This window comes from Exiguobacterium sp. EA-TM-5 (assembly GCF_053878415.1).
Window position 1 is genome coordinate 665,687 of sequence record NZ_CM132670.1, and the last position, 57,261, is coordinate 722,947.

The 57,261-nt window shown below is 47.0% G+C and carries 55 protein-coding genes, 1 pseudogene, 1 riboswitch and 1 other annotated feature (2 of these 58 only partly in view); of the genes and pseudogenes, 20 read left to right on the forward strand and 36 right to left on the reverse strand.

Going from position 1 to position 57,261, the window contains the following annotated elements:
* Window positions 1-888: the 5' portion of a PucR family transcriptional regulator gene (locus tag ACV3PA_RS03530; protein ID WP_053452117.1), read on the reverse strand. Its footprint begins 330 nt before the window's first position; only the first 888 of its 1,218 coding nucleotides appear in the window; the start codon lies at window positions 886-888; its stop codon lies off the left edge, out of view.
* A 144-nt stretch (window positions 889-1,032) separates the two neighbouring features.
* On the opposite strand from ACV3PA_RS03530, the gene ACV3PA_RS03535 reads away from it, so the two are divergent.
* A complete protein-coding gene (locus ACV3PA_RS03535) occupies window positions 1,033-2,409 on the forward strand; it encodes an alanine/glycine:cation symporter family protein (protein WP_053452118.1) in 1,377 nt (458 codons plus the stop codon).
* Window positions 2,410-2,464: 55 nt separating this feature from the next.
* Here ACV3PA_RS03535 and ACV3PA_RS03540 read toward each other — a convergent pair whose 3' ends face one another.
* The 4 genes from ACV3PA_RS03540 to ACV3PA_RS03555 form a co-directional block, all read right to left on the reverse strand.
* A complete protein-coding gene (locus ACV3PA_RS03540; RefSeq protein WP_053452119.1) occupies window positions 2,465-3,322 on the reverse strand; it encodes a sulfite exporter TauE/SafE family protein in 858 nt (285 codons plus the stop codon).
* A 114-nt stretch (window positions 3,323-3,436) separates the two neighbouring features.
* Window positions 3,437-4,993: a solute symporter family protein gene (locus ACV3PA_RS03545; RefSeq protein WP_456125637.1), complete on the reverse strand. Its 1,557-nt coding sequence runs from the start codon at window positions 4,991-4,993 to the stop codon at window positions 3,437-3,439.
* Complete coding sequence (locus tag ACV3PA_RS03550) at window positions 4,990-5,316, reverse strand: DUF485 domain-containing protein (protein WP_053452121.1); 327 nt, start codon at window positions 5,314-5,316, stop codon at window positions 4,990-4,992. The genes ACV3PA_RS03545 and ACV3PA_RS03550 overlap by 4 nt, the downstream gene beginning before the upstream one ends.
* Before the next feature lie 266 nt (window positions 5,317-5,582).
* Window positions 5,583-6,230 (reverse strand): TVP38/TMEM64 family protein, encoded by a 648-nt coding sequence (locus ACV3PA_RS03555; RefSeq protein ID WP_053452122.1) that lies wholly within the window; start codon window positions 6,228-6,230, stop codon window positions 5,583-5,585.
* Window positions 6,231-6,468: 238 nt separating this feature from the next.
* On the opposite strand from ACV3PA_RS03555, the gene trhO reads away from it, so the two are divergent.
* On the forward strand, window positions 6,469-7,383 hold the full coding sequence (gene trhO / locus ACV3PA_RS03560; protein WP_082318478.1) for an oxygen-dependent tRNA uridine(34) hydroxylase TrhO: 915 nt from the start codon (window positions 6,469-6,471) through the stop codon (window positions 7,381-7,383).
* Window positions 7,384-7,442: 59 nt separating this feature from the next.
* Here trhO and ACV3PA_RS03565 read toward each other — a convergent pair whose 3' ends face one another.
* Both ACV3PA_RS03565 and ACV3PA_RS03570 read right to left on the reverse strand, forming a co-directional pair.
* Window positions 7,443-8,225, reverse strand: a complete 783-nt coding sequence (locus ACV3PA_RS03565) for an alpha/beta hydrolase (protein WP_456125638.1) — start codon at window positions 8,223-8,225, stop codon at window positions 7,443-7,445.
* A 15-nt stretch (window positions 8,226-8,240) separates the two neighbouring features.
* A complete protein-coding gene (locus tag ACV3PA_RS03570) occupies window positions 8,241-9,917 on the reverse strand; it encodes a GGDEF domain-containing protein (RefSeq protein ID WP_456125639.1) in 1,677 nt (558 codons plus the stop codon).
* A gap of 129 nt (window positions 9,918-10,046) precedes the next feature.
* Window positions 10,047-10,264, forward strand: a binding site (T-box leader).
* Between the two features lie 60 nt (window positions 10,265-10,324).
* On the opposite strand from ACV3PA_RS03570, the gene argS reads away from it, so the two are divergent.
* Both argS and ACV3PA_RS03580 read left to right on the forward strand, forming a co-directional pair.
* Window positions 10,325-12,007 carry an arginine--tRNA ligase gene (gene argS, locus ACV3PA_RS03575; protein WP_456125640.1) on the forward strand — a complete coding sequence of 561 codons (1,683 nt, stop codon included), beginning with the start codon at window positions 10,325-10,327 and terminating at the stop codon, window positions 12,005-12,007.
* A 30-nt stretch (window positions 12,008-12,037) separates the two neighbouring features.
* The gene (locus tag ACV3PA_RS03580; protein WP_456125641.1) at window positions 12,038-12,643 is read left to right on the forward strand and encodes a hypothetical protein; all 606 of its coding nucleotides are present in this window, start codon (window positions 12,038-12,040) and stop codon (window positions 12,641-12,643) included.
* A gap of 62 nt (window positions 12,644-12,705) precedes the next feature.
* Here the strand turns inward: ACV3PA_RS03580 and ACV3PA_RS03585 are convergent, their stop codons facing one another.
* The 3 genes from ACV3PA_RS03585 to ACV3PA_RS03595 form a co-directional block, all read right to left on the reverse strand.
* On the reverse strand, window positions 12,706-13,299 hold the full coding sequence (locus ACV3PA_RS03585; RefSeq protein ID WP_053452128.1) for a metallophosphoesterase family protein: 594 nt from the start codon (window positions 13,297-13,299) through the stop codon (window positions 12,706-12,708).
* Between the two features lie 77 nt (window positions 13,300-13,376).
* Window positions 13,377-13,790, reverse strand: coding sequence for a carboxymuconolactone decarboxylase family protein (locus tag ACV3PA_RS03590; protein WP_053452129.1), 414 nt, complete (start codon window positions 13,788-13,790; stop codon window positions 13,377-13,379).
* A 91-nt stretch (window positions 13,791-13,881) separates the two neighbouring features.
* The gene (locus ACV3PA_RS03595; RefSeq protein WP_053452130.1) at window positions 13,882-14,760 is read right to left on the reverse strand and encodes a LysR family transcriptional regulator; all 879 of its coding nucleotides are present in this window, start codon (window positions 14,758-14,760) and stop codon (window positions 13,882-13,884) included.
* 121 nt (window positions 14,761-14,881) lie between these two features.
* On the opposite strand from ACV3PA_RS03595, the gene ACV3PA_RS03600 reads away from it, so the two are divergent.
* On the forward strand, window positions 14,882-15,667 hold the full coding sequence (locus tag ACV3PA_RS03600; protein WP_029342884.1) for a 3-hydroxybutyrate dehydrogenase: 786 nt from the start codon (window positions 14,882-14,884) through the stop codon (window positions 15,665-15,667).
* 110 nt (window positions 15,668-15,777) lie between these two features.
* Here ACV3PA_RS03600 and ACV3PA_RS03605 read toward each other — a convergent pair whose 3' ends face one another.
* Entirely contained in the window at window positions 15,778-16,272 is a 495-nt protein-coding gene (locus ACV3PA_RS03605) for a YajQ family cyclic di-GMP-binding protein (protein ID WP_053452131.1), read from the reverse strand.
* Window positions 16,273-16,383: 111 nt separating this feature from the next.
* On the opposite strand from ACV3PA_RS03605, the gene pulA reads away from it, so the two are divergent.
* Window positions 16,384-18,390, forward strand: coding sequence for a type I pullulanase (pulA, locus tag ACV3PA_RS03610; protein ID WP_456125642.1), 2,007 nt, complete (start codon window positions 16,384-16,386; stop codon window positions 18,388-18,390).
* Window positions 18,391-18,577: 187 nt separating this feature from the next.
* Complete coding sequence (locus ACV3PA_RS03615) at window positions 18,578-19,060, forward strand: site-2 protease family protein (RefSeq protein WP_053452132.1); 483 nt, start codon at window positions 18,578-18,580, stop codon at window positions 19,058-19,060.
* A gap of 46 nt (window positions 19,061-19,106) precedes the next feature.
* On the opposite strand, the gene ACV3PA_RS03620 is transcribed toward ACV3PA_RS03615, so the two are convergent.
* Complete coding sequence (locus tag ACV3PA_RS03620) at window positions 19,107-19,280, reverse strand: YycC family protein (RefSeq protein WP_082318479.1); 174 nt, start codon at window positions 19,278-19,280, stop codon at window positions 19,107-19,109.
* A 115-nt stretch (window positions 19,281-19,395) separates the two neighbouring features.
* Between ACV3PA_RS03620 and ACV3PA_RS03625 the strand changes: the two genes are divergently transcribed.
* From ACV3PA_RS03625 to ACV3PA_RS03635, 3 genes are all read left to right on the forward strand, one after another.
* A complete protein-coding gene (locus tag ACV3PA_RS03625; protein WP_082318480.1) occupies window positions 19,396-20,190 on the forward strand; it encodes a hypothetical protein in 795 nt (264 codons plus the stop codon).
* A 70-nt stretch (window positions 20,191-20,260) separates the two neighbouring features.
* Entirely contained in the window at window positions 20,261-22,351 is a 2,091-nt protein-coding gene (locus tag ACV3PA_RS03630) for an MMPL family transporter (RefSeq protein WP_053452134.1), read from the forward strand.
* 92 nt (window positions 22,352-22,443) lie between these two features.
* The gene (locus ACV3PA_RS03635; RefSeq protein WP_053452135.1) at window positions 22,444-23,559 is read left to right on the forward strand and encodes an NADH-dependent flavin oxidoreductase; all 1,116 of its coding nucleotides are present in this window, start codon (window positions 22,444-22,446) and stop codon (window positions 23,557-23,559) included.
* 53 nt (window positions 23,560-23,612) lie between these two features.
* On the opposite strand, the gene ACV3PA_RS03640 is transcribed toward ACV3PA_RS03635, so the two are convergent.
* The 8 genes from ACV3PA_RS03640 to ACV3PA_RS03675 all read right to left on the reverse strand — a co-directional run bounded on the left by ACV3PA_RS03640 (window position 23,613) and on the right by ACV3PA_RS03675 (window position 31,486).
* A complete protein-coding gene (locus ACV3PA_RS03640) occupies window positions 23,613-24,179 on the reverse strand; it encodes a 3'-5' exonuclease (protein WP_456125643.1) in 567 nt (188 codons plus the stop codon).
* Window positions 24,180-24,287: 108 nt separating this feature from the next.
* Window positions 24,288-25,676 (reverse strand): MATE family efflux transporter, encoded by a 1,389-nt coding sequence (locus ACV3PA_RS03645; protein ID WP_053452137.1) that lies wholly within the window; start codon window positions 25,674-25,676, stop codon window positions 24,288-24,290.
* Between the two features lie 149 nt (window positions 25,677-25,825).
* Complete coding sequence (locus tag ACV3PA_RS03650) at window positions 25,826-26,905, reverse strand: site-2 protease family protein (protein WP_456125644.1); 1,080 nt, start codon at window positions 26,903-26,905, stop codon at window positions 25,826-25,828.
* Window positions 26,906-26,972: 67 nt separating this feature from the next.
* A complete protein-coding gene (locus tag ACV3PA_RS03655; protein ID WP_456125645.1) occupies window positions 26,973-28,244 on the reverse strand; it encodes a sensor histidine kinase in 1,272 nt (423 codons plus the stop codon).
* A complete protein-coding gene (locus ACV3PA_RS03660; RefSeq protein ID WP_456125646.1) occupies window positions 28,241-28,924 on the reverse strand; it encodes a response regulator transcription factor in 684 nt (227 codons plus the stop codon). The genes ACV3PA_RS03655 and ACV3PA_RS03660 overlap by 4 nt, the downstream gene beginning before the upstream one ends.
* A gap of 19 nt (window positions 28,925-28,943) precedes the next feature.
* Entirely contained in the window at window positions 28,944-29,831 is an 888-nt protein-coding gene (locus tag ACV3PA_RS03665) for a hypothetical protein (protein ID WP_456125647.1), read from the reverse strand.
* Window positions 29,832-29,928: 97 nt separating this feature from the next.
* Entirely contained in the window at window positions 29,929-30,480 is a 552-nt protein-coding gene (locus tag ACV3PA_RS03670) for a maltose acetyltransferase domain-containing protein (protein ID WP_456125648.1), read from the reverse strand.
* A 121-nt stretch (window positions 30,481-30,601) separates the two neighbouring features.
* Window positions 30,602-31,486 carry an SDR family oxidoreductase gene (locus ACV3PA_RS03675; RefSeq protein ID WP_053452143.1) on the reverse strand — a complete coding sequence of 295 codons (885 nt, stop codon included), beginning with the start codon at window positions 31,484-31,486 and terminating at the stop codon, window positions 30,602-30,604.
* A gap of 131 nt (window positions 31,487-31,617) precedes the next feature.
* On the opposite strand from ACV3PA_RS03675, the gene ACV3PA_RS03680 reads away from it, so the two are divergent.
* Window positions 31,618-32,079 (forward strand): VOC family protein, encoded by a 462-nt coding sequence (locus ACV3PA_RS03680; protein WP_456125649.1) that lies wholly within the window; start codon window positions 31,618-31,620, stop codon window positions 32,077-32,079.
* 59 nt (window positions 32,080-32,138) lie between these two features.
* Here the strand turns inward: ACV3PA_RS03680 and ACV3PA_RS03685 are convergent, their stop codons facing one another.
* Complete coding sequence (locus ACV3PA_RS03685; RefSeq protein ID WP_456125650.1) at window positions 32,139-33,488, reverse strand: FAD-dependent oxidoreductase; 1,350 nt, start codon at window positions 33,486-33,488, stop codon at window positions 32,139-32,141.
* Window positions 33,489-33,899: 411 nt separating this feature from the next.
* Here ACV3PA_RS03685 and ACV3PA_RS03690 point away from each other — a divergent pair, with 411 nt between their 5' ends.
* Both ACV3PA_RS03690 and ACV3PA_RS03695 read left to right on the forward strand, forming a co-directional pair.
* Window positions 33,900-34,517, forward strand: a complete 618-nt coding sequence (locus ACV3PA_RS03690; RefSeq protein ID WP_456125651.1) for a YitT family protein — start codon at window positions 33,900-33,902, stop codon at window positions 34,515-34,517.
* A 102-nt stretch (window positions 34,518-34,619) separates the two neighbouring features.
* A complete protein-coding gene (locus ACV3PA_RS03695; protein ID WP_456125652.1) occupies window positions 34,620-35,186 on the forward strand; it encodes a GNAT family N-acetyltransferase in 567 nt (188 codons plus the stop codon).
* Between the two features lie 72 nt (window positions 35,187-35,258).
* On the opposite strand, the gene ACV3PA_RS03700 is transcribed toward ACV3PA_RS03695, so the two are convergent.
* The 9 genes from ACV3PA_RS03700 to ACV3PA_RS03740 form a co-directional block, all read right to left on the reverse strand.
* The gene (locus ACV3PA_RS03700; protein WP_456125653.1) at window positions 35,259-36,638 is read right to left on the reverse strand and encodes a hypothetical protein; all 1,380 of its coding nucleotides are present in this window, start codon (window positions 36,636-36,638) and stop codon (window positions 35,259-35,261) included.
* A complete protein-coding gene (locus ACV3PA_RS03705; RefSeq protein WP_029342865.1) occupies window positions 36,635-37,552 on the reverse strand; it encodes an FTR1 family iron permease in 918 nt (305 codons plus the stop codon). The genes ACV3PA_RS03700 and ACV3PA_RS03705 overlap by 4 nt, the downstream gene beginning before the upstream one ends.
* Before the next feature lie 12 nt (window positions 37,553-37,564).
* On the reverse strand, window positions 37,565-38,299 hold the full coding sequence (locus tag ACV3PA_RS03710; RefSeq protein ID WP_456125654.1) for a hypothetical protein: 735 nt from the start codon (window positions 38,297-38,299) through the stop codon (window positions 37,565-37,567).
* On the reverse strand, window positions 38,296-39,024 hold the full coding sequence (locus ACV3PA_RS03715) for a glycosyltransferase family 2 protein (protein ID WP_053452149.1): 729 nt from the start codon (window positions 39,022-39,024) through the stop codon (window positions 38,296-38,298). Before ACV3PA_RS03715 ends, ACV3PA_RS03710 begins: the two co-directional genes overlap by 4 nt.
* The gene (locus ACV3PA_RS03720) at window positions 39,021-40,457 is read right to left on the reverse strand and encodes an alkaline phosphatase family protein (protein ID WP_053452150.1); all 1,437 of its coding nucleotides are present in this window, start codon (window positions 40,455-40,457) and stop codon (window positions 39,021-39,023) included. The genes ACV3PA_RS03715 and ACV3PA_RS03720 overlap by 4 nt, the downstream gene beginning before the upstream one ends.
* Window positions 40,454-41,302 (reverse strand): lysylphosphatidylglycerol synthase domain-containing protein, encoded by an 849-nt coding sequence (locus tag ACV3PA_RS03725; RefSeq protein WP_456125655.1) that lies wholly within the window; start codon window positions 41,300-41,302, stop codon window positions 40,454-40,456. Before ACV3PA_RS03725 ends, ACV3PA_RS03720 begins: the two co-directional genes overlap by 4 nt.
* Window positions 41,284-42,195: an NAD-dependent epimerase/dehydratase family protein gene (locus tag ACV3PA_RS03730; RefSeq protein WP_456125656.1), complete on the reverse strand. Its 912-nt coding sequence runs from the start codon at window positions 42,193-42,195 to the stop codon at window positions 41,284-41,286. The genes ACV3PA_RS03725 and ACV3PA_RS03730 overlap by 19 nt, the downstream gene beginning before the upstream one ends.
* A 26-nt stretch (window positions 42,196-42,221) precedes the next feature.
* Window positions 42,222-43,406 carry a hypothetical protein gene (locus ACV3PA_RS03735; protein ID WP_053452153.1) on the reverse strand — a complete coding sequence of 395 codons (1,185 nt, stop codon included), beginning with the start codon at window positions 43,404-43,406 and terminating at the stop codon, window positions 42,222-42,224.
* Between the two features lie 156 nt (window positions 43,407-43,562).
* The gene (locus ACV3PA_RS03740; RefSeq protein ID WP_023469644.1) at window positions 43,563-44,090 is read right to left on the reverse strand and encodes a type III secretion system chaperone family protein; all 528 of its coding nucleotides are present in this window, start codon (window positions 44,088-44,090) and stop codon (window positions 43,563-43,565) included.
* A gap of 199 nt (window positions 44,091-44,289) precedes the next feature.
* Here ACV3PA_RS03740 and ACV3PA_RS03745 point away from each other — a divergent pair.
* From ACV3PA_RS03745 to ACV3PA_RS03755, 3 genes and pseudogenes are all read left to right on the forward strand, one after another.
* Window positions 44,290-46,726: pseudogene (locus ACV3PA_RS03745) on the forward strand (FAD-dependent oxidoreductase).
* A 183-nt stretch (window positions 46,727-46,909) separates the two neighbouring features.
* On the forward strand, window positions 46,910-48,355 hold the full coding sequence (locus ACV3PA_RS03750; protein ID WP_456125657.1) for an alanine/glycine:cation symporter family protein: 1,446 nt from the start codon (window positions 46,910-46,912) through the stop codon (window positions 48,353-48,355).
* Window positions 48,356-48,440: 85 nt separating this feature from the next.
* A complete protein-coding gene (locus ACV3PA_RS03755; RefSeq protein WP_456125658.1) occupies window positions 48,441-48,902 on the forward strand; it encodes a hypothetical protein in 462 nt (153 codons plus the stop codon).
* 120 nt (window positions 48,903-49,022) lie between these two features.
* On the opposite strand, the gene ACV3PA_RS03760 is transcribed toward ACV3PA_RS03755, so the two are convergent.
* Window positions 49,023-49,835: an aldo/keto reductase gene (locus ACV3PA_RS03760; protein WP_456125659.1), complete on the reverse strand. Its 813-nt coding sequence runs from the start codon at window positions 49,833-49,835 to the stop codon at window positions 49,023-49,025.
* Between the two features lie 160 nt (window positions 49,836-49,995).
* Here ACV3PA_RS03760 and ACV3PA_RS03765 point away from each other — a divergent pair, with 160 nt between their 5' ends.
* A complete protein-coding gene (locus ACV3PA_RS03765; protein ID WP_053452157.1) occupies window positions 49,996-50,199 on the forward strand; it encodes a hypothetical protein in 204 nt (67 codons plus the stop codon).
* Between the two features lie 40 nt (window positions 50,200-50,239).
* Here the strand turns inward: ACV3PA_RS03765 and ACV3PA_RS03770 are convergent, their stop codons facing one another.
* Together ACV3PA_RS03770 and ACV3PA_RS03775 are read right to left on the reverse strand one after the other, a co-directional pair.
* Entirely contained in the window at window positions 50,240-51,550 is a 1,311-nt protein-coding gene (locus ACV3PA_RS03770; RefSeq protein WP_456125660.1) for a Na+/H+ antiporter NhaC family protein, read from the reverse strand.
* 81 nt (window positions 51,551-51,631) lie between these two features.
* Window positions 51,632-51,736: riboswitch (SAM riboswitch) on the reverse strand.
* 69 nt (window positions 51,737-51,805) lie between these two features.
* Window positions 51,806-52,783 carry a metal ABC transporter solute-binding protein, Zn/Mn family gene (locus tag ACV3PA_RS03775; RefSeq protein ID WP_053452159.1) on the reverse strand — a complete coding sequence of 326 codons (978 nt, stop codon included), beginning with the start codon at window positions 52,781-52,783 and terminating at the stop codon, window positions 51,806-51,808.
* 170 nt (window positions 52,784-52,953) lie between these two features.
* Between ACV3PA_RS03775 and ACV3PA_RS03780 the strand changes: the two genes are divergently transcribed.
* Both ACV3PA_RS03780 and ACV3PA_RS03785 read left to right on the forward strand, forming a co-directional pair.
* Window positions 52,954-53,943: an alpha/beta hydrolase gene (locus tag ACV3PA_RS03780; protein ID WP_053452160.1), complete on the forward strand. Its 990-nt coding sequence runs from the start codon at window positions 52,954-52,956 to the stop codon at window positions 53,941-53,943.
* 17 nt (window positions 53,944-53,960) lie between these two features.
* A complete protein-coding gene (locus ACV3PA_RS03785; RefSeq protein WP_053452161.1) occupies window positions 53,961-54,551 on the forward strand; it encodes a histidine phosphatase family protein in 591 nt (196 codons plus the stop codon).
* Here the strand turns inward: ACV3PA_RS03785 and ACV3PA_RS03790 are convergent.
* Entirely contained in the window at window positions 54,548-55,039 is a 492-nt protein-coding gene (locus ACV3PA_RS03790; protein ID WP_053452162.1) for a YwpF family protein, read from the reverse strand. The genes ACV3PA_RS03785 and ACV3PA_RS03790 overlap by 4 nt on opposite strands.
* A 142-nt stretch (window positions 55,040-55,181) precedes the next feature.
* On the opposite strand from ACV3PA_RS03790, the gene ACV3PA_RS03795 reads away from it, so the two are divergent.
* Window positions 55,182-55,508, forward strand: a complete 327-nt coding sequence (locus tag ACV3PA_RS03795; protein ID WP_029342848.1) for a hypothetical protein — start codon at window positions 55,182-55,184, stop codon at window positions 55,506-55,508.
* A gap of 50 nt (window positions 55,509-55,558) precedes the next feature.
* On the opposite strand, the gene ACV3PA_RS03800 is transcribed toward ACV3PA_RS03795, so the two are convergent.
* The gene (locus tag ACV3PA_RS03800; RefSeq protein WP_053452163.1) at window positions 55,559-57,010 is read right to left on the reverse strand and encodes a nicotinate phosphoribosyltransferase; all 1,452 of its coding nucleotides are present in this window, start codon (window positions 57,008-57,010) and stop codon (window positions 55,559-55,561) included.
* Window positions 57,011-57,027: 17 nt separating this feature from the next.
* Window positions 57,028-57,261, reverse strand: partial view of a cysteine hydrolase family protein gene (locus tag ACV3PA_RS03805; RefSeq protein WP_456125661.1) — the end only. It continues 300 nt past the right edge of the window; the window shows 234 of its 534 coding nt (coding positions 301-534); the start codon falls outside the window, past its right edge; its stop codon occupies window positions 57,028-57,030.

Consider the following 57,261-nt stretch of genomic DNA (forward strand, 5'->3'; position numbering starts at 1 on the left):
CAGCTCAAATGGAAAGGCGTCTTTCAAACGTAAGACGATGCCGGCCTCTTCATAGCGTTCTGGGATCGCCTGGACACCAGTGAATACTTCGCTACTTGCTGCAACGAAATCTGTGTAATCAAAACGCTCCGCGAGCAATTGGCGGAAGGACTGAATGAAGGCGTCGAATTGCAGACGCTCTTGTTCTGCATCACGGTCATTTGTGCTGATCCACAAGATAAAATCTGTTTCATCATACGCGTAAAGTAACGGACGGACCGTCTGCTGGATCGTTAATAAATAGCGAAGACGATCGGCAAGCCGTGGTGTGATCGCTTCTGAAAAACGAATGACTGTTAAACGGCTAATTCCGGGTGGTGCAACATGAAGCTTAGAAAACATCTTCATGATCTCCGACTCGGACAGTTCTTCGTGTAATAACTCGAAGAAGAATTGTTCCGTCTGCTCTTCCTTTCGTTTTTTCTGCATGTCGATTGCGAGTAACTGACGTTGTGCAAGCAGAGCTCCTTTTTTTAAATCCGCTAATTCCGACGAGGTAAACGGAGTGCTTCGCGCAATTGACCAGATATAGCCTAGAATTTCAGAATCTTGTTTAATGGCAATGGCGACCCGGTCATTCAGTCCGACACCAGTACGTGCTGAAATGATGAGCGGTTCATCTTGTGTTGCGAGACTTTGGATGACCTCGTCTTTCCAAAGTTGATCGATGACTGATTCCGGTACCCGGCGACCGATGATCGTTGCGACACGAGCGGGGTCCGTGTCAGCAGTATGCGTGCTATAGGCAAGGAGGCGATGGTTCCGATCTTCAATCGTAATCGGGGCATTCAACGCGATGCCGATCGCTTCTGCTAAGTCATCTAAGGAATGATATGAAGCTTCTAACATGAAATATCCCTTCTTTCTCTCTCGTTCAATATCTTCAGTATATCTTCTGTTGTGAAAAATCACAAAAAGTTTTCTTTTGTATTGTAAGAAAATACAACTGCATGCTACGGTTAGCCTCGGAAAAGAGAGAGAGGATGAAATGGCATGGATGTGTTACGTATGATATCAGCTTGGGTCTGGGGGATTCCAAGTATGGTGTTATTAGTAGGAACGGGAGTTTACTTTACGATTCGCTTGCGTGGTCTTCAGTTTCGACGATTGAAACAAGCGTTTCAATTGTCTGTTCAAAAATCAGGGCAGGGAGAAGGAGAGATTAGTAGCTTTCAGATGTTGATGACGTCCCTAGCGGCGACGATCGGGAACGGAAACATTGCAGGAATCGCAGTCGCCTTGACGATGGGCGGACCAGGTGCGGTCTTTTGGATGTGGATCATTGGGTTGATCGGAATGGCAACAAAATATGCGGAAAGCCTCCTTGCTATTCTCTTTAGAAGTCGAAATGAACGAGGCGAAGCTGTCAGTGGACCGATGTATTACATCGAGAAGGGACTGGGACCTAAATTTAAAATCCTTGCCGTTTTGTTTGCGGTATTTGGTTTGATTGCATCATTTGGTGTCGGAAATACAGTGCAAGCGAATGCGATGGCAACGGTGCTTGAGCAATCGTTCCATGTGCCGTTGTTATTGTTCGGTATTTTACTCGCAATTGCGGTCTATGTATCGATTCGTGGTGGGCTTGAACGCGTCAGTGCGATCTCGACGATTTTCGTTCCGATCATGAGCTTGCTTTATATTGGAGCAGCGTGTGTTCTTTTAGTATTAAAGGTGGATCAGATTTTGCCAGCTTTAGGCCTAATCTTTGAATACGCGTTCCAGCCACTTGCGCCAGCAGGTGCTTTTACGGGTGTGTCAATTATGATGGCGATGCAAGTCGGTGTAGCACGTGGGATTTTTACGAACGAAGCAGGACTCGGGACAGCAGCCTTGATTGCCGGATCCGCAAAAAGTGAACGCCCAGTTGAGCAAGGATTGATCTCAATGACGAGTACCTTCATCGTGACCTTGATCGTCTGTACGATGACGGCACTCGTCCTTCTGACGACAGGATTTTGGGACCCATCCGGTGGCTTACATTCAGGTATGACACATGACGCGAGTCTTTCTGGGGCAGCACTTACGGCAACTGCCTTTGCGAGTGTCCTTGGATCATTTGGAGAATGGACCGTTGCTTTCTCGGTCTTCTTCTTCGGTTATTCGACGATCATCGGTTGGTATGTCTACGGAGAAAAATGTTTAGAGTACTTGAGCGGTACGACACGCTTCAACGAAGGCTATCGTGTGTTCTTTGCGCTTGCAGCTTGTTACGGTGCCGTTGCTCAACTTGAACCATTATGGCTCGTAGCAGATATTGCGAACGGGTTGATGATGATTCCGAACTTGATCGGGATGTTATTCTTATCGCACCTAGTCATTGAACAAACGCGCAACTACGAACGGGCGGGTCACAAGCGAGTCGCCTGAACGAATAAAAGCCGTGATGCCTAAGAGGCATCACGGCTTTTGCCATGAAACGGATTCATCCATTCGTACGACGACGGCTGTAGATGAGGAGTGTTAGTAAGAAGATCAAACTGAGTGCAATGAGGACGGAAAGTGAAGCGACGTTCCAGCCGAGGACTTCAAATAAGACGCTGATCGCAACCGTCAAATAGAAGATACCGAGGTACTTTTTGACAAAAGGACTTTCGAAGTGCGTCAACTGCTTCGCTCCAATTGGTGCTCCGAGCAACGCTCCGATGATCAGCATGATACCGACGAGAATATCGATGTTCGTACTTGCCACCGTATAATTGACGAGTCCCGATAGAACAATCAGTAACGCGGATGCAATACTCGTTCCGACCGCACGCTTCAACTCATAACCAACGATTCCGACGAGTAACGGTGTGATGATGAATCCACCACTGACACCGAGGAGGGAAGAGATGAATCCGGCGAACAAACCAGTGAAGGCAAGAGCGAGATAACGATTTTTCCAACCCGTCTGTTCACCTGTCGTAGATTTCGGACGTAAGAATTTATTCGCGAAATAGAGTAAGAGTCCAATATAAACGATCGAGATGACGAGATGGGCGCCGTTAACAGCCTCTAGACGAAGGACAAGTGGTGTCGCGATCGTCGAACCGATGATTCCGACGCCACCAACGACGAGACTGTCACGCCAGACGACATTTTTGAGGCGTAAGTGAGAGATTGTACCCGAAACGGTTGATCCGAGGGTCAGCATGAGGCTGGTCGCGATTGCGACACTCGGTGCATATCCTAAAATGAGTAATAGTGGCGTCAAGATAATACCACCACCAATTCCGAAAAATCCGGAGATGATACCAATGAAAAATCCGAGGATTAAGAAATAATAAAAAGCGAGATCCATGTACAGTCTTCCTTTCTGTTTCTTCTCTATGATTCATTTAGTATGGCAATGAATGAGAAGAATGTAAAAGGGGACGGCTCCTTCAAGGGGGTTGAAGGAGCCGTTAAGGGGAACTTATTCTTTTGACGCGGCGACTTCTGTAGCTGCATCGATACCGGTATTGGCCTTAACTATGATTCGTTCGAAGTTCCCGGCAACTTCGTTCGATTTCGTCAACAACGTCCCGACGATGGCTCCGAGGAAACCAAGAGGGATGGAGACGATTCCTGGATTCGTCAGTGGGAAGAGGGCTTCCCCGACGAACAAGGCTGAACCGTCGACTGCCCAAAGATTTGGACTGAGTGCGACGAGAATCAGTGAAGAGAATAACCCAACGACCATACCTGTGACTGCTCCGCCAGTATTGAAACGGCGCCAGAAGATCGTTAAGAGAATGACTGGTAAGTTGGCACTTGCTGCGACAGCAAAAGCAAGTGAAACGAGGAACGCGACGTTCATCGATTGTGCGAACAATGCCAGTACCATCGAAATCAAGGCAACGGCGATGGAAGCGAGACGTGCTGCTGTCATCTGTTCTTTTTCCGTCGCTTGTCCTTTACGTAGGATATGACTATAGAAGTCATGAGCAAAGGCAGACGCAGCGGATAAGACCAGTCCTGCCACAACCGCGAGGATCGTCGCAAAGGCGACTGCAGCGACGAACGCAAAGAGTAAATCGCCACCAAGTGCTTGCGCAAGAAGTGGCGCAGCCATGTTACCAGCGGCATTCGCAGCAATGATATCGTCAGAACCGACGAATGCGGCGGCACCAAAACCGAGGAAAATTGTCAAGATATAAAAGGCACCGATGATCCATGTCGCATACACGACGGACTTACGAGCTGTCGGAGCATCTTTAACGGTAAAGAAACGAATTAAGATATGTGGCAATCCGGCTGTTCCGAGAACGAGCGCGAGATTTAATGAAATCGTATCCAGTGGCAACTTGAATTTATTCCCGGGATTTAAGAATGAGTCCCCGAGTGGCGTGGCTTGTTTGACTTCTGAGAACATCTTGAAGATTGAGAAATCAAACTTCGCGAACACCATGAATGAGATGACGGCTGTTCCTGCCATCAGCAGGATCGCTTTGATGATTTGTACCCATGACGTAGCGGTCATGCCACCGAAGACGACGTAGACCGTCATCAAGATCCCAACGATGATGACACTCGTTGTGTAAGGAATCCCTAATAACAATTCAATCAAGGCACCTGCACCGACAAGTTGCGCAATCATGTAAAAAATCGAGATCGCGATCGAGTTCATAGCCGCGACGCCGCGAACTTTTGAAGCGTTGAAACGAGCAGCAATCATGTCTGCCATCGTATACTTCCCGAGGTTCCGAAGTGGTTCAGCGACGAGGTATAAGACGACGAGATAAGCAACGAGGAAGCCGATTGAGTAAAAGAATCCATCGAAGCCAGCTAAGGCAATCATCCCGGCAATCCCGAGGAACGAGGCGGCTGACATATAGTCACCGGCAATCGCCATTCCGTTTTGCGCACCAGTAAGTCCACCGTCTGCTGTATAAAAATCGTTAGCTGTCTTTGTTTTGCGAGCAGCAAAGTATGTAATGACGAGCGTCAAACCGACGATCGCCGAGAATAAGGCAACGGCAGTATAATTCATTTCGACTCCTCCTTGATTTGTTCGACGAGTCGATCAAAGGCACGTGCTTTTTTGCTATACATCATGCAAAACGTCCATGTCATGATAAATTGAGCAAAAGCAAATAGCCAAGCACCCGTAATATCTCCGAACACGGGCTCGTTCAAAATCGTGAAGTAGCTTGTCAAAACAGGAAGCGTAAAATAGAAAATAAGGCAAAAACTGATAGCAGGAAGAATGAATCCGTTCTTTTGTCGCATCAATTGTTGGAAAGTAGCGCTCTCGACGATGGCTGGAGCAGATTGAGTCGCTTCATTTTTCTGGACTTCGGATACTTGATGCATGAGGACGCCTCCTTTAAAAACTGAATGTAAATTCATTATAAGGATGTCGTTTCTGGAAAAGCTATCCTAATTTTCGAATGGATAACTCCATTATTATATTAATATTGGTCATACCAGTTTAATGTAAGCGTTTTCAATATTGAACATTGTTTGAACGTTATATTGATATTTTAATTTATGTGAAAAATGATTCAAAAGACCTAACGTTTTGAATAAGAGCAAAAAATATTAAAAAGCCCATCTATGGAATCATAGACAGGCTTGGGTCATTTTTCAGATGGACGTTCGATTTTATCTTCGATGTCCCGTAGATGATCCGCACGTTTTGACAGAGCGCGACGCTTCAACCACTCTTCTGTTCCACGACTGACTCCCCAGATGGCGAGTAAAATCAAAAATAGAAGAACAAGACGCATTGGACGCTCAAGAAACGTCGACCATTCCTTTCCAATCAGCGAGAAGATAATCACGACGATCAAACGACCGGCACCGGCAGCAATCAAGTACGTCCGCAGCGATAGTTGAATCATGGCGGAGATGGACGTGATGATGAATGCGGGCATGAACGGAAGCGAGAAAAAGAATCCCAGTGAAATCGGACTCATGTGACGAACACGTTCGATCCATTGTTGGGCGGCATGGTGTTTTTCAAGCCAACGCGTGACCGGACGCCGGAATAGATAGCGAATACAAGCGAAGACGACGAGTGATCCAAGCATGCTCCCGACCCATGATACGAGAACACCCATACCAAAACCATAGGTTGCCGCATTGGCGGAAATGATCAGGACGAGTGGCAGGAAAGGAAATAGAGACTCAAGAAACGGGGCAATTAAACCGGTGGCAGCTCCTCCAGGTAAGTCTTGGAGAAAAAAGATCATCTGCTCGATCCAGTCACGAAGTGTGTGGAGCATTCGGAATCCTCCTTGCAAGATGTACTACTATGTTTTATTTTACCTCTTTCTGATTCAGAAAGGGAATGAAATTCCTTGAAAGGGATTCAGGAATTGTGGATTGTACATTCGAAAGGGAGTTGGTATTATACTTAAATGGGTGCGTTTTGCAGGCGTTCCCAGCTAGTCAATAGCTAGACGCTTCGTTTGCCAACGTTCGTTTTACTGCAAAAAACTGACATGGGGGCTAATGAGGAATATGAAACCTTATCGCGTACTATTATTTTACAAGTATGTTCCGATCGAAAATGCGGAACAACTGACGAAAGAGCATCTTGCTTACTGTAAAGAGCTCGGTATTAAAGGTCGGATTTTGATCGCACCAGAAGGAATCAACGGCACACTTTCTGGAACGGTCGAACAGACAGAACAATACATGAAGGATTTGACGGCGGATCCACGATTCGCTGACATCGAATTTAAAATCGATGAAGTCGAAGAACATGCCTTCAAAAAAACGTTCGTCCGGTACAAAAAAGAACTCGTCACATGGCGTTTTGAGGACGAATTCAACGTACCAGAAGAAAACGCTGCGTACCTTGAACCAGCAGAGTGGAAAGAAATGATGAAACAAGAGGATGTCGTCATTCTCGATGTACGGAACAACTATGAATATGATCTTGGACACTTCAAAAATGCCGTAAAAGTTGATGTCGATGCTTCACGGGAATTCCCGGAGTGGCTCGACGAGAACGAGCATTTATTTGAAGGGAAAAAGGTTCTCACATACTGTACGGGTGGTGTTCGTTGTGAGAAATTCACGGCGTACTTCCGTAAACGGCAACAAAGTGACGATATCTTCCATCTAAAAGGCGGAGTCGTCATGTACGGAAAAGATGAACAGACACAAGGAGAAGACTGGGAAGGCGAACTGTACGTCTTTGATGAGCGTGTACAAGTTCCTGTCAATGCCGTCAATCCATCTGTCGTCTCAGAATGTTATTATTGTGGAAAACCGGAGACGCGCTACGTTAATTGTGCGAACCCGGAATGTAATCGACAGCACTTCTGCTGTGAAGAATGCGAACCGAAAGTCATGCGTTCGTGTTCCGATGAATGCCGGGAGCATCCGCGCAACCGTTATGAAAAAGAGCAACAAGAAGAATTAGTATAAGGCAACGTGTAAAAGCCAGATGATTTCTAAACAGAAATCATCTGGCTTTTTTTGTGTACTCAGGAGGATGGAAATAAGTAACGCAAAATATCGGGTAAACGATTGGCCCATGCCGTTTCATGATGAATCGCTTCCGGAATGATCGTATAGCAGCTTTGAGTGAGTTTTTGTGCGACTGCTCGCGCTAAGACATCATTCGTGTGTAGATAATCCGTCTCAGTCATCGGACCACTCACTTCTTTCGTACCGACATCCATGTAACAACGATGATCAGTAGAAAGAGACGGGCTTCGCTCAATGAATTCGAGGAGTGAGGAGAAGTTTGCCCATCCGGCAGTCGACAAGGCAGCGACGCGCGTGATGACTTCTGGATACGCAAAGAGTCCATAGAGTGAGATGACGCCACCCATCGAGCTCCCAATCATTGTCGTGTCGTCAGGGCGTGTCGCATAATTGGCGTCAATATATGGCTTTAGCTCACGGATGATCCAATCCATATAGACTTTTCCGTTTCCGCCGATCGACGTACGATGCGATGGATAAGCCGTTCGCATCAATAAGGCTTCGTCACTCCAAGGGGCATAATCATCGTACCGATCCATGCCGTCTTCCGGGCTATCGATCGCAACGATCATTGCCGAAATCTGTGTCTGCTGAAGAGCTAGATGAATTTCCCAGCCTTTTCCGAACGAAGCGGTCTCCCCACTGAAGACATTTTGTCCATCGTGCATATAGATCACCGGTAAGGCTTCATCCGGATCAAAATGTGGTGGACGATGAATCCGAATCGTCCGGTTCGCTTGAGATGTTGGTAGTATCATTTCAATTTCCGTAATCGACAATAGAGTCACGACCTTTCAAAGATTTGCATAGTGCGCGGTACAATTGCGTCCGTTGTGTTTTCCGCCGACATACAGTGCATGATCGGCTTGACGTAACGACTCTTCAAACGTCCGCTGATATTTTTCCTCGACCGTATCAATTCCGAGGCTAACGGTTAGTGAAAGTCGATGACCATCGACAAGGAAAGGACGATCCATGACCGCATGGCGGACAGTCTCGGCGAGCTGAATAGCAGCCTCTTGACTACCATTTCGTAACAGAAGCACGAATTCCTCCCCACCATAACGAGCAGCAAAGACATCATCTTGTTGCAATTGAATCGCTTGGATACGTCGTCCAAGTTCACGAAGGACAAGATCACCTACCTTATGACCATAGGTATCGTTGACTCGTTTGAAGTGATCGATATCGAACAAAATGACAGATAGCGGATAGGCATCGGCGGCAAATTCTTGCCGACCGTGTTCGTAAAAGGCGCGACTATTCGGTAATTCTGTTAAGGCATCCGTCCGACTTTCCGTATACAGCTGAACCGTTTCACGAGAGCGTTCTAAAACACGGCAAAAGATGCGGAGTAAACGAGATAATTCGTCAGCATTCGTTACGTCATAGGCATCGGCAACCTGATGGAACAGGATGATTGAGACATCGACCTCTCCACTTGTAATCGAAGGAATGGCTAGCATCGAGTGGCGATCAACAGGTAAGCCGATTTGAATGTCATTTCCCCAATCACACCGAAGACCATAGATGATCGGAGTATGCAAATCGTCAGCTGTCAGTGAATGAAATAGAGGTAACACGTCGATTGGTTGTTTCGTCCGAATGTTATAGATGACTTGCTTCCGTTGTTGTTGAATCGAGATCCAACCTTCAGAAAACGGCAGAAGATGTGGTAAGTCAAGGAGTAGCGAGTCAATCGTTTCGCGTTCAAAGCGGGAAATCAATAAGTGTTCCTTTGCATCGTCAAATCGTTTGGCACTATCATTTGCTTCGAGTGAGTCACCACGTTCTTGGAGCAGACGCTTGAATAAAAAGAGAATCAAGGCAGACACCGTTGCTGCGACGAGTGGACTCTCATCATAGAACCAGATGCCGAGTAGGGCACTTAACATGCTAATCCCGTAGACAAGAGATTGAAGCTTTACGAGACGTCGCCAATCGTATTTCAAGTAGAGGAAACGATTAACGAACAGACATTGGAAGTAAGAGACAAGGAAGACCGTAATTACAAAGCCGATGAAAGGGATCATTGCTTTAGAATACGTAAAGCTTGAGCCAATCGGACCGCCTAACGCATAATACGCAAATGCCGGAAATGAGATATAGACTAAATCGAACAGAGCGTTGATTGGATAGAGGTACACGAAACGTTTCAAGCGAATCGCTTTACGATGAGACATGAATTGAAAGACGAGAATACCAATTTGGCTCAAAATTAATGCATATGTCAAACCGTAATTCAAAAATAAAAATAAGATGATTCCTTCTTGGAACGTATAGTAAATACCGCCACGGCGGACATTATCGAATTGAAACAAGAGAACGAGTCCAAATAAGTAAAGCGTATTGATGATTGTGACAGAAGGATGGAAGGTCGGTGGATGAACGATGCCGATTAGTAACAATGTCAAAGCGACGAGACCGAAGACGATCCAGCTCGCCCAGGCTACGTGTTGATAGTAGCGCATGAAACATCCCTCCCCCTGAGAAGTATCTTTTATTCCTATACCCGAATTGTGGAAATTTTGATAAGCCATTTACCAAAAAAATAAGGTTGAGAGAAAAGAAAGAATTGCGTATAATGTGAAAGATATCGAATACAGTCAATGATGAAGAGAGTAACGGTTGATTTTCGTCAACTAGCGAATCAGGGAATGGTGGAAGCCTGAGGACGAACCAGTCGTGAAACGCACTTCTGAGACGCTGCCCGATTCCTGATGGAAAAGGCGTAGCCGGGGGAACCCCGTTATCCCCGAACAAGGTGGGTGTCGAGTGACACCAAGAAGAGTGGTACCGCGGTCAGTCCGTCTCTTTGCGCGTGGCGCAAGGGGCGTTTTTTATTGCAAAAAAATCAGTGAAGCTGGAGGAAATAAAGATGAGTTATAAAGCACAATATGCAGAAGTGTTACATCAAGTCATGGAAGGTGCCTTGTCTGTTGAACAAATCGAACAACTAATCGAGCAACCAAAACACGAAGATCATGGTGATCTTGCTTTCCCATGTTTCATGCTCGCAAAAGCATTCCGTAAGGCACCAAACATGATTGCTTCGGACCTCGCAGAAAAAATCGACGCACCGTTATTCTCGAACGTTCAAGCTGTAGGTCCCTACATCAACGTCTTCTTGAACCGAGAAGTCGTCTCGCAAGAAATCGTCAATCAAGTCTTGACGGAAAAAGAGACATTCGGTTCTAGCGAAGCCAATGGGAAGACGATCGTTACGGATTTCTCATCTCCGAACATCGCCAAACCATTCTCAATGGGTCACTTGCGTTCGACGGTCATCGGGAACGCGCTTAATCAAATCTCACGTAAAAAAGGGTACGATGTCGTTGGTGTCAACCACTTAGGGGACTGGGGAACACAGTTCGGGAAATTGATGGTTGCGTACACGATGTGGGGTGAGGAAGAAGCAGTCCGTGCAGAACCAATCAAAGAATTGTTGAAATTGTATGTTCGCTTCCATGAAGAAGCGGAAACGAATCCAGCACTTGAGGATGAAGGACGTCTCTGGTTTAAAAAACTCGAACAAGGTGATGAGCAGGCGACGACTCTTTGGACGTGGTTCCGCGAAGTCTCACTCGTCGAATTCAACCGTGTCTATGACATGTTGGGTGTTAAATTCGATAGCTTGAACGGTGAAGCTTTCTACAACGATAAGATGCAACACGTCATCGATCTACTCGAAGAGAAAGATTTACTCGTTGAATCTGAGGGAGCAATGGTCGTTGATCTCGAAGCAGAAGGTATGCCACCTGCCTTGATTAAAAAGAAAGATGGCGCAACCCTTTACGCAACACGCGATTTAGCAGCTGCTGTCTATCGTCTCGAAACATACCGTTTTGAACAGGCATTCTATGTCGTCGGTGGCGAGCAAGCCCTTCACTTCAAGCAATTGTTTGCAGTTCTGAAGAAACTTGGGTTTGAGAATGTCGACGGCATGCACCATGTACCGTTCGGTTTAATCATGAAAGACGGAAAGAAAATGTCGACGCGTAAAGGTCGGATCGTCTTGCTTGAAGAAGTACTACAAGAAGCAATCGACGTCGCGAAGAAAAACATCGCGGAAAAAAATCCGAACTTAGCAAATGCCGAAGCGACGGCTCGTCAAGTCGGTGTGGGCGCGGTCATCTTCCATGACTTGAAGAACGAACGCATGAACAATATCGAGTTCGATCTTGAGCACATGTTGAAATTCGAAGGTGAAACAGGACCATACGTCCAATATACGAATGCTCGTGCGAACTCGTTGCTCCGTAAAGGTGGCTATGATGGAACACCATTCGCAGGCAGTGCCGATGATCATGCATGGGGTGTCGTTTCAATGTTGAACCAATTCTCGACAGTCATCGATCGTGCGTTTGCGCGTCGTGAACCATCAATCATTAGCCGATATGTCTTAGATCTTGCACAAAGCTTCAATAAATACTATGGGCACGTCCGTGTTCTCGAAGATGACGCAGCAAAACAATCACGTCTTGCACTCGTCAAGTCTGTCACGATCGTCTTGACAGAAGGTCTTCGTTTACTTGGTGTCGGCGCTCCAGAAGAAATGTAAGACCAATCCACGAATAAGAAGAGGTAGATTATGAAGACTGAAACGAAAGAACGATTACAGCAAGCTGCTTCACAGATGAAGCAGGAGCCTTTGGCGGAAACGGTCGCATTCATGGCTGATTTTCACGGGAAAGTCGCAGCGTGGTTACCGGGAGAGTCTGTCGATTTCGTTCACGACTTCGTGACGGCACCGGAAGCAGAGTTGATTGCTCCCATTGAAGGCGATGCATTACGAACGAAAGAGAATTTTGAATTCTTCATGCGTAAAAAACAGACGCGGAAAAAACTTGGCGAACTGTTGACGCTTTGGAAGTCAGCACGTACGACAGAGACATTGAGTCAAATCGATGCGATTGGATTGAAAAAGTGGCTTGCACGTAATGAATTCCGTTCGGAAGACAAACCATGGGATTACTTGAATCGACTGCACGTCCTTCTTTTCCTTGATTTGATGACGACGATCATCGACGATCATCAATTGACGAGTCTGCATGAGCAACTTGTTGGTACGACACCAGTTCCGACGAGCTTCGTTCGTCGCCAAGGGGATGTCCGTCAAGTCATCGAAGCCTTTGCAGAAGAGTCAAACTTCACACAAGTCGATGTCGTCAAAGCATCGCTTGTCCGTTACCTCTGATAGTGAAGATGCATGAACAAAAGCCGTCGAGCCTTGCGCCCGACGGCTTTTGTTGTATCATCTCAGTTCGCTTGATGAAATACGATCGTTTGTTGCTCCGTATCGTAGAGACACCATTCCCGTTCGAACACGACGGGACCGAGATTGACCGCGTAACGTTCTCCTGCGATCGATAGGGGTTGGTGTAATGGACTAGGGAGTGCATCCCCATTTTGAAACAAGCCTCTGATATGACTATGTCCAAAAAAGAGGAGCGGCTCGTGTTGCTGTGACAGATCAGGCAGAAAATCACGCGACCAACTTAATTGGTCTCCATGAATCAATAGCGCCCCCTCGATTCGTTGTTTTCGAGGACAAAGACGTAATGCGTCGATGACAGGAGATAGATGCGGCGGGACGAGTGACAGGATGCGTTCTTCTTGATTGCCGAGCAACGTTTTAAAATCAATCAGTTCTAAAAAATCATCATCAAGCGTCACGACGAGGGAGAGTGATTCAAACGAATAGCGCTTCGCTCGCTTTTTACCAACATGGCATTCGTAAATATCTCCAAGACAAAATAGACGCGCATCGGGAGCGAGTCGCCGTATATCAGCTAGGACAGCCGCTGTGTCGGCTACTGAACTGTGAAGATCCGCAAAAAGGGCATAACGCATGATCGACCACTCCTTTTGTTAAGGAGATACCCGAAAATGCGTCATGCCCATCTTTTTTTAATCTAATCGTGCGTATCTTATTCTGTTTCTACTGTGATGCCACGTTCTGCGAAGACGACTTTCGCGACTTCAAGTGCGTTCAAGACACGTGGGAATCCAGTGTAAGGAACAAGATGCATGATAGCTTCGACGATTTCGTTTCCTGTCAAACCAGCTGTCAATCCAGTGTTGATATGGAGAGCGAGCTGTGGTTCTGTACCTTGTGTGACGAGAGAAGCGATCGTGACGATTGCGCGGTCGCGGTTGACGAGACCATCGCGGCTGTAAACTTCACCGTATGCGAAATCCGTGATCCACTCACCGACTGCTGGAGCGATATCTTTCAGGGATTCAGAGATTTTATCATGCGTTGATTGTGCAGCGTTTGTGTCTGTGAATTCGCTGAGTTTTTTAACGCCTGTTTCGTGACGTGATTCAAAATGAGTTGCCATGGTAAAGGACTTCCTTTCTTTTTTAACGATGTTCTCATCGTAAAGGAAGAAAATCCATTCTACAAATACATGATTTTTATGAAAGGTATGCTTATTTGGAATACATGTCACTGACGAATTGAATCCATTTTCGCGTTACATAGGATTGATAGCGACCGGTCGGAACCGCAATTCCTAAGTGCCATGGCACACGCGTTTTCAATGGAATCGTTTTGACGCCGCGAATCGAAAAACGATCAGCAATCGAACGCGGAAGAACAGTCACTGCGTTTCCTTCTGCGACAAGCAAACATAGGAAATCCCACTGCGAGCTAATCCGGGAAACGTGTGGTGTGAACCCGGCATCCTGACAAGCATTCAAGACGACGTCGTGGAGTGAGAATGTCTCATTGAATAAGACGAACGGCATGTCGGCGACTTCCTCTAACGCAATCATCGACCGATCGGCGAGAGGATGATCACTTGGTAAAAATAAATGGAGTTCTTCTTCGATGAAGGGGTGCGTCGTCAAATGCTCATCTGAAGGAAGTACTGTTGCGATTAAATCGACTTCACCGGCGACGACTGCTTTTTCTAACGCATGTCCACCTGCTTCGATCAATGCGATTTGAATCATTGGATACATCTCCTCGAAACGCCGCAGGAGACCCGGAAAAAACAGCGAGCCGATTAATGGAGGAACACCGAGGCGGATCGTTCCTTTCGTCAGGTGCATGACATCATAGAGATGAGAAGGTAGGTCAGATAACTGACGCAAAATCTTTTCCCCCTCAACTAATAAGGTCTCACCAGCATCCGTCAGGACGATTTGTCGTTTGCTTCGGTCGAACAGTTCCATCTCGAGTTCTTCTTCTAAATGACGGACCATTTTACTGAGTGTTGGTTGCGTGACATGAAGATGTTCAGCGGCACGAGTGAAACTTTTAAAGCGTGCTACTTCCGTAAAATATTCCAGTTGGCGGAAATCCATCAGTATTCTCCTATTCTTTTGAGTTATAGATGTCATAACAAGTATTCATTTTTATTATTCTTTCAATCAGCGTACAGTAAAGAGACCGAACACGTAAAGATAAAGAAAGAAGGAATCCATCATGATGAAACAACTCGAAGGAAAAGTCGCGTTAATTACAGGAGCAGCAAGCGGAATCGGTCTCGAAATCGCTGAAGAATTCGCTCAAGAAGGCGCTAAAGTCGTTATTGTCGATCTTCAGGAAGAAGCAGCCAAACGCTCAGCCGAAACACTTCGTGAAAAAGGCTTCGATGCGTTTGCCGTCGCGGGTGATGTGACGAATGAAGAGGCAATCAAATCAAGTATCGAACAGACTGTCGCGCATTACGGAACGATTGATATCGTCATTAACAATGCGGGAATGCAGCACGTCTCACCAATCGAAGAGTTCTCAACTGAGAAATTCGACTTGCTTCAAAGCATCATGCTTCGTGCACCATTCCTCTATACGAAATACGTCTTCCCGATCATGAAAAAACAAGGATCTGGACGCATCTTGAACATGTCGTCAATCAACGGATTGATTGGTTTTGCAGGAAAAGCAGCATACAATAGTGCAAAACACGGCGTCATCGGTTTAACGAAAGTAGCCGCATTAGAAGGAGCAACTTCTGGTATTACGGTTAATGCGATTTGCCCAGGATATGTCGATACACCACTTGTCCAAAATCAATTATCTTCACTCGCTGAAACGCGGAACGTACCGCTCGAGCGTGTGTTAGAAGAAGTCATTTATCCACTTGTTCCACAACAACGGTTATTGCAAGTTAAAGAAATCGCGGATTACGCTATTTTCCTTGCAAGTGACAAAGCAGCAGGTGTCACGGGTCAAGCTGTCGTTCTCGATGGTGGCTATACAGCACAGTAAGAAACAGCATAAAGGAAAGGAGATACTTTTTGGATGCAATCCAGAAAGTATCTCCTTTTTTGTTTGATAGATACTGAAAAAACGTGTTCAGCCTGTTTGACGTGAATCGATTAACGGAAGTTAATGAATTGAACGTCGACGGATAATGGAAGCTCACGAACGATTTGCATGACTTGTTGTAAGTCATCACGTGATTTACCTGTGACTCGGATTTGGTCATCTTGGATTTGTGTCTTCACTTTTAATTTTGACTCCTTGACGGCGTTGTTAATCTTTTTCGCGTCGTCACGATCGATTCCACTTTTGAGGATGACACGTTGGCGAACTGTGTTCCCAGCAGCCTGCTCGACTTTTTCGTACTGCAGGTTTTTTGTCGGAACTTCGCGCTTGATCAATTTTGCTGTTAAGACATCTTTAACTTGATCAAGTTTGAAATTGTCATCTGAGATCAGAATCAAATCCTCTTTTTCGAGCTTCATGTCGCTCTTTGAACCTTTAAAGTCGAAGCGGTTCGTAATTTCCTTCAGTGCGATCTGAACCGCGTTCTTGACTTCCTCGATATTGATTTGTGACACGATATCAAATGAATTATCTTTTGCTGCCATTTCAATCTCCCCTTTCATTCCACTCTCTATTTTAGAGAGGAATACCGGAAGCGTCCACTGCTTTGAAATTTTGTTATAATAAAAACCATGAAATGAAAGGGGTGCTTAGCTTTGAAACAAACAGCAGACATGTTGACGCTCACACCGCAAGAACTGGATGAGCGATTTGCGTATAGTGGAAATGATTTAGGAGCGACTTTCTCAGAGAAAGCGATTCACGTGCGATTATGGGCGCCGACAGCAGAGCGTGTCGTGCTTCGACTCTATAAGACGTTACGCGCACGAAAAGTCGAAGAGGTCGAGATGGTGGCGGGCGAACGGGGAACGTACGTCGTTGAACTCGATCGAGCGGCATATGAAGGTTATTTCTATACGTTTCAAGCGAGCATCAACGGACAAAAGGTCGAAGCAGTTGACCCGTATGCGAAAGCCGTCGGAACGAACGGGAAACGTGGTGCGTTGATTGATCCAACAAGTGTGACACCAGAGCGGTGGATTGAAGAACGTCCATTGTTCCATTCTTCGCAAGACGCAGTCATCTATGAATTGCATGTACGCGATGCAACGAGTCATCCGGCTAGTGGTGTCGTCGCACGTGGCACATTTGCTGGACTGACCGAAGCGGGAACCCGGACACCGAATGGTGGATTGACTGGACTTGATTATTTAGCAGATCTTGGTGTGACGCATGTGCAGTTACTGCCGATTTATGATTTTGGTTCAGTCAATGAGACAGCGCCGAACGACCCGGATAACTACAACTGGGGTTACGATCCGGTGAACTATTTTACGCCGGAAGGTTCGTATTCATCGAATCCCGATGACCCTCGAGCACGAATCCTTGAATTAAAACAACTAGTACAAGCATTACATGACCGTGGTATTCGCGTCATCATGGACGTCGTCTTCAATCATACGTACGATGCGGCAACGGTTCCGCTCGGTCAGTTCGTTCCGGGATACTTCTATCGTCAAGAGGCGGATGGTAGCCTGTCAAACGGTAGTTTCTGTGGAAATGATACTGCCTCTGAACGTCTGATGATGCGTAAGTTTATTCTTGATTGTGTGACGTACTGGGCGAAAGAATACCACCTAGACGGGTTCCGATTCGACTTGATGGGTCTTCACGATGTCGAGACGATGAATCAGGTACGTCATGCACTTGACCGGATTGATCCGTCGATTCTGATCATCGGTGAAGGCTGGGATCTCGATACACCGCTTGATCCGGAAGAGAAAGCGAACTACTTCAATGCACCGAAGATGCCAGGAATCGGACATTTTAATAACGGATTACGCGACGGCGTCAAAGGAGACGTTCAAACACCAGAAGATTGTGGTTTCATCAGTGGCGCATTCGACCGGACGAGTGAAGTCAAACGAGGAATCGCTGGCAATGTCTCTTCGCAAGGTTTTGCCGATGAGCCGAATCAAGTCGTTTCATACGTGGAAGCTCACGATGATTTGACGATTTGGGACAAGCTATCGATCTCTCGTCCGAATGATACAGAAGAGGTTCGACGCAAGCGTCAATTGCTCGCAAATGCGATTATTTTGACAGGCCAAGGGATTCCGTTCCTCCATGCGGGGCAAGAATTCTTCCGAACGAAGGACGGGATTCGTGACAGTTTTAATGCCGGGGAAATCGTCAACCGGCTCGACTATGAGCGGGCGGAAACAGAACAGGCAGCAGTCGAGTACGTCAAAGGATTGATTGCCCTTCGTCGTCAATATCCGATGTTCCGCCTTGCAAACGCAGCGATGATCAAAAAGCATCTTCGATTCCTTGAAGAAGGAGAAGGCGTTATTGCTTTTGAACTGAAACGTACCTATGAAGGATATGTCGAACGGCAACGTGTCTATCACAACGCGACGGACGAAGACATCACGATTGAATTGCCAAATGGTGAGTTCGAAGTCTTAGTTGAGGCAGGTGCTGTCAAATTACACGCCCCAAGATTGCACGAAGAGAAACAGTTAGTCATCAAAGCATTGACGACGACAGTCATTGCAGAACGAAAAGCGGACTATAAGAAGTATGCGGTAGCAGGTGGTGCTGCACTGACGATTATTGGATTATTGTACGCAGCGAACAAACGTCGTAAGAAAACGGATTAAAGTTCAAAGGACGAAGCGCAAGAGGCTTCGTCCTTTTTTTGTGATGTGGAGTGACAATTTGATTGCAGTCTGTCATGCAATTGACTTTCGAAAAATTGATGAAACACTGTTTGAAGATACATCTTTCGGGAAAACTCATATGTAGTATCTAAGATGTTGTTTTTTGAGTTGAAAGGGTGTACGTGGTATGTTCGGTTTCGGTGACTTATGGAAATTCTTTTTGTCGTTCTTTTTACTTTTACCTATCGTGACACTGATTCATGAGATGGGACATTACTTTTTCGCCCGATTATTCGGTGGAAATATGGAAATCAATATTGGTTCAGGGAAATCGCTGCTTCGTGTCGGTCCGATTCGGTTAAACCGTATCTATTTTTGGGATGGCTGGTGTCAGTATGAGGCACTACGCAAGGAGACAAAATTCGCTAATATTTTGGTCTATGCGGGTGGATCGATTGCGAACTTAGTGAGTATCTTAGTCATTAATGCTCTCATTTATGCGGGTGTGTTCGAGGCATCAATTTTTACGTATCAATTTGCGTATTTCTCATTTTATTTCGTCTTTTTCTCACTCTTTCCAATCGATCATCCAAATGGTTACCCGAGTGATGGGAAGGCAATCATCAATGTCTTTCGGTATGGCAAGTCGGAATATCATCCGCAATCTTAAACTAAAGATGAAGCCTCTTTCCATCTTTGGAAAAGAGGCTTTTTACTCAAGATTCCGATTCGCTAGACGCATCAGATTCCGATTTCGCTTGTTCCTGCTCTAGTTCGACGAGCTTTTGAATCAAGATATGGCGGGGCATATGCATCAATTGCTCGAGGGGCACGTTCAGACGTTTCGAAAGTTCGACAGCCGTCTCAGCGGATAATTGTAAAGGTTTCATCTTGTTCCTCCTCCTTTTTTCATGAGGTTAGTATAACAGGAGGTGCAAGTCGAGCGCATCAATAGTAGCGAGAAATCAAGAAGGTTGATACCGTATGAAGTAGGAAGTGATGCATATGTATAAACCTGCTGCAGAGCTGTTACTCCATGAATCCGTCTCACTGTTCGATCAAATCGGGGAGGATTTGCTTCTTTTTCGAGATCGCCACGGATTTATGAAATGTGATGCGGATTTAAAACCACTATGGGAAACAGCATGTGCGTATGTTCCATTCTCCTGGTATATCGAACCAGGCGGTGGACGATTGTTCATCGTGTTTGAAGAGTCAGCTTATTTTGGTTTATTAGATTTAAAGCAAGGACATTTGGATTATATCAAGCGACCTACTGCTTTTTCCGAAGCATGGTTCAGTAATTTATTCTTTTGGCAAGACGATGAGATTTTTCTATATACGGCAGAAACAGATGTCGTCTGTGTGAACGTTCAAACAGGAGACTGGCGGTACTCTGATTATAAAGAGGCACCGTTGTTCGGACGCTTGATTGAGCGGGGATATGATACACGTTTGACGTTCGAACGATTCATCGCGCCTACTACGATTATCTCCTATGACGACCACAAGGAACGATACGTCATTTGGGATGCTGCGACGAATCAAGAATCGATTGTTCCTTTTTCTGATTATGCGGAGTACTCGCTCGTTGACCACAGGCACCAATTGTTTTCGATCACCGACTCGTCTCGTTTTTATCTCTATGAGAAGAGTCAGCTGAAATATAAGTTTGAGGGATGTCATTCCTCTGTTTTACTCAAAAGCGTGTTGTTAGATGAAGAAGCGCGGCGTCTTGCCATCGTTTCGACGTCTGAGACGTTTGGAAACACGTGGGTTCAAATTTTTCAAAAGACGTAATGAAACATCCTTTTCGCTTTTTTAGCAAGAAGGATGTTTTTTGTACGTTTGAGCAGAAAGGGGAGGCACTATGGAACGGCTTGGTCATCTGATTAGTACGTATTTTCGAGGTGTGTTGGTCGTTTGGACGATTCTACTCGTCGTGCTTGGTTATTTCGCGTATCAATTACCGAATCGCTTAGAAGGAAACGGATTTACACGTGACGGTGACTTTCAACGCGTCGAGACAGCATTAGATAAGGATTTTGGTCAGGATCCTCACACAATCATCGTTTTATTTGAAGACCAAGAGGATCTACAACGGACGATGGTACAACATGTCAAGCGTTTTCGAGATATTCAAGGTATCGGTAATGTGACGGGACCTGTCGAAAATCCACAAGCGATTCGTGATGATAAGGGATATGTAACAATTGGTGTACCGACACTTGATGCAAAATGGGCAACCGCGGTTACGCGTCAACTGGATGACACCGGGACTATTCGACTGACCGGTGAACCGGTCGTCGTCGATGATTTGAATACGGCTTCTAAAAATGATTTGATCCGAGCTGAATTGATTGGTATTCCGGCGGCATTGATTGTTTTATTACTTGTCTTCGGTACACCGGTCGCTGCGATTTTACCCTTAATCATGGGACTCGTCACCTTTGTCTTTGGGGCCGGTGTGCTCTACTTTGTTGCCGGGCAACAAGAACTATCGATTTTCGTCTTGAATGCAGTCGCGATGATTTCGCTTGCACTCGGTATTGATTTTTCCTTGTTATACGTCAATCGGTTCCGTGAAGAACGTCATGACGGACAAAGTATTCGAGCGGCAGCGATCCGCTCGGTTGAGACGGCAGGACGGTCAATTTTATTTTCGGGGATTTGTGTATTTGTCGGACTTGCCGGACTGTTATTGATCGATGTCGATGTTTTCCGAGCCGTTGCAATCGGGACACTCGTTTCCGTCCTCGGTGCAGTCGTCAGCGCGTTGACACTCTTACCTGCACTGTTGATTGTTTTCGGGAAGGTGTTAGAAAAAGGACGACTCTTTCGTCAGCGAACCGGAAGCAGTGAAGATCGTTGGCGCCGCCTCGCCCGTTTCGTCATGAAGCGTCCGGTTGCTGTGACCGTGTTATCGCTGTTGCTCCTGTTACCGTGTTTACTTCCGCTTCGTGATCTAACGTTGAATATCCCACAGGCGACGGCCTTACCGGAATCCTATCCGTCGCGTCTCGCGTTTGAGTCGTGGGAGAAAACATTCGGGAACGATGGAACAGATGCTGTTCTCATCTTGAATGCGGCTGCTTCCTCAGAAGTGGGACGAGAAAAAATCGAAGACGTGACGATTCGACTCGAATCGGATTCGGAAGTGCGTTCCGTCGTGTCTGCTGTAACAATTGCGGAGCAGCAACAGATTCCGCTCGAGCAGTTACTCGCTGTTCCGGCTGGGCGCGATGCACTAAAACCGTTTCTATCAGAGAACGACCAAACACGAATCGACGTTAACTTAAAAGGAGATCCCGGCGATGCTGCTTCGCAAGACTGGGTGCGAAAAATGCAGAAGGACGGTTATCTTGTCGGGGGGCCGGCAGCCTTCAATCAGGAAATTTATGATGCCATTGAATCGAAACTCCCACTAGCAGTCGGTGTCGTTGTCTTGGCAACATTCATCATCCTGCTGATTGCGTTCCGGTCCATCTTGATCCCAATCAAGGCGATTCTGATGAATTTGCTTAGTCTAGGAGCGACATTCGGATTACTCGTCATCTTGTTTGAGTCCGGCGCAGTTCTTCCGCAGGAGACGATCGGCATTTTGACACCGGTCTTCATCTTCTCACTCGTCTTTGGTTTATCGATGGATTATGAAGTGTTCCTCGTCTCGCGAATGGAAGAATATTATGACGAGACGGGCGATAACGATTACGCGACCGAGATGGGGCTTGCGAAGACGAGTAAGATCATTACGTCTGCTGCCTTAATCATGATTGTCGTCACAGGAGCGTTTGCCTTCACGGGCGTCAGTCCAATTAAACAACTAGGCGTCGGTATCGCGCTTGCGATTTTTATTGATGCCACAATCGTCCGGATGCTCCTCGTCCCCGCACTGATGAAACTATTTGGTCACTGGAACTGGTGGTGGCCGGGCGGTCGTCGTAAAGCGATCCGCAAGTGACACATCGCGTAAGCACATCAGTAGCTATTCGGAGGAAGACGAGCGTATACTGTCGATATTCAGTTCAAGAAATTAGAGGAGGCACTTCACTCATGGCAACTCAAGCAATGTTTGAACCATTTACATTACCCAACGGTGTGACGCTGAAAAACCGCGTCTTGATGGCACCGATGACGAACTATGCGGCACAAGAGAACGGCGAAGTATCGGATGCGGAACTCGCGTACTACGCAGAACGTTCAGGTGGCGTCAGTGCGGTCATCACAGCATGTGCGAATGTCACAGCAGACGGTCAAGGATTCCCGAATGAATTCGGCGCGCACCGCGATGATCTCATTCCGAGTCTAGAGCGACTCGCAAAAACGATTCAAGATAAAGGCGCAAAAGCAATTTTGCAAATTTTCCACGCTGGTCGTATGGCACCACCAGAACTCGTTGGTGGACAAACAGTCAGTGCAAGTGCAGTCGCACCCGTACGTGAAGGGGCAATGACACCACGTGCGTTGGAAGCGGAAGAAGTCGAAGCAATCATCGAAGCATTCGGTCAAGCAACACGTCGTGCGATGGAAGCTGGATTTGATGGTGTTGAGATTCATGGTGCGAACACGTACTTGATTCAACAATTCTTCTCTCCACACTCAAACCGTCGTGAAGATAAGTGGGGCGGTAGCTTAGAGAAACGTCTTGCGTTCCCATTAGCAGTCGTAGATGCAGTCGAAGCCGTCGCAAAACAAGATCCTTCGTTTATTGTCGGATACCGTTTCTCTCCAGAAGAAATCGAAAATCCTGGAATTACACTCGATGATACGATGCGCCTCGTCGATGAGCTCGCGAAAAAAGACCTCGATTACTTGCACGTTTCGGTGATGGACTTCTTCGCAGGTTCGATTCGTGATGAAAACGAAAAAACTTCACCAATCACACTCGTTCAAGAGCGAGTTGGCGAACAAGTACCTGTCATCGGTGTCGGTTCACTTCACACAGCGGACGAAGTCGAACAAGGTTTGGCTGTCGTGCCGATGATTGCCCTCGGTCGTGAGCTGATCATGGAACCGAAGTGGGTTGAAAAAGTCGAAGCGGGTGACCTTGCGTCAATCCGGACAGAACTTGATCCAGAAGCACAAGCCGAACTCGTCGTTCCAGATGCATTATGGGCAGGCATTACAAGTCGTCCAGGCTGGTTCCCAATCAAACAAACAAGCAAATAATAGAACAACTATGAAAAAACACTCTAGATCTCGTGTCTAGAGTGCTTTTTTGTTTAATAGGCAACCTGTCCCATTCGAACGCCACAAAACGTATGCAAAGTGACCGGATCCTGTAGATTTGTTCGTTCCAACATATCGTTTAAGAGTAGGGCGCAGACGTAGGCATCTTCTTTCGCGTCATGGTGCTGAAAAGAGACGTTGAGGAATTCTGCCATCGTGTTCAATCGATGGTTCGGCAACCACGGATACAGTTTGCGGGATAATTTGACCGTACAGCCGTAGGTGAAAGCGGGCATCTGGTACATATCGTATTTTTGAATCGCTTTTTGGAGCGCCCCCATATCAAATGACGCATTGTGGGCAACGACCAGTTGAGCACCTGCAATTAAATCGTATAAGCCATGTGCTTCCATTGCTTCAGGTAACGTCGGTGCATCGAAGACGTCACTCGGACGAATTCCATGGACCCGGATGTTTCCGGCATCGAAGTTTTCTTCGGGATTAATCAAAACTTGCTGACTCTCGGTGACACGACCATTGGAGAGGACGGACCAACCAAACGCACAAATGCTCCGGCTGTTGCGGTTTGCCGTTTCGAAGTCAATCGCTAATGTGTACATCAAGCAGGCTCCTTCCTATTATTCACTAGTAACAGAATACATGTTCGTATTCTAGAAGTCCATTAAAAAAGACCATCTGCAGGGCAGATGATCTCAGGTAAATCACGTTCATTTTGCCGATGCGACCTTTTGTTCCTCTTCAACGTACTCTTCTGGTTTGAACAAAAGAATCCGATCTTTATAGGCAAAGACGAGTGCTGTTAAGACAGCCATAGCGTCAGCAATCGGGAAGGCGAACCAGACACCGTTGACACCGAAGAACACTGGCAAAATCAGGACGAGTGGAATCGTATATAGCGTTTGACGTGACAAGGATAGGAATAAAGCGACTTTTGCTTTCGCAAGCGATTGATACATCCCATTGATGATCATTTGAATCCCATAGACGAATGATAAAGCGAATAAGATGCGCATCGCACTTGAACCTTCTTGCAAAAGTGTCGCTTCCTCTGTGAACAAGCCGACCCAAAAACGAGGGAAGAGCTGAATGAGTAACCATAAGCTGATCGATAATGTTAAGCCATAGCGGATCGCCAGTTTGATAGCAAGCGACATCCGACTGAATTGTCGAGAACCAAAATTGTACCCGACAATCGGTTGCATCCCTTGCACGATCCCCATGATTGGCATACCGACGAGCGCCATGAACTTATTGATGACCGCAAACGTCGCGAGTTCTGTCGTACCACCGTACCGGACGAGCATATGGTTGACGGTGATGAATAGAATCGATTGCGATACTTGCATGATAAATGACGATGATCCGATTTGCATCATCCGAAATGTTAAACGGAAATCGGGTTTGAAGGCGCTCCGGTCGAGCGTTAATCCTGTTTGTCGACGTTTCGTAAAAAAGAAGCGGAAAACGAGCAGAGCACCGACGATTTGCGCGATGACCGTCCCGAGCGCGGCTCCTTGAATGCCCCAATCGAGACCAAAGATGAATAGTGGTGTCAGGACGATGTTGATTGCAACCGTCGTTAGCATGACGCGCATCTGATAATTCGCACGTCCTTCTGCGCGGAGCATCGCACTCGACGCCATCGTCAACATGAAGAAAGGGGATCCGAGTAACAGGACGCGTAAGAAATCGATACTATACGGCATGATTTCATCCGTCGCTCCAAAGAGACGAAGCAGTGGTTCGACGAAGATGAAAGCACTGATGATGGCAAGCATGCTGATGAAGAAGACAGCCATCAAGACGTTCGCATAGGCACGACTGGCACCATCCGTCTGTTTTTGACCGAGCCGTTGTGACGCGATGGCAGCACCACCGATTCCGATCGAGTTAGCGATTGCCATTAATACGAGTTGAACTGGAAACGCGATCCCGACAGCAGCAACCGCGGTCGTACCGATTCCTTGTGCGACAAAAATCGTATCAATGATGTTGTAAAGTGCCGTGACGAGCATCCCGACCATCGCGGGTAAAGAAAGGCTAAGCAAGAGCTGGTTGATAGGTGCTTCACCCAAACGAGCGGTGTTTTTATTCATGGAAGGAGAGCCTCCTTTTTTAGACAAGTGGTAAGTAGGGTTTTACTCAGAGTAGTCGCTTCTATGACGAGATGCAAGAAATCACTCTAGTCAATGTGTTTGTTCTAAAAAAAAGGATGCGCAAAGGAGCGCATCCGATGGAACTAGATTTAAGATGGTGTGGGCAAGTACCCTTTCGAGTACTCGAAAGCGATGAATAAAATTGCACCGAGCGCCAAGTAGGCGAGTAGGGTGAACGTTTGTTGTTTTTTCGGCATCTGGTGGTACTGAACAGACTCTTCAGCGAGGCGGAGTGGTTCGATCCGTTGATCGATTCGTCGCAACAACGCATCGTAATCATTTGCGGCATCATATTGATACCGTAACAGATCGTCCGCTTCCTGACGCGCATCTTCCGGACTCGCTTGTCGCAAATCTTGTAAATCGAGACGAAGTGACCAAGCGATTGGATCGTACGTACTCTCGATTGGTTGTTCTTCCTCACCTTCTAGTTCTGGAGCAAGTGCCACTTCAGCGTCTGCACGTTCTTGCTCTGCCTTTGCTCGTAAAACGCGTTCACGTGCAGCACGGTATAACATTAAGCTCGATTGGTTTTCCTCATATTGCTTTGCAAACTTGTAGCGTTTCCAAACAGCACTTCCACCGAAGAAAGCAATCAAGAGCAGAATCAGACTGAAGTTCGTGATGCCGTAAGCAATCAGAGCAGCAAGACCGGCGACCCAGACGATGATGGGAAGTCCTGCAAGAATCCGTCCGCCGTCAAGCGGACTGACTGGGAGTAGGTTAAAGAGATTCAACAAGGCTCCGAGATGGAAGATGACGAGCCAAAAGTCATTTCCGGTCACGGCGTATCCAATCGCAAGGGGAATCAAGGACAAGAGACCAGCAAGTGGTCCACCGTAAGCGAGGATTGCTTCTTGTTTTGGTGTTCGGAACGTATCCTTGATCCCGATCACGGCACCCATGAAGGGAACGAAGATTGCTGGTCCCGTTTTAAAACCAAGTCGTTTAGCTGCAAATAGATGTCCCATCTCGTGAATGAACAAGAGATAAAGTAAACCGACGCCAAACCAGACACCGAATACTTGAGCGTAAAAGAGCAGAGAAACTCCAAACGAAATCAGAGTACCTCCAAACTTTGAAAATTTCAATAAGGCAAGGATGACCTTTCCTTTCGTTAAGAGAAAGGCGCCTGCAACAGCAAGTCCACCCCAACGTTTTTTAGCCATCGTGAATTTCCTTCTTTCATCATATGACGTTCTTCCTTAAGTGTACGACATAGATGAAGAAAAAGTTTCACTTGGACTGTTCTGGAATGAGGTAGAAACAGCTTCCATCCGGTCGACGCGCTTCACTGCCAACTTGAAAATGGTGGTTCGTTGCTAGAGCAGCAGCAATCGACAATCCGAGCCCACTCCCTGATCGATCGCGTGCTGTATCGAGTCGGTAAAAACGATCGAACAATCGGGCGCGTTCCTCATCAGTCAGAGACGTCCCGCGGTCGAGAACAGCGAGTCGTTCTTGACGCAGATGTAACTCTGGGGAAGTGGCATATTTCAGAGCGTTGTCGATATAAATCGTCAAGATACGTAACACGGCTTCGCGGTTCGCCTGAATCATCCCAGAGGCATCAACAGGAATAATTGTCCCTGTCGCGTGATACATCCGATCAGCGAGTTCGCTCCCAAGCTCGGCTAAGTCAATTTCTTCGACAGATGTTTCCTCATAACCGAGACGAGATAGTTCAAGCATTGGCTCAATGAGTGTCGTCCGCATCGCATGCGTTTCCTGTAAGATGTGTTCAATCGATTCATCGAGTACATCCGGTTTCGTTTTGCCCCATCGTTTCAACAATTGTGCATATCCTTCAATGACGGTTAGCGGTGTCTTCATCTCATGTGAGACATCTGCGACGAATTGGCGTTGCTGTTCCATTGTCTGATCAACACGTCCAATCATCTGATTGAAGACACGTCCGAGGCGACCGATTTCATCGTCGCGTTCTGTCTGCACCGTCTCGAGCGTACCGGAAGAAGAAATCCGTTGCATCGTATCATTTAGTTGCCTGAGCGGTCGGAGCGTTTGATACGCAATCCAGAAGCTACTGATGAACGCGATGATGATTCCAACAACCAACACGATGGTGAAGGTCAAGACTAGTGTCGACACCGTATCATCGACGCTTTCGTCTTCGAACAAATAAGCTTGATCCTGATAAACGATTCCGAACCAATCGCCAGACTTGAAAGGATCGTTCGAGCGCGGGATACCGGGGAGGTCACTTGCACGGACATCCCCATTGACGGTAGACGAGTCATCGTCATCTTCGTCGTTTGAAATGACCCAGCGTCCATCTTCATTCGATAGTACGACGGCATCTTCATGAAGCGTCAGTAATGCACGGACCGACGAGTCGTCCTCCATTAATTCCTCTGCCTGTTCAAGCTGAGTATAACGGGATTCAATCAGATGATTACGCACGACAAGGGTGACGACGATGAAGGAGAGTAGTAATAATAGTGTCGTAAAGGCGGTGACGGATAAGGCGAGTTTCGTTCGAAGCTTCATGGGTTCGCCTCCCGCAGGACATAACCTACCCCGCGAACGGTCTGGATGAGAGCAGGAGGGTGGGCATCGACTTTTTTCCGAAGATACCGGATGTAGACGTCGACGATATTCGTTTCGCCAAAATAATCGTATCCCCAGACGCGATTTAAGATTTGTTCGCGTGTCAGGACATGTTCTTTGTTTTCTAGTAAATACGTTAGGAGTTCGAACTCACGTGGTGTCAAATCAAGTCGCAGTTCGTTTCGAAATGCTTCATGTCGATCAAGATCGAGTACAAGATCAGCGAACTGTAACGTGCGCGATGAGTTGGCAGCTGAAGTCGGAGTTCGTAATAACGCACGGATTCGAGCAAGTAGTTCTTCCATCTCGAACGGTTTCGTCACATAATCGTTCGCACCGAGATCGAGTCCCGCGACCTTATCGTAGACTTCCCCACGTGCTGTTAGCATAATGACGGGAACATGAATGCCTTTTCCACGGAGTCTGCGCAACACCTCGAAGCCGCTTAGCTCCGGCATCATCACGTCGAGTAAGACGAGATCAACCGAATGCTCAGCGGCAGCGAGACCATCTTTTCCGTTGGGGGCGACACGTGTCGCGTACCCGGCATATTGGAGTTCGAGTTCAAGGAGGCGTGCGATTTTCGCATCGTCCTCAACGATTAAGATGGTGATTGGCATAAACATCCTCCTTTAATGATCATTCATCGATTTCTGTCACTTCGTTTGACGCGTTCAACTCTAGTTTAACGGAACCGCCAACTCGGATGTCATCGTCTTGTTCCATGTTCGATGCACGAGAGTATGATTTTTGCGCACCGTTCTGTTCGATGACGATCTCTTGGTTCGTAATCTTAGCGAGCGTACCTCGGACTTCTTGCTCACGTGCATCATCGCGGTCTTCGTCGCGTGCATCATCACGATCCTGATCGTCATCATCCTCCCGGTCGATTTCACGGACTTGACCGTCAACATTCAATTCGATTTTTACAATATCTCCAGATTTAGCAGCATCACGTTCTGCACGATCAGCAATCGCGTAGACTGTTTCCTGTCCATCTTGTTCAAGTGTCAATTCACTTTGAGAGATGGCACGAAGAACACCGTATCGTTCGCTCGCGTCATCTGATGAATCATCTGAGCGATTGCCATCGTCATCGCGGTCATTGCGATCATCTTGATCTTCTCGCTCAAGTTCTGTGATTTGCTGATTCGCATTCAAATCGATTTTGACCCAATCACCTTCTTGGACTGCTTCGCGTTCTACTGATGAAGCAAAGTCATACGTCCGAGAGTCACCATTGACGTCGATTGTAAGCGAACGATCCGATTGTTTCTGTAATGTGCCTTCGATTTCCTGATCGTCACGCATCGAAGCTGGAAGCTTTTGCTCGACTTGGCGCGAAGCGGCTTCGACTTTCTGCTCTGCCTGCTGTGAAGTAGTGACCGTTGAATTGACGAGAGAGTGTCCTGGACCTGCGAAGAGTAGGAATGCACCGGCTCCTGTTAAGACAGTACCCGTTACGGCAAGTGTTGCAATTCCTTTTTTGAAGCGTTTATTCCCTTTATCTGTTCGTTTTTCAGTCATGATGATTTCCTCCTTTAGTAGTGGCTGTTGTTCTTATACATAGAATAACCAGACCACGTGAAAGGAAGCTGAGGAATAGATTAGAATTTGATGAGAATTAGATTGTCTTGATGATTCGGGCTGGATTTCCGCCAACGACACTGTTTGCCGGTACATCTTTGACGACGACACTGCCTGAGGCAATGACAGCATTATCTCCGATCGTCACACCGGGATTGATGACCGCACGTCCACCGATCCAGACGTTATTACCGATGACGACTGGTTTTCCGAATTCATAACCGCTATTACGCTCGACAGGATCGAGCGGGTGAGTCGCTGTATAGATATGTACCCCTGGAGCGAGCATGCAATTGTCGCCGATTGTAATCGGACAAATATCGAGGAAGACACAGTCGTAGTTGGCATAAAAACGAGTACCTAACGTGATGTTATAGCCATAGTCACATTTGAAGGTCGGTTCGATGTAAAAGTCAGCTTGCTCTGTTCGGAATAACTGCTTGAGAAGTGCCTTTCGTTTAGCACCATCATGAACGCTTAATTGATTAAACTCATGACAGAGTGACTGTGCTCGGATGCGGTCGGCCACAAGTTCCGGATCTTGTGCTAAGTAGAGTTCTCCTTGAATCATCTTTTCTTTTTCAGTCATCTGACTCACTCCTTCATCGTTATTACTTTCATTAGACTAAATGGTCTTCCATGATGCAACTGATATCCCATCTTGCATACGAAAACAGGATAGCCGAAGCTACCCTGTCGAAATTCAATCTTTATGCTAATTCAATACCACCAGTGACACCGTAAATTTGTGCCGTGACATAGCTCGCAGCGTCTGAAGCGAGGAAGACGTACACATCTGACAGTTCGACCGGTTGACCACTGCGTTTCAATGGTGTTTCCTGTCCGAACTCTGGAATATTCTCGCTTGGTTGACCACCTGAAATTTGAAGAGGTGTCCAAATCGGACCAGGTGCGACGGAGTTGACACGAATTCCTTTAGGTGCGACTTGTTTTGCAAGTCCACGCGTGAAACCGTTGATGGCGAACTTCGTCGAAGCATAATCCAAGAGGTTTGCACTTGGGTTGTATCCTTGGACGGATGTCGTCGTGATGATCGAAGCTCCTTCCTTCAAGAGTGGCAAGGCTGCTTTAACGACCCAGAAGAGGGAGAAGACATTGATTTCATATGTTTTGCGTAATTGCTCTGTCGAAAGATCGAGAATGTCTTCGACAGCTTGTTGTTTACCAGCGACAAGTGCCAAAATATCGATTCCACCGAGTGATTCGTGTGCTTCTTTAATGAGTTGCTGACAGAACGCTTCATCACTTAAGTCACCAGGCAAGAGGTAAGCTTTTTGTCCCGCTGCTTCAACAAGTGCTTTCACCTCTTCTGCATCCTGTTGTTCTTCTGGTAAGTAATTGAGTACGATATCAGCACCTTCACGAGCATAGGCGATTGCTGCTGCTCGGCCGATGCCGGAGTCGCCACCCGTAATCAGTGCTTTTTTACCGATCAGTTTGCCTGAGCCTTTATAACTCTCTTCGCCACAATCGGGGACAGGTTCCATTTTTGCTTGAACCGCTGGCGCGTCCTGATATTGTTTTGGGAAATCATCATTAAAGTATTGTGTTAACGGATTTTTCGATGCAGCCATGTAAACATTCCTCCTGAAAGTTGGTTTTGGTATAGGATGTATGTTCCCTCAACAAGTCGGATTAAACGTTTCTAATGGTAGTAAATTTGGAAATTGATGGTTTACACTAGAAAAAGAGGAGTGTGAAGAAGATGATTGCTGGACTGTATGAAGCCCATTTACCGGTCAAGGAGCTCGAACGATCGATTGCCTTTTACGAAAAATTAGGTCTTGCATGTGCTTTCCAAAATGAACGTGTCGCTTTCTTTTGGATCGAGCACGGTAAGAGTTGGTTAGGTTTATGGAAAGCTGGTCAAGTCGAGTTACCGTATCATCCTTCGATTCGACATGTTGCGTTTCGAATGGAGCAAGACGACATCAAAAAGGCACAGGATTGGTTGGAGGAGAGAGGGATTGAAGTTCGATCTGCGTTTGGTGTAGCGGCCGCCGATCAACCGCTCGTTCTCGATAATCATCCACATGCGCACGCGGCAATATACTTCGAGGATCCGGATGGTAATTCGCTCGAATTGATCGCACCGTTACGCTTTGACATGGAAACAGTGAATGGCACGATGCCGTATCAGGACTGGCAAGAAGTATACGAAAAATGAACGAGAATACACGAAAACAAGCAACGGGATCCGTTGCTTGTTTTATTTATCTGATGCATTTAGACGCGAGCTGATTGGCGTTCGTTCATTGCTTGTAGAGCTGCTTGGTTCAGCAAGTTCCACGGTTTGTTGTAGTGCGGTTGGAAGAAGAAATCGACGAAGGCGAGTTCTTCAAGTGTCATGTCATTTTGAATCGCGACAGACAGTGTGTTCATCGCCTGTGTCAAATCGACTTTAGAGATGATTTGTGCCCCGACGACACGATGTGTTGCTGTTTCGAAGACAAGTTTTAGTTGGACGTCTTCTGCTGTAGGCATGAACTCTGGGCGATACGCATCCGTAACTGTCGTGCTACTCACTTCAAGTCCGAACAACGGTGCTGCTTCTTCTGTCAAACCAGTCGACGCGATGTTTAAGTCATATAAGCGAAGACCGGATGTGCCTTGTGTTCCTTGGTAACGAATTTTAGGTGCGCGTAAGTTTTTTCCGATGAGCGTACCCATCCGGACAGCATTCGTTGCAAGTGGAATATAGGCATGTGTCCGAGCTGGATTGTAATAGACAGCACAGCTGTCACCAGCAGCAAAGATATTCGGGTTGCTCGTCCGCATATAATCGTCAACGATGATCGCGCCGTTCGCCAGCATATCAACCTGTCCTTTTAGGAGTTCCGTACTTGGACGGAAACCGACACAAAGAATGACGAGGTCCGTTTCGAACGTTCCTTTGTCTGTGACGACGTGTGTGACAGCACCGTTTTCTCCTTTGAAGCTTTGGACGGTTTGTCCAAGTTCGAGACGAATGCCGCGATCTGTCAATTCGTGTTCAATGACGTCAGTGAACGAGCGATCGAGGTATTTGTTGAGAATGCGATCCGCACTATCGATGAACGTGACATCTTTTCCGTAGGCTTCAAACGCTTCGACGAGTTCAGCACCGATATAGCCTGCACCAACGACTGTGATGCGCTCTGCATCTGTTGCTTTTTCGATGATCGTTTGGGCGTGATGATAGTTTTTACAGAGCTCGATCTGATTCAACTCGATGCCAGGAAGCATTGGAATGATTGGCCAAGATCCAGTCGTCATAATGAGTTTATCGTACGTATCGTGAACGACTTCACCAGTCATGAGGTTTTTCGCAACGATCGTTTGACGTTCACTATCGATTTCAAGTACATCATGTTTTAGACGCATCTCTGCTCCGAGTTCAGCAAGTTCACTTGGTGACGAGTAGAAAAGCGATTCCGCGTGTTTGACGACACCACCGACGTGAAGTGCGATCCCACAAGAGAGAAACGATACATTGTCATTCCGCTCATAAACGGTGATCTCGACATCTTGTTGTGAAGCGAGTTCTTTGACTGCTGCTGTTCCTGCGTGTGTACATCCGATGACTGCTACTTTCATGGGTAAAGTCTCCTTTGTGTTTTGTTTGTGATATAAATCACATTCATTTGATATACTTAGTGTAATCCTTCACAAATACACTTTCAAGTAGTTTGTTCAACATTGAGCATAATCTTGTCTAAAATGTGAATGAGTGAGCAAATCTGTTTGGATTATGTGAAGAATGCGTAAAACTGTTTTAGTTACTGAAATTCGGGTTATAATGAAAGTAGATTTTTAATGAAGGGGTGGAAACCGATGGATACCGAGAGGACCAATCATCTATTTAGCTTACCTGATTTTTAGCAGTACCGGTCAAGACGAACAAGACGGTAATGGCTTATAAAAATCAGGGAGAGCGAAAATAGATGAATACCCAAACGGGACGTATAAAACCTCTCCCACGATGTAAACGGGAGAGGACAATAAAACATGAAACGAATCGCAACCATCTTAACCGGAACGCTGATCATGGCGTTCGGTTACTACACATTGAATGAACAGTTCGGATTAGCAGAAGGCGGCTTTATTGGATTATCGTTGCTTGGTCGATACTTTTTTGATATCAATCCTTCGATCTCAATGATCGTGCTCGATATTCCATTTTTCATCGGTGCCTTGTACTTCAAAGGCAAACGCTTTGTCAGCGAAGCGCTACTTTCAGCAGGTGCATTATCACTCTTTTACGAGATGTGGCATCGACTCGATTTGTTCCACTTTCCAGAACAAGCTTGGCCAGCGACACTCATCGCAGCCATCGCTAGCGGAATCGTGACCGGATATGGTCTCGGACTTGTTTTGAAAAGTGGAGCAGCGACAGGTGGAGATGATCTGCTATCGATGGGACTTAGTAAACTGACAGGTCTATCGATCGGGACGATTTTGTTCGGACTCGACGCCATCGTGTTAGTCATTTCACTTGTTTATCTGCCACTTAGCTTGACGTTATACACGTTACTGGCCGTAGCGATTGCCGGTCGTGTCGTTGCTGTCATGACACGGGAACCTGTCATCGTACCGGCACCAGTCGTACAAAAAGTCACGCAGTGAAATGAATGAAAGTCCAAAAAAATTACGTATCGGATTCGACCTCGTCGAGTCCGATTTTTCAGGTTCATCGATTAGAAAATGAGTATAAAGGAGAATAACGAGATGATTCGACAAGCAGATGCTTCAGAAGCAAAACAGATTGCTCCCTTAATTGAACAAGCGATTCATGAAATCGCTGAGACGCTGACAGGGACGACGGAAAAAGAAGAGGTTCTAGAACGACTCGCCTATTTCGTTTCTCAAACCGGAAACCGGCTTAGTCATGAAAACATCCTCGTCAAAGTCATCGAGGGTGAAGTAGCCGGTATCGTGATTGCGTATGCAGGGACAGATGCGAAACAACTCGACGAACCAATTAAAGAACAATTGAAACAGTGGACAGGTCAAGACGTCCAGATCGACGTCGAGACGGAGGGCCCCGTCTATTACTTGGATACACTATCTGTTGACGCGCGTCATGGTGGCAAAGGAATTGGAACGGAACTGTTGCAGGTAGCAGCGGAAGAAGGCGAAAAACGAGGACTACAAGCATTCACCTTAAACGCTGATCAAACGAACGTAGGAGCACAGCGACTGTATCGGCGTCTCGGCTTCGAACCGGTAAGAACAATCGAGATCAGCGGTGGCACCTTTGATTATATGGAACGTCGTTACGATACGCAGCAATAAAAAAAACCATGTCGATTTCCACGGAGTCATTCGGGAGTCGACATGGTTTTTCGTTTGTATATAGTGATGCGATCAAGGTGCTATTAACTGATATAGCATCGCTTGTGCATCTTCCGGTTCGTATCGGGAATCACTCGTAAAGCGGACGACCTGTTTGACTTTAGGTCGAACACCTTGAGCGTGAAGACGCTCGAGCAATCGACCAGTTACGTAACTCTGGTCGGATTTTGGTTCTGCATTCCATTTACTGACGGAACCGATCGGAACGATTGAAGCATCCGGTCGTTCAGACTCGAACTGCCGTGCTTCTTCATCCGTGAAGACGGTTGCTCCGGGTGAAAGGGTCGTCACGTAACGCGCTAGTTCAATCGTTGCTGGCGGACGCGTTGCTTGTTCGTTCAACGCTAAGCTACCGATTGTTAACTGAACGACTAGAAACGGCAGGTACATTCGTAACGGGAGCTGACGAATCGACCAGACGAGAAGTAGGAGCACGAGCGGTAAGACATGACGGGGCTTATCGATATTTTGTCCGAGCCAGACCCAGATGAAATAGAGTCCAGCCGTCGTCCCCCAAGCGAGATCGATCGTCCAACGTTTGCGTAAGAACAGCATCATCCCGGACAGCAACCCAATCCACGTGCCATAGCCGATGCCATGCCAGAAGAGTTGCTGAAGTGTTTTGAAGAATCGTTGGAAGATCGAGGCGTCATCGGTCTGAGCAGAACCACCCCAGTCGGAAAAATGACCACTGACGAAGCGAAGCGAGAGTTGAAGAAATGAGTACGGACCGCCGACGGAAAAAGCGACCGGGAGCAACCAAGCGAGTTGCGCAAGCAGAAGCAGCGCGCACTCGGATAAGAGTTGCCAGTAATCCTTTCGCACTTGCCACAGCAGGATCAGGAGCATAAATCCAAACGGTGCATAGGACAAGCGCGTTGCCATCAGTAAACCGAATAAGAGATACGGGAGCCAGCGGCGAATTTGATGCCGTGCACGTTCGATGCTCCAGCCGTACCAAATAAGTAATCCGAGTGCGAGTCCATCCGACATCCCTGTCGCAGCGAACGTGACGAGTGAAGCAGTAGAGAGAACGGTAAAGGCTGCAATCAGCCGAGTCGTGTCATACGCATGACGAAGAAAGAGCAAGTAGAGTGGCAGCAGGGCACTTGCTAGTCCAAGTGTAGAGACGAGACCGAGCGCTTTGACAGCTGTTGTCACAGGAAGAAGTACGTTTGCTAATAGGATGAAAAAGGGGTAACCGGGAAAATGAGGACGTAAATCAGCCAAATCATAGTCGGTCACAGCTAGCGTGAAGTTCGCGATATCGTAGCTCGCGATGAACGGACTGACGTAAATGATTCGTAAACCGATCCAGCCACCGATGAACAAAAGTGTAATCCAAAAAAGCGATCGTCCACGCGGACGTGAACGATCGCTTCGAACGGTCAAGAAACCTCCTGTAAGGACTTCGATGACTTCGATGGTTTGTTTTGGCGGAGTAACATCCAACCAGCAAAGGCGAAGTAGCCCCACCAAGCAACGACTTGTTCAAGAGATGGATTATGACTATATCCGAACATCGCGCCCATGAACGTTCCGATTTGACCACTGATTAACGTCGAATTTCCTGTATCACGCAGGTATTGCACCTGATCGATGTAATGCTCTGGCATGAAGCCGACGATGTTATACACAGCAGCTGGTGTTCCATCGGCGTTCATCAAGAGACTACCGAGCAGACCGAGGTCTTGGAATCGTCCAATCGTTTGGACGAGCATGCCTGCAGCGATGAACAAGATTAGCACACCGGTCACTTGGAAGAAGCGTTTGACTGGGATTTTCATTGATCCTGAGACGAATAAGTATCCGAAAATCAATGCGAGCAAGAGACCGGAAACCGCACCGTAACTTGTCAGGACTTTCTCGATTTCCCCACCTGAGATGGCAGCGAAGAAAAAGACTGTTTCGATTCCTTCTCGAACGATGACGAGGAAAGAGTGGATGATCATCGTGATCGCACTACCTGTCGAGACGGCAGCGGCGACCTTCGCCTGAGAAGCCTTTTGATTCTCTTTCGCTTCCTTACCCATCCACAGCACCATGTGCGTCAAGAGAAGGACGGAAACCATCATGATACCAAGACGCAGATACGTATCACTTCCGAAGCTTGCGAAGCTCGTGAAGACGACTTGAAACAAGAACGCGACACCAAGACTGGCAAGAAGCGCTAGTCCAACACCGGCATAGACCCATTTCTTATATTGCGGGGCGTTCAATCGATCGAGATAACCTAAGATCAAACCGACGATCAGAACAGCCTCGAGACACTCCCGAAGCGTAATCAAAAACGCTTGAAAATCCATCTGTCTTCCTCCTTATGAGCGGCGTTTCTTCTTCCATTGACCAATGACAACAATGACGATGAGTACGACGACAAGTCCGAGCGCAATCAACTTCCAGATCGCGTCTGTTCCGAACGTTTGTCCGAGGAAGGAATCTTCTTCTGTGAAGACGCCTGTTTTTTCTTCACCTGGCAGGACGAAGAGAGGCGTTAATGTATCTTCGATCATCGTAATGTTTTTCTTGAAGGATTCTTCATCACTCGCTTTTTTCCCGACACCAAACAGTCCAGGGTTTCCGAGTGCCTTTAATGATTCATCAAATGCAGTATACACGTCATCGGATGTCTTTGCATCCTTGCTTTCCTTGACGTATGGTGCGAGCACATCGTATGTGCCACGAGCTTTCGCGAGTAAGAGTTTCGCTTGCCCGAAATCTTCGAACTGCTCTTCAGCAAAGTGCAGGCGACGTTCGATATTTTGGCGAAGAGCGACACGGTACGCTTGTTTTGCAGCCTCAGCATCTTCGTTTTCAAGAGCCGTATCGATCTTCGCTTTCGCTTCAGGGAAATACAGTTTGAACTCTTTATCATAGGCGGCAAGCGTTTCTTTCGCAAGCGCGTAATCTTTCGCATCGAGTTGTTCTTCAAATTGTTTGTACGCTTCCGCAAAAGCTTCCTTTCCTGGGTCTCCGTAACTGTAAGCGGAAACCGTGGAATTGCTCACGAACAGTGAGAGTAGGAGGAGCGGTAGCAAAAGAAGGCGTTTCATCCGAGGTGCTCCTTTCGTTCTGAGCGTTCTTCAACGCTAAGCTGTGTGACAGGTCGTCGCCACTCCCGATAAATCGCCGGGAGAACACGTTGGACATAATTCAAGCGAATAAAAGACTTTCCGGCTTCCCGGACCCGATAACGAATCGGGACTTCGTGAAGGCGGAACCCTTTTCGAACGAGATTGAGGGTCAATACTTGCGCATAGTTATAGTCATGAATGATCTCAGCATGATGACATGCTGCACGCGAAAACGCCCGCATCCCACTTTGACCGTCATGAATTCTGCGTTTCAGCAGTAGACACTGTAGCCACGTAAAGACATGATTTCCAATATAGCGATAGAGTCGCATCCCGTCAACGGTACCGAGGAAACGAGAACCGAACACGTAATCTGCTTGATCGTTTAGGATCGGTCGAACGATATCCGGGATTTGATCAGCAGGGTACTCGTTATCGGCATCAATCATGACGGCAACATCAGCTCCGAGTTCGTGCGACTGGCGGAGTCCTTCGCGGACTGCCGCGCCGAGTCCTTGATTTTGCTCGAACCGATAGACGTGTGCACCGTGTTGGCGTGCAATCGCACTCGTTGCATCTGTCGAACCGTCGTCAATGACGAGGGTCTCGACTGGTATACCGTCAATCATATCGGGTATTCGTTTCAAGACGAGGGGGAGCGAAACTTCTTCATTGTGGGCAGGTAAAAAGACGATGATCTTCATTTAGATGTCGCCTCCTTGAACGCTTCCGTCAGCAAAACACCACGGCTATCGTGCGGGATGTCTGCGCCTAGTACTTTTGTAATCGTTGGTCCGAGTGACAGGATATGGCGGTGCGTATCCACTTTTAGACCGGCATGCACATTCTTTCCATACATCCAGAAGGGAACGAATCGTTCGCCCTCATCTAAGTGACCATGTCCACCGATTCCGTCCGCTTGACCATGATCCGCCATGACGATGAGTGTCGCATCCTCGAGTTTACCGAGACGATCGAGTTCTTCACAAAACTCAGCAAGGAGCGCATCTGCTTCCTCGATTTTTTGAACATACTCGGAATAGAGAGTGCCTCGACTATGTCCCGTTTGGTCCGTTCCGATCAACTGGATTGCGAGCAGATCCGGGTCTTCTTCGTGGACGATTTGTTTGGCACGTTCCACGATATTCCGGTCCGCAACATCGTTATGCATAACTGCCGTAACGGTCCGTACGTCGGTTGAACCGAACGCATCGACAAGGTGCGCGATGCCAAGGATTTTTCCTGATTTATCGACGGCACGGAGACGATCGAAGACAGTATCCGTTTTGACACCTGTCGTGTTCCAGACCATGTTCGAATGAATGCCGTGGTCTTCTGGGCGAGCACCTGTAAACATCGAGCTGAAGCAGACGACGGTCCGGGCAGGATAGACGGTTTCCATGTTCGTATATTCCGTTCCTTCCTGACGCAATCGTTCGAGGAACGGCGTGTTTGCTGCCATGTAGCGATCTTTGCGCATCCCGTCAACGATCAGGACGTAGACTTTTTCTGAAGTCGGGAGATCGGCATCGACCGTCATCGTCTCAGGCAACTTCGGTTTCCAGTCAAAGAGGTAATGATGCAAAATCCAAGCAAAGATGAATAGACCAATTGGAAACCAGACGAACGTCATGTCGAATGTCGCCGTATCACTTGCTGTCCACCAATACGCGAGCAACAAAGCAACCTTTGGGAGCTGTTCTTGTGCGTTACCACTCGTTGAATCACTATTTTTTAGAACGAGTTTCCAAAAACGCGTGAAGTTCGTCCAGCGTGTTCCGATTCGGAGATGATAATAGATCGTTCCCCAGAAAAAGACCGTGAAGAAGAAATAGAGACCCGCACCATAGGCGAATAAAGGCAAATAATCAGCATTCGTACCACGAAGGAACAGCCAAACGATGATCGGAATCCAGAGGTAGTTGCGTAAAAATAACGGGAAATCATAACGCCAAAGTAAGATGAATAAAGGAAGCGTCACGATGAAACCGAACCCGACATCTGAGAGTGGGATCTGCGTCCATAAGGCGTACGTCAAGAAGACGCCGATCGTAAAAATTGGTGTGAAGGGTTTTCCTTCATTGAGTAAGTTCCAGGCGCGCGCTGCGACTTTTTCAAAGCGAGAAGCACTTTTCATCGTCTTCCTCCTTTCCAATCAGTGTATTTGAGCTGACGAACCAACAACCGGAGCGTAGCCGGATGGCGAACGAGGACGTACAGCGGGACGAGAAAAGCAAACGCATATTTAAAGAGGTGCGTCATCAAGGCAACGTCGTATGCATGGGCAACACCGGCTTGCCGTAAGACCGTTCCCATCGCGAGCTCATAGGTACCAAGCCCGCCAGGCGTAAACTGAATCACACCAGATAAGACACCGGCACTCATCGCGATCAAGGTCGTCGGAAACGAAACATCGACACTTGCTCCATGCAAGAGGAAAAAGACGGCGAGTGCTTCGACTGCCCAAGCGAGCGTTCCGAACAGAACGAGCGAAGGGAGGTGCGGTCGACGTAATACGAGCAATAACCCTGTCGCAAGGAGCGCGACGAGCAAGACGATTGGATGAAACAACCAACCGATCAGAATGAATGTGCACAGAACGATCAAGTCAATACTTCGTTGTAAAACGAAGATCGCACTTGTTTGTTTCCAAGGACTACCGATGGCGCGAGCCGTCACCAGTCGAATCATCTCTCCGAGTTTGATCGGTGAGAGATGATTGATCGTCAGTCCGAGATAAAGGCTTGATAGATAAACAGCGGTTGGTACACGTTTCGCATCGGCGCGACGCCAGGCAATCGCTCGTAAATAAAAGGCGAATGCATACGTCAAGGTGGCAAGTATCGTCCACGGGCTCTTGAATAATGCTTCGATATACCGATAAGAGACCGTCAACTCAAGGAAAAAACGCAGGAGCAAAAAGATGACGAATCCGGTAAGGGTCAGATACAGAAGCGTTCGAATCAACGATTTTGATGCCACGCGATCACCTGCTCCAGTCCAACATCGATCTCGATTGACGGTTGATAATCGAATGCTATCTTTGCAGCTGTCGTATCACTCCATGTCATCGTCACGTCCCCGCGTCGGGCAGCCTGAGTATGCACAGGTACATTGAATCGTTGACCGATTCGTTTCGCTAAGGCACGTACAGAAACCGGCTGATTCGCACCTAGATTGTACGTTCCGACAGCATGAGCGAGTAGGGCTTGCTCCATACCACGCGTAATATCATCGATATACGTGAAATCACGTACCGGATCTCCGAAGATAGTGAGGGACTCCCCGCGTAACGCCTGTTCAATGAAACGATACAGTGCCATATCAGGACGACCTGATGGACCGTAGACGGTAAAGAAACGAAACAGCGTTACGTTTAAATCATATAAATGAGCATACGCATGACAAAAGCTTTCGGCACTATATTTGGCTGCCGCGTAAGGACTAGCGACATGTCCCGTTGCCTGGTCTTCTTTGAGCGGCCCCGTCTGTTCCCCGTAAACGGAAGAAGAAGACGCGAAAAAGACATGCGGAATGCCATGTCTTTTTGCGGCTTCTAACAAGGTCACCGTCATATCGATGTCCTCATGAATATAATGATGCGGTTCCTCTAGCGAACGCGGAACACCAGGAAGCGCTGCGAGGTGGAAGATAGCATCAAACGATGGCTGCATCCATGTATCGAGATCATGATGAACGTCCCCCGTTGTAACAATAACACCAGCGCTTCTTAATGCTTTTGCCCGCTCTTCTTTCAAACGAATATCATAATAGTCCGTAAAGGCATCCAGTACATGAACGGTATGATGTTGCTTAAGCCGGAGGGCAAGGGCGGCACCAATGAAGCCGGCACCCCCTGTAATTCCGATATTCATCTTATCCCTCCGTTTCCATATCGTTCTTAGTTGAGTGGTTCGAGAGCGTCCGTAATCCGTTCGCCTGTCGTCTCAGCTTTAACGTCACCTTTTTCAACGAGTGCGAGCCAGTCGTTCGCGTCTTTTGCGACTTGTGCTGCTTTTTCTTTACCCAGACGGTTTTCAAGTGTTGGTTTCATCGCAACGACGAACATGTTAGCTTCCATTGCTTCTGCGCGTGCTGTATCAATATCTTTCTTCTCGAGCGCCTCTTGTGCTTCTTCATGATAACCGTCGACTTTTTCTGTTAATGCTTTCGCAAATAGACCTTCAATTTCTTTGTAAGAGACGTCAGCCGGTTTTGTCTTCGAGAAGTCATACCGTTCTTTTAACGTTTTGACAGCCTCTTCATCTCCACCCGCTAATGATTCTTCGATCGCGAGCAGGAAACCATATCCTTCTGCTTGTTCCATTTGTAATTCTTTTTCGTCCGTACCAGCTTTAACGCCATCCTCGATTTTTTGTGCATAACCGAGTGCAGCCAAGTAGAAGGAACGGTAAATCGATTTATCCGTCACTTGTTTCGCTACATTGAAGTCACCGATTTCTTTCGCGTCGATGGCTTCTTGCTGAGCTGCAAGACCAGATGTGATGGCTTGAGCGATTGCGTCTTCGTTTTTAAAGCCGTAGCTCGCGTCACGTTTTTCAGCTGTTGGAATGAAGACGGTCTTTGCCATCGCTTCAATATCCTTAAGTGCTTCTGTTGCAGCTTCTGGCTTACCCGCAACGAGTGCTTCTTCAGCTTTTGCTTGCGTTGCTTTTTGTAATTTATAGAAGTACGATTGTAGACCTTTATCAACGAGTTGACGAGCGATGTTCTCATCGAGATCTTTCGCTTCGACACCGGCTAAAGCAGACTGGATGACTTGTTCGATTTCTGGTGCTGTCGTCTCGACGCCACCTTTTAATTTCGATTCATAACTCGTCTTGACCATCTTCCAATCAATCGCTTGTCCTTCTTTTGCTTTATCGAGTTCTGTTTTGATTGAGCTGAAGATTGTCAGTTCATCTGTCAGTGTCGTTGCAGCGATTCCTGCATCCGCTGATTTTGTTTCTGTCGACTGTTCCGTTTTCTCTTTTTTCGGTGCAGTCGTATCCGTTTCATTCGAACCGCAAGCAGCCAAGATACCGGCTACCATGAAGATCGATGCTACTTTTAAACGCTTTTTCATAATCGTGATTCCCCCAGAAGAATTAATAAGACGTTTTCCGCCATGTAGTCGTTTTCACAAATCTAACTATAGCGAGAATAATTCTCATTGTCAATTGAACTTTAAATAAAAAAATGGCTTTGGAGCGGGGCTCCAAAGCCATTCAGAAATGAAAAATCAGAACTGTTCATACAGTTTTGTCAAATACGTGTAGACTTCGTCTGATGCTTGGAACATCATGACAGAATGTCCGAAGATCGCAGCTGGATTGAAGCCGTGATCAAGGTCGATCGTTGATGCAATTGTAACATCGCGGTCGCTATCGAGAACGACGCGGAAGTATTTGAACTCTTGGTTAAAGTCGTTGATGGCGTTAAGAATCGGAAGATCCTCGACACCGTCTGGTACGTGTGTCACTGTACGAGCGAACAATTCGACATCTGTTGTCGTCTTACTGAAGACGATCATCATCATCGGTTCTGCTCCAGCAGGTGTTTTTTCTTGTGTCATGAAGAAGACGTGTGTTTCATTTTCACGTGCTTCCATTGGAATGCCTTTTTCCACGAGGAAAGCTTGGAATGCTTCCAAGTGTTGTTGCTGTTGCGGTGCAATTCCTTGTTCGTTTGTTTCGGGTTGACGATCTTGGTGAATCGGTGTCACTTTATTATTCTCGTTTGATTCGTTCGAGTTACGTTCCTGGTCCATTGCAAAATCCCCCTTTATATACTATAAATTCAGTTTCAAGCATTTCAGAAGGAATTGCAACTAATGTCCGTTAAGATAGGAAGAAAATACAAAAGGCAGAGATATGTCTTGTTTGTGAATCTACGAGCAACTGACTTGAAATGGCATACCTAACAGGGTATATTAGGTGACAGATAGAAACTCAAGGAGGAATCATCAGATGAAAACGATCATCGTAGGCGGCGTCGCTGGTGGCGCTACGGCAGCAGCACGACTGCGTCGGATTGACGAAACGGCAGAAATCATTTTGCTTGAACGGGGAAAAGAGATTTCGTTCGCAAACTGTGGACTGCCTTACTATATCGGAGATGTCATCAAGGATCGCAATAAATTACTCGTCCAGACGCCTGAAGGCATGCATGCGCGGTTTAATTTAGACGTCCGCAATTTGTCGGAAGCGATTCGCATCAATCGTGAAGCGAAAACAATCACGATCCGCAACGTCGAGACGGGTGAAGAATACGACGAATCGTATGATCATCTGATTCTTTCTCCAGGTGCAAAACCGATTCGTCCGAACATTCCGGGACTGAGTGATGCGACGAACGTCTTTACGCTACGCAACATCCCGGATACGGATCGGATGCGGGAATACGTCGATACGACGCGCCCTGATACAGCACTTGTCATCGGCGGTGGTTTCATTGGTCTTGAGATGGCAGAAAATCTTGCTGAACGAGGAGCGCGCGTCACTCTCGTCGAAATGGCAGATCAAGTCATGGCTCCAATCGACCCGGAAATGGCGGCAATCGTTCATGAACACTTGCGTGCAAAAGGCGTCGAGTTGATTTTAGAAGATGGTGTCGCTCGGTTTGAAGAGGCAGGTCGTCGTGTCGTCTTAACGAGCGGACGCGTGATTGCGACAGAAATGAATATTCTGTCGATTGGGGTCGCACCGGAGAGTACTCTCGCGGCGGATGCTGGTTTAACGCTTGGAATCAAGCAGACGATTCAAGTTGATGATCAACTGCGGACATCTGATCCATCGATCTTTGCGATTGGTGATGCGATTGAAGTTAAAGACTATATCACGAAGGAAGCAACACATGTGCCACTCGCGTGGCCAGCGAACCGTCAAGGGCGTCTCGTCGCTGATATCATCGCTGGGCGCGACGTCCGGTACAGCAGTAGCAAAAGTCTTCGATTTGACGGTTGCTTCGACAGGTAACAATGAGAAACGGTTGCGTCAGCTCGGTCTGCGTTATGAAGCTGTGCACCTGCATCCGGGATCGCATGCTGGGTACTACCCAGGAGCAAGTCCGATTTCGATGAAATTACTGTTTGATCCAATTGAAGGAACGATCTACGGAGCACAGGCAATCGGCATGATAGGCGTTGAAAAACGAATCGACGTCCTAGCAACTGCAATCAAAGGTGGATTGACGGTTCTCGATTTACCAGATCTCGAATTATCATATGCACCACCGTATAGTTCAGCAAAAGATCCGGTCAATATGGCAGGATATATCGCGTCGAATATTGTGCTTGGTGACAGCGCGAACGTTCATTGGCACGAAATCGATGCGATCGTTGCGAACGGCGGTTTGTTACTCGATGTACGTGAACCATCAGAAAACGAATTAGGCGCGATTCCGGGATCGGTCAACATCTCGTTACCGACGTTACGTGAGAAGTTGGATGATCTACCGAAGGATCAAACGATCTATGTGACGTGCCAAGTCGGATTACGTGGATATGTCGCGAGTCAACTGTTACAACAACACGGTTATGATGTGAAAAACTTAAGTGGCGGCTACAAAACATGGTCGGTCGTTCATCGCGATCAAGAAGCGCGAAGCCAATCGAAGGAGGAGACAGCTGTGACGGTAACGAAACGTGAACCAGAAACGAAGACTGCACCGGAACAAGTGACTCTGCTCGATACGTGCGGCTTACAGTGCCCAGGTCCAATCTTAGAGTTAAAAACAAAGATCGATCAAATGACAGACGGCGAGCAAATTTTCGTCAAAGCGTCTGATCCCGGTTTCTTACCAGACGTTCAAGCATGGGCGAAAAAATTAGGGCATACCGTCCATTCAGCGGAGATGAATCAAGGGGTCGTTGAGGTTTTACTGGAAAAAGGACAAGGAGAGACAGCTGCTGTAGCACCAGTTCAGGTCAATCCAGCAGATGATGCGACGATGGTCGTTTTCAGTGGTGATCTCGATAAAGCACTTGCGTCTTTCGTCATCGCACAAGGTGCACAAGCGATGGGGAAACAAGTGACGATGTTCTTTACGTTCTGGGGCTTGAACGTCATTCGAAAACCAGACGCACCAGCAGTCGAAAAAGCGGCTATTGAGCGGATGATGGGTATGATGATGCCGAAACACGCCGGGGAGCTACCACTCTCGAACATGAACATGGCAGGAGCCGGTCAAAAAATGATGAAAAAAGTCATGAAGGACAAACAAGTTGATGCGCTTGAGACGATGATGGCAAAAGCACAAGCCGCGGGTGTTCGGATGATCGCCTGCACCATGTCGATGGACATCATGGGCATCAAAAAAGAAGAACTTCTCGATGATATTGATTACGGTGGTGTCGCGAGTTACCTTGGTGCAACGGACGGTGCTAACCTGAATCTGTTCATTTAATTTAAAAGGATTGTTTATAAAAACGTGTCAAACCTCACATCTGATGTGAGGTTTGACACGTTTTTTGTCGTCTAAGGTATGGATGAGTTTGATTTTTCAAAAAAAATTGCGTATGATAATTCACATGTGAAAAAAGTTTACATCTAAAAAGAGAAACTATGTGGTGGAAGTGGAGGCAATCGGATGGAGAAACAGGTAATGGATGTGGTCAATAGAATCAGCGACACGTTATGGACGAACGTGCTGATTATCTTACTCGTCGGACTCGGGATTTATTTTACATTCCGGATGCGGTTCGTTCAATTCCGGATGATACCGGAGATGTTACGCTTACTGTTCCAAGGAACGGATAAAGGGAAAGATGGTGTGTCACCGTTCCAAGCATTCGCTATCAGTACAGCAGCCCGTGTCGGAACCGGCAACATTGCGGGTGTCGCAGCTGCAATCGCACTCGGTGGACCGGGAGCGGTTTTCTGGATGTGGTTGATTGCCTTGATTGGGTCGGCGTCAGCATTCGTCGAAAGTACACTCGCTCAAATTTATAAAGTACGTGATGATAAGGCGTGGCGTGGGGGCCCTGCCTACTACATGGAAAAAGCACTTGGTCAGCGGTGGTTAGGAATCTTATTTAGCGTATTGATTACGATTTCATTTGGATTTGTCTTTAATTCTTTGCAATCGAACACGATTTCACTCTCACTTCAAAATCAATATGGTTTTGATAAGATGTGGATTACTGTCGCATTAGTCGTACTGACTGCACTCGTCATTTTTGGTGGCGTCCGTAGTATCGCGACGGTTGCTTCATTCCTCGTACCGATTATGGCAGGTGGTTACATCTTGATCGCGCTGTATATCATGGTGACGAATCTTGAAGTACTGCCAAGTATTTTTAAATTGATCTTCCAAGAAGGTTTATTTGAGTTAAAGACTCTCGCAGGCGGAGCAGTAGGGGCAGCGCTCTTGAACGGTATCCGCCGTGGGTTGTTCTCGAACGAAGCGGGTATGGGTTCGGCACCGAATGCCGCAGCAACGGCAGAGGTCTCTCACCCGGTTAAACAAGGACTGATCCAATCGTTCGCCGTTTTCGTTGATACGTTGATGGTCTGTTCGGCAACAGCGATGATCGTTCTCGTCAGTGGGGTTCCGACGAAAGATGCGAATGGCGATGCTTTAGCTGGTATTGATTTAGCACAGGGAGCGCTTTCGTCACAAGTCGGATCGCTTGCGACAGGTTTTATGGTACTCGCGATTTTCCTCTTTGCGTTTAGTTCCGTCGTCGGAAACTATTACTATGGTGAATCGAACATTAACTTCATCCGTGAAGATAAGAAAATCATCACGATGTATCGAGTAATCGTGCTTGCAATGATCGTTTTCGGATCCCTCGTCGAATCGGCGAGCCTTGTTTGGGCTTTAGCAGATATCTTCATGGGACTGATGGCTGTCGTCAATCTGTATGCGATCTTCCGTCTTTCAAAAATCGCGAAACTGGCGCTCGAAGATTATGTCGGGCAACGAAAAGCTGGAAAAGAGCCGCGCTTCTATGCAGACTCGATTCCGAACTTACCAGGAAAAAGTACGCTTGAAGCATGGCAAGATTCAAAAGAAGATGAAAAAGCGATCTAAGGAAAGGGAGTCAGAGAAATCTGGCTCTTTTTTTGTATAGAACGAATTTAAAAAGGGAATACAGAGTACAGAAGGGAGGGGGAGAATGGAAAACGTACATTTCGTTCGCGTCACGGATGCGGTCTGGGAGTCGTTCGGAAACGATCCCCACATCATCATGGATTGGATTTTATTCATTCATGAGACGCAACCCGATCATGAACAGTTGTTTGCACTTGAACAAACGAACGCCATCTACCATTTAATGAATCAAATCGATATCTATATCGATCAGGAGACGCACTATAATCTGGGTCGAGCCATCATTGGCGAAGAGTTGATCGTCAATGAGGAAAAAGCAGCAATCGTCGGGATTCTTCCCTTACCGCTTCTGATCATTTCTGCTGAAGTGATGCGCAACTTCGATCAACAGGCACTCGCTTCGATTCATGATGAAGCCGGAACACCGGGCGAATTCGAAGACGTCTGGGAACAGTTTGCTGATCTTCGTGCCTATTTTCAAAAGGCGGAAGAAGCAGAAGACACAATTTTGATTTATTACGTATGATCAGCTCTATCCATAAAAAGAGAGACCCGATTCCAAGCCGTGGACTGGAAACGAGTCTCTTTTCATATGAATCAAGATGTTCTCACACTAAAGTTCATCTCTTTTATAGTAACCTTTAACTTAAAAATCGATTTCGTCCGGGTCTGGTCCGAGGCGGACGTCTGTTGCTAGACGATCAATTTTCTCAAGATCATCTGCATCGAGTTGGAAATCAAAGACGTCGAAGTTTTCCGCAATGCGTTCCGGTGTGACGGATTTTGGAAGAGCGACGATGCCGTTGTCGAGGTGCCAGCGTAAGACGACTTGTGAAGGTGTCTTGCCGTGTTTCTCTGCGATTTCCTTGAAATCATTGATTTCGAGGAATTTCCCTTGCATGAGCGGGCTCCATGCTTCGACTTGGATGTTGTGATCTTGCAAGTATTCGTGCAGTTCGTGTTGCGGTAATTGTGGATGCAACTCGACTTGGTTGATCATTGGTGCCATCAAGCCCTCTTCTGCCAATGTATCGAGGTGATGTTCCTTGAAGTTCGAGACACCGATCGCTTTGATCTTGCCTTCTTCATATAGTTCAACCATCGCTTTCCACGCTTCGATATAGCCTTCGACCGGCCAGTGGATCAGGTAGAGGTCAAGATAATCTGTTTCGAGACGTTCGAGCGATTCTGCGAATGCTTCCTTCGTCCGACCGGCACGAATATCATCGTTCCAGACTTTTGACGTTAAGAAGAGATCCTCACGTTTCACGCCGCTTTCCTTGATTCCTTTTGCGACACCGCGCTCGTTTTTGTAGACGGCAGCTGTATCGATATGACGATAGCCGACGCGTAATGCTTCAGCGACAGCAGCAGGTGCTTCTGTCTCTTCATCTACTTGCCAGACACCGAATCCGATTTGGGGAATCGTAATACCATTTGAAAGTTTTGCGTATTGCATGTGTTACTCCTCCTCATAAAACATAGTTTTAGATTTGCTCGTTTAGTTTAGCATGAACGAACGAAGACGTCCGTTTCCATGCTCATGGAGAAATAGAATGCGGTAAAATAGAAGAGAATTCATAAAATCTGACCGTATGTCAGAAAGAGGGGGAGAAAAGATGGCTCAAAAGAATAAAAAGTTATCAAAGGGAGCTTGGCTCAGTATTGGTGCCTTGTTGGTCACACAAGCAGTTAGTCTGTTTCTCAGTGCTCGAAAGTCAGGACGTAATCCATGGGTTTGGGGAGGAGCTGGACTCGTTCAATTTCCACTTCCGGCAATCGCCTATTTGATTTTAGAAAGACAAGCAAAGCAGAAAAAATAATAAAAACAGGTCCGATCATGACGATCGGACCTGTTGTCGATTAAGAAGAAATTTTTTCTTGCTTCGTCGATGTCTTTTTCATGCGTGGGAATCCGAAGAAGATGGCGATTGATCCACAAATGAAGAGTAGGAACGGATAGAACAGATACGGAATCAGTTCAGGAGAAGCTGTCTTCGTCAACTCCGCTGCAATCAAAAGCTGTGCTCCATACGGGATGATGCCTTGAATACCACAAGAGAAGATATCGAGGATACTCGCCGATTTCTTACGATCAACTTCATACGTATCTGCTATTTCAGCTGCTAGTGGTCCAGCGACCAAAATCGAGATCGTATTGTTTGCCGTCGCAAGGTTTGTTGCGCTAACGAGTGCTGCCATACTGAATTCAGCACCACGACGTTGTGAAATCTTGCGTGTCAGCGTCTCTTTTAAGAAAGCAATTCCGCCGTTGAACGTAATCAAGCTGACGAGACCACCCATGAGGAGTGTCAAAATTGAAATCTCAGCCATTCCTAACATCCCTTCGGACATCGAGAGGACGAATCCACTTAAGTCGAAGCTACCGTCGATCATACCGATGATGCCGGTGAGTAACGTACCACCGATGAGAACAAGAATGACGTTGACGCCAAAGATCGCTAGTACGATGACGGCAAGGTACGGAATCAATTTATAGAACTCGAATGCTTTTGCTTCGACGACGTCACCAGAACCAGACACGAATGCGAGTAGGATGACCGTCAAGATGGCAGCCGGGAGAACGATCATGAAGTTCGTTCGGAATTTATCGCGCATGTTCGTTTTTTGTGTCCGAACGGCAGCAATCGTCGTATCGGAAATGAATGACAAGTTATCTCCGAACATCGATCCACCAACGACAGCTGCCGCTGCGATGGCAACATTGATACCTGTCGCTTCATGAATACCGAAGGCGATGGGAGCAAGTGCAGCAATCGTTCCAGTTGATGTTCCCATTGCCATCGAAATGAAGGCGGCGATGATGAACAGACCACTCATGAGGAGCGAGGGAGGCAAGAACGTCAAGGCAGCATTAACGGTTGCATCGATTGCACCGATCGCTTCTGCAGTACCAGAAAACGTACCGGCTAATAAGAAGATGAAGACCATGATCATGATATCAGGATTCCCGGCACCAGTCGCAATCCGTTCGACGGTCTGGTTGATACTCCCTTTCGTTGTGATTGCAGCAAAGATTAAAGCGATCAAAGCGGCGATAAGAATCGGGAATTTGTAAAAGTCGTCATAAAAGATTCCGGCACCGATAAAGAGGACCAGGAATACGACGAGAGGAAGCAGTGCCCATTTGTTAGGCGTAATCGTTTCATTCATTGTTGACACCTCGTTTCTCAAAAATACAAAAAAAGACCCCTTCGCAAGAAAGAAGGAGGTCTTTATAAAATAAAGACGCTCTTCTTATCTCTCAAGCTTTCGCTTGCTGGATTTGGCACAGTACGAATCAAATCGTCCGCTGCCGAAACATCATCGGGCCAGTCCCTCCGTTTCTCGCGATAAAAAGAAGTCATTCAATTGTTGTAAAACACGTTTCTTACCGTACCGCATTGAGTAACGCGTGTCAACTGTACTTTACTGAAGTGCTTGTTTCAATGTCTGGACGTTTTCTTCCATCAATTTGAAATAAGAACTGTTTTGTTGCGTTTTCGTGACCGACTCTAGGTTATGAATCGTCACGGATTCAGCTCCGATTTCTTTTTGGATGACGCGCGCGACCTTCGGGGAAACAGTCTCTTCGAATGCGATATATTTCAAATCATGCATGCGTGCTTCTTTCACTAAAGCAGCCAGTTGCTTTTGTGAGGGTTCATCGGAAGGAGAAATTCCGGCGATTGGAAGTTGCGTAAATCCGTACCGTTCTGCAAGATAACCATAAGCGGCATGCGTGACAAGCAATTCTTTTTTCGATCCGTCAGCGACGGCTTGCTTGAATTGTTCGTCTAACTCATCAGCTTGTTGGTCGAAGGCTTCTAAGTTTTTCTCGAATGTTGCTTTATCTTTTGGTGCTTCTTTTGATAGAGCAATTGTAATCGAACGTGCCATTGCTTTCGCGTTGATAGGATCGAGCCAGACGTGTGGATCATATTTTCCATGATCATGTCCTTCTTCTTCATGCGCATGTTCATCCGTTGCGTGATCATCATGTCCTTCTTCTTCATGAGCGTGAAGCGTAGCATCCGATTCTAGTAAGGTAACGTCTTTACTCGTCTCAATGAAACGGACGTCCGTGCCTTTTAAGCTCTCTTGGATTTTTTTCGAATACGGTTCGAGTGTCGTACCTGTCAAGAGGAATAGGTCACCTTTAGCGATTTCAGTGAGTTGCTTTGAGGTGGGTTCATAAGAGTGAGGGTCTGCTCCAGGTGGGACGATCATCTTGACGCTGACTTGATCACCGCCGATTTCACGAGCAATAGCAGCGGTTGCGAACGTTGATGTATAAACTTCTGTCTGTTTGTTATTTGAAGTCGACGAATCGCTGTTTGAGCCGCAAGCTGCGAGGAGACTTGCACTCGCAAATGCGACCGTTAGAGCGGGAATGACTTTTTTCATTATGTGTTACCTCCGTTTTTAAAACGTAATTGTTCCGATTTGGACTTTTTCACTATAGCGGAACGTACGGGAGGCGTCAAGTAGGAATACCGAGACGTTCGACTTCTTTTAAAACGGGGTAAAAGAGTAATAAAGTGAAGAAACTGGTACGTCTTATTGGAGGTGATCAAGTGAAACGTGAAACTGCATGGCTAATGGGGGGAGCTGCATTATTGACGACGGCAGCAGCGGGAGCAAGCATTTGGAACAATTATGGGGCACTGCTTCGATGGACTGAACCCGCCTTGCCACTCACAGAAAAACAACTCGCACCGCGGACGCTCACCTACAAACAAGTGGGAGACCGCACCTTACAACTCGATCTCTATTATCCGCCAGGAGAAGGACCGTTTCCGGTCGCAATCTACGCGCATGGTGGCGCATTCGTTCGTGGTGAGCGCGAGGACATGTTCTGCTTTAGCCCAATCGTTGATCGCCTACTTGAACTCGGAGTTGCCGTTTGTAGTATCGATTATCGTTTGTTCGAAGACGGCAGTTATTTTCCGGATAACTTGGAGGATGTACGGGATGCGCTATGCTTTTTAAACAAGGAAGCAGAGGATCTCCGTATTCTAAGAGGACGAATGATGGTATGGGGAGACTCAGCCGGAGCTGCACTTATGCTGACGACGGCACTTGCTCCAACTGCTTTCGTCGGGGAGCGCGATGAAGGACACATGCCATTGATCAGTGGTGTCATCGCTTTATATCCACCGACGAATTTTTTATTGTTTAATTTCATTCAGACTTGGATCGCTCACATTAAGTTTTATAAAGGTGGACGGGAAGAATGGCGCAAACTTATGACCCACGTTTCACCCGTGACGCATCTCTCATCAGACGCCCCACCAATCATGCTCCTGCATGGCAAAAAAGATCCAATCGTTCCCTTTTCACAAGCGCTCCATTTCGTTGAGAAGGGAGCCGATGTAGGAGCGGATGTCCGTTTGTTTTCTTTTCCGAATGGTACCCACTCACTTGCTAGTTTTGCACAGACCGAAAATCCATTAAAGATTGAGCGACTGCTCGAACGAATTGAACGATTCACCTGTCAGGTGTTGTTATTGCCACCGCGACAACTTTCAAGTGAAAAACATGATACAATCAGTCATATTTCTTGAATGAAGGAGACAGAGACATGACTGAAATTTGTTTAGTGCGGCATGGTCAGACGGATTGGAACTTAAATGAACGGATCCAAGGAAGAGAAGATATTCCATTGAATGCAACAGGAAGAAGACAAGCGGAGCTAAGCGCCGCTTATCTAGCAAATGAGGAGTGGGATGTCTTATTAGCAAGCCCGTTATCGCGTGCCGTTGAGACAGCTGAAATCATCGGTCGTGCTGTCGGATTGACGATCACAGCGACGGATGACCGACTCGTTGAACGCGAGTTTGGTGCAGCTTCCGGTGAGCCGGTCGCAGCGATTTATGAAGCGGTTCAAGCGAACGATACGAACCTCGTTCCGGGTCTTGAGACGGAACAAGCGATTCAGGACCGCGTGTTCGAAGCGTTACAGGAAGTGACGCGAGTGCATGAGGGCAAACGCATCTTAATCGTTTGTCATTCACATACGATCAAGGCAGCCTTATCATCGATTGATGAGACGTTCAGTTACCGGACACCGTTAAAAAACGCGTGTGCGAATTATATCCACTATACGGATCACTATACGATTGATCGAATTAATGTAGCGGATCACATCACGGATGAAGTTGAGAAACCTTAAGAAATCGGTGCTTCCGGATGTTCTGCTAAATACTGTTTGAATGTTTCCTTCGCAATGCTCGTAATATGCGCGCCACGTTTTGAACGACGATCCTTGTACTCTTGGACGAGCTCCTCGCCGGCGAATCCGTCCTCGACGACTTCGCGTAAGATTGATTCGGATAAATCATTCTTCATCATGACCATCTTACCGGTGAAGACATACGAGACGTGTTCGCTTAAGGCAGTCCGTTCAAGGGGCGTGACGATCATCGCAGCAGGATCATTATCAGGTCGTGAGATCGTGATTTCAATTAAAGCACGTAAATGTTTTGTGAACAATTCATCGACGATTGGCTGATCGCTAGAGGGTACGACGATTTCTGCAACCCATTGTGCTGTCTGTTCGGTGCTGACCGTCAACCCGTCCTGAATGGCGACAGGAATCGTTGTATCGCGCCCGGATTCATCCATTAAAATGCGTAATGTGCATAATTTAAAGGTTTTCATGAAAAAATTGCCCTCCCTTGATCGCTTACGATTTTTCTACAGTATACCGTGCGGAATGTGGGACGGGAAACTTTTCCTGACGAAATTCGTATGAACTATGTTTAAATAAGACTAGATACTACTAACAGGAGGATCGTTCATTATGCCGCAAGTACTCATTGGAATATTAGGAATCCTGGGTATCGTTTTGCTTGCCCACCATATCATCATGTATTGGCATGCTGAACCGACAGACCGCCCGACGCTTGCATATCGCATTGCGCTCCTGATTGCCTGTTTGCTACTCATTAGTGGAAGTGATCATTTAATCAGTATTTTTTACGCGGATTCCTTAGCCGAATTCGGTCAACGCATAACGTATATCGTCTTCATCGGAGGTGCACTTGGCTTCGCGTGGTACTTTCGTAAGAAGATGGAACAAGCGCCAACAGAAATGACACCTGTCGGAAACGAAGCAGGATTGACATGAGAAAAAGCGCCGTTCGTCCTGAGGGAGGAGGAACGGCGCTTTTTTGTGTCTTATTTTAAACCACTCGCGAGTCGCGTATCGCGAATCATGTCGAGTTTTAACTTCCAAAGACGGTCGCTAAAGGTCACAGCATAGATTTCTGGCAAACGAAGGCGTTTGTATTCTTCCCACAGACGTCCAATCTGTGTTTCGTGGAAGTGGCGGCTCTCTTCGATTGTTGGAACCGTGTAGATCAACTCGCCGTCTTTAAAGATTGGTTCAAGCAACCGCTCGACTTTGAATTGCTCGACGCGGTTACGGAACGACGGGTCCCGGACATCGATTAAATCAACAGCTTCGAGTGTCGATGGATCTTCATCCATCAACGTGACGTAATCGCCTTTGAACTTATCTGTCACCGGATCGATGATGCGGTAGACTTCTTTGATATGAGGCGTTGTCGTTTTCGCTTTGGATGAGGATACTTTAATGACAGGAATAAGTTCGCCCTCTACTTCACGCGCGACGAGTTTATAGACCATTCCGAGAGCTGGTTGTTCGTAAGCCGTGATGCCACGTGTCCCGACGAGGAACGTGTTGGCTTGTGCGCCTTGAATCCGTAAGTCTTGGATGACGTATTCATCGAGGTCACCTGATAAGACGATGTCGACTTCTGGGAAGCCGGCTTCGTCAAGCATGTTGCGGGCGCGTTTTGACAAGTAGGATAAGTCACCAGAATCAATTCGGATGCCGCGGAGTTTGTGTCCTTTTGCTTGTAACTCTTTAGCGACCGTGATTGCATTCGGAAGACCACTCTTGAGCGTATCGTACGTATCGACGAGTAACGTCGCTTGATCCGGATAATGGGAAGCAAATGTTCGGAACGCCGTCAATTCGTCATCGTGGAATTGAATGTCGGCGTGCTCCATCGTTCCACCACACGGAATGCCGAAGTCGCGTCCTGCTGAAGCAAGGCTTGTGACGTCAAAACCAGCCAGATACGAAGCGCGTGTTCCGAAATAAGCCGCATCGATCCCTTGGGCGCGACGTGCACCTGCTTCAAGGAATTTTGCACGGGGAGCCGATTGGCGGATACGTGCGTATTTCGTCGCGATGAGCGACTCGTGATTTGCGATGTTCAAAATTGCCGTTTGTAGGAGTTTCGCTTCAAAGATTCGTGCTTCGATTCGAATCAATGGCTCATTCGGGAAGACGATCTCACCTTCTTTGACACTTGAAATCGAACCGTTGAACTTGAACTGACGGAGTTCATCCTTGAATTCATCCGGAAAACCAATCATCTCTTGCAAGTACGTGATATCTTCTTCCGTGAAACGGAGTGTTTGGATGTACTCGATGATATTCTCAAGACCTGCAAAGACGACGTAGCCTCCTTCGAACGGATTCGAACGATAGTAGACATCAAAGACGGCACGTTCGTTATGACGTCCTTCTTTCCAGTAGATATACATCCATCGTGGTAAATATAGATCGGTATGAAGTGCAAGATTACGTTGTAACATGACGGACAGATCCCTTCTTATTCGCCGACGACTTCTGCGCCGATCGATTGTTTAAAGTGTGTAAGAGCCCAGTCGTGACCTGTCGCGTTAAAGCTTGCGACAGCATCTGCATGGACGACGATACGATATCCGAGGTTATAGGCATCAACAGCTGTATGAAGGACACAGATGTCCGTACAGACACCGACGAGGTGGACTTCGCGAATATCCCGTTCACGCAAGCGTAAATCGAGGTCCGTCCCGGCGAACGC

What these genes read in the sequence shown, in the direction of transcription:
- ACV3PA_RS03800 (WP_053452163.1), bottom strand. Translation starts at nt 57,010, where the DNA reads ATGTTACAACGTAATCTTGCACTTCATACCGATCTATATTTACCACGA.
- ACV3PA_RS03685 (WP_456125650.1), bottom strand. Translation starts at nt 33,488, where the DNA reads ATGAAAGTAGCAGTCATCGGATGTACACACGCAGGAACAGCAGCAGTC.
- ACV3PA_RS03635 (WP_053452135.1), top strand. Translation starts at nt 22,444, where the DNA reads ATGGCAACTCAAGCAATGTTTGAACCATTTACATTACCCAACGGTGTG.
- ACV3PA_RS03690 (WP_456125651.1), top strand. Translation starts at nt 33,900, where the DNA reads ATGAAACGAATCGCAACCATCTTAACCGGAACGCTGATCATGGCGTTC.
- ACV3PA_RS03645 (WP_053452137.1), bottom strand. Translation starts at nt 25,676, where the DNA reads ATGAATAAAAACACCGCTCGTTTGGGTGAAGCACCTATCAACCAGCTC.
- ACV3PA_RS03555 (WP_053452122.1), bottom strand. Translation starts at nt 6,230, where the DNA reads ATGCTCCACACACTTCGTGACTGGATCGAGCAGATGATCTTTTTTCTC.
- ACV3PA_RS03730 (WP_456125656.1), bottom strand. Translation starts at nt 42,195, where the DNA reads ATGAATATCGGAATTACAGGGGGTGCCGGCTTCATTGGTGCCGCCCTT.
- ACV3PA_RS03770 (WP_456125660.1), bottom strand. Translation starts at nt 51,550, where the DNA reads ATGAATGAAACGATTACGCCTAACAAATGGGCACTGCTTCCTCTCGTC.
- ACV3PA_RS03615 (WP_053452132.1), top strand. Translation starts at nt 18,578, where the DNA reads ATGTTCGGTTTCGGTGACTTATGGAAATTCTTTTTGTCGTTCTTTTTA.
- ACV3PA_RS03545 (WP_456125637.1), bottom strand. Translation starts at nt 4,993, where the DNA reads ATGAATTATACTGCCGTTGCCTTATTCTCGGCGATCGTCGGTTTGACG.
- ACV3PA_RS03735 (WP_053452153.1), bottom strand. Translation starts at nt 43,406, where the DNA reads ATGAAAAAGCGTTTAAAAGTAGCATCGATCTTCATGGTAGCCGGTATC.
- ACV3PA_RS03580 (WP_456125641.1), top strand. Translation starts at nt 12,038, where the DNA reads ATGAAGACTGAAACGAAAGAACGATTACAGCAAGCTGCTTCACAGATG.
- ACV3PA_RS03675 (WP_053452143.1), bottom strand. Translation starts at nt 31,486, where the DNA reads ATGGCTGCATCGAAAAATCCGTTAACACAATACTTTAATGATGATTTC.
- ACV3PA_RS03750 (WP_456125657.1), top strand. Translation starts at nt 46,910, where the DNA reads ATGGAGAAACAGGTAATGGATGTGGTCAATAGAATCAGCGACACGTTA.
- ACV3PA_RS03715 (WP_053452149.1), bottom strand. Translation starts at nt 39,024, where the DNA reads ATGAAGATCATCGTCTTTTTACCTGCCCACAATGAAGAAGTTTCGCTC.
- ACV3PA_RS03755 (WP_456125658.1), top strand. Translation starts at nt 48,441, where the DNA reads ATGGAAAACGTACATTTCGTTCGCGTCACGGATGCGGTCTGGGAGTCG.
- ACV3PA_RS03630 (WP_053452134.1), top strand. Translation starts at nt 20,261, where the DNA reads ATGGAACGGCTTGGTCATCTGATTAGTACGTATTTTCGAGGTGTGTTG.
- ACV3PA_RS03790 (WP_053452162.1), bottom strand. Translation starts at nt 55,039, where the DNA reads ATGAAAACCTTTAAATTATGCACATTACGCATTTTAATGGATGAATCC.
- trhO (WP_082318478.1), top strand. Translation starts at nt 6,469, where the DNA reads ATGAAACCTTATCGCGTACTATTATTTTACAAGTATGTTCCGATCGAA.
- ACV3PA_RS03640 (WP_456125643.1), bottom strand. Translation starts at nt 24,179, where the DNA reads ATGTACACATTAGCGATTGACTTCGAAACGGCAAACCGCAACAGCCGG.
- ACV3PA_RS03570 (WP_456125639.1), bottom strand. Translation starts at nt 9,917, where the DNA reads ATGCGCTACTATCAACACGTAGCCTGGGCGAGCTGGATCGTCTTCGGT.
- ACV3PA_RS03740 (WP_023469644.1), bottom strand. Translation starts at nt 44,090, where the DNA reads ATGGACCAGGAACGTAACTCGAACGAATCAAACGAGAATAATAAAGTG.
- ACV3PA_RS03670 (WP_456125648.1), bottom strand. Translation starts at nt 30,480, where the DNA reads ATGACTGAAAAAGAAAAGATGATTCAAGGAGAACTCTACTTAGCACAA.
- ACV3PA_RS03535 (WP_053452118.1), top strand. Translation starts at nt 1,033, where the DNA reads ATGGATGTGTTACGTATGATATCAGCTTGGGTCTGGGGGATTCCAAGT.
- ACV3PA_RS03585 (WP_053452128.1), bottom strand. Translation starts at nt 13,299, where the DNA reads ATGCGTTATGCCCTTTTTGCGGATCTTCACAGTTCAGTAGCCGACACA.
- argS (WP_456125640.1), top strand. Translation starts at nt 10,325, where the DNA reads ATGAGTTATAAAGCACAATATGCAGAAGTGTTACATCAAGTCATGGAA.
- ACV3PA_RS03625 (WP_082318480.1), top strand. Translation starts at nt 19,396, where the DNA reads ATGTATAAACCTGCTGCAGAGCTGTTACTCCATGAATCCGTCTCACTG.
- ACV3PA_RS03710 (WP_456125654.1), bottom strand. Translation starts at nt 38,299, where the DNA reads ATGAAACGCCTTCTTTTGCTACCGCTCCTCCTACTCTCACTGTTCGTG.
- ACV3PA_RS03785 (WP_053452161.1), top strand. Translation starts at nt 53,961, where the DNA reads ATGACTGAAATTTGTTTAGTGCGGCATGGTCAGACGGATTGGAACTTA.
- ACV3PA_RS03665 (WP_456125647.1), bottom strand. Translation starts at nt 29,831, where the DNA reads ATGACTGAAAAACGAACAGATAAAGGGAATAAACGCTTCAAAAAAGGA.
- ACV3PA_RS03705 (WP_029342865.1), bottom strand. Translation starts at nt 37,552, where the DNA reads ATGGATTTTCAAGCGTTTTTGATTACGCTTCGGGAGTGTCTCGAGGCT.
- ACV3PA_RS03760 (WP_456125659.1), bottom strand. Translation starts at nt 49,835, where the DNA reads ATGCAATACGCAAAACTTTCAAATGGTATTACGATTCCCCAAATCGGA.
- ACV3PA_RS03650 (WP_456125644.1), bottom strand. Translation starts at nt 26,905, where the DNA reads ATGGCTAAAAAACGTTGGGGTGGACTTGCTGTTGCAGGCGCCTTTCTC.
- ACV3PA_RS03720 (WP_053452150.1), bottom strand. Translation starts at nt 40,457, where the DNA reads ATGAAAAGTGCTTCTCGCTTTGAAAAAGTCGCAGCGCGCGCCTGGAAC.
- ACV3PA_RS03605 (WP_053452131.1), bottom strand. Translation starts at nt 16,272, where the DNA reads ATGGCAGCAAAAGATAATTCATTTGATATCGTGTCACAAATCAATATC.
- ACV3PA_RS03540 (WP_053452119.1), bottom strand. Translation starts at nt 3,322, where the DNA reads ATGGATCTCGCTTTTTATTATTTCTTAATCCTCGGATTTTTCATTGGT.
- ACV3PA_RS03550 (WP_053452121.1), bottom strand. Translation starts at nt 5,316, where the DNA reads ATGCATCAAGTATCCGAAGTCCAGAAAAATGAAGCGACTCAATCTGCT.
- ACV3PA_RS03620 (WP_082318479.1), bottom strand. Translation starts at nt 19,280, where the DNA reads ATGAAACCTTTACAATTATCCGCTGAGACGGCTGTCGAACTTTCGAAA.
- ACV3PA_RS03695 (WP_456125652.1), top strand. Translation starts at nt 34,620, where the DNA reads ATGATTCGACAAGCAGATGCTTCAGAAGCAAAACAGATTGCTCCCTTA.
- ACV3PA_RS03600 (WP_029342884.1), top strand. Translation starts at nt 14,882, where the DNA reads ATGATGAAACAACTCGAAGGAAAAGTCGCGTTAATTACAGGAGCAGCA.
- ACV3PA_RS03765 (WP_053452157.1), top strand. Translation starts at nt 49,996, where the DNA reads ATGGCTCAAAAGAATAAAAAGTTATCAAAGGGAGCTTGGCTCAGTATT.
- ACV3PA_RS03680 (WP_456125649.1), top strand. Translation starts at nt 31,618, where the DNA reads ATGATTGCTGGACTGTATGAAGCCCATTTACCGGTCAAGGAGCTCGAA.
- ACV3PA_RS03795 (WP_029342848.1), top strand. Translation starts at nt 55,182, where the DNA reads ATGCCGCAAGTACTCATTGGAATATTAGGAATCCTGGGTATCGTTTTG.
- ACV3PA_RS03595 (WP_053452130.1), bottom strand. Translation starts at nt 14,760, where the DNA reads ATGGATTTCCGCCAACTGGAATATTTTACGGAAGTAGCACGCTTTAAA.
- ACV3PA_RS03775 (WP_053452159.1), bottom strand. Translation starts at nt 52,783, where the DNA reads ATGAAAAAAGTCATTCCCGCTCTAACGGTCGCATTTGCGAGTGCAAGT.
- ACV3PA_RS03655 (WP_456125645.1), bottom strand. Translation starts at nt 28,244, where the DNA reads ATGAAGCTTCGAACGAAACTCGCCTTATCCGTCACCGCCTTTACGACA.
- ACV3PA_RS03660 (WP_456125646.1), bottom strand. Translation starts at nt 28,924, where the DNA reads ATGCCAATCACCATCTTAATCGTTGAGGACGATGCGAAAATCGCACGC.
- ACV3PA_RS03590 (WP_053452129.1), bottom strand. Translation starts at nt 13,790, where the DNA reads ATGGCAACTCATTTTGAATCACGTCACGAAACAGGCGTTAAAAAACTC.